This window comes from Pseudomonas sp. GW823-FHT05G12 (assembly GCF_058795575.1).
This window is the reverse complement of the sequence record NZ_CM179501.1, coordinates 1593810-1650927: the sequence shown is the minus strand read 5'-3', so window position 1 is coordinate 1650927 and position 57118 is coordinate 1593810. Positions and strand designations below refer to the sequence as shown.

The 57118-nt window shown below is 59.1% G+C and carries 49 protein-coding genes and 6 tRNA genes (2 of these 55 only partly in view); 16 read left to right on the top strand and 39 right to left on the bottom strand.

Annotated features, from left to right (window positions below; translation table 11 throughout):
• A protein-coding gene (locus AC3RCM_RS07600) for a multidrug effflux MFS transporter (protein WP_492629467.1) crosses the window boundary here: on the top strand, window positions 1–764 show its 3' portion. 460 nt of this gene lie to the left of the window's left edge; the window shows 764 of its 1224 coding nt (coding positions 461–1224); its start codon lies beyond the left edge, outside the window; the stop codon is at window positions 762–764.
• Between the two features lie 165 nt (window positions 765–929).
• Here the strand turns inward: AC3RCM_RS07600 and AC3RCM_RS07595 are convergent, their stop codons facing one another.
• From AC3RCM_RS07595 to AC3RCM_RS07575, 5 genes are all read right to left on the bottom strand, one after another.
• The gene (locus tag AC3RCM_RS07595; RefSeq protein ID WP_343598557.1) at window positions 930–1931 is read right to left on the bottom strand and encodes an NADP-dependent oxidoreductase; all 1002 of its coding nucleotides are present in this window, start codon (window positions 1929–1931) and stop codon (window positions 930–932) included.
• 96 nt (window positions 1932–2027) lie between these two features.
• A complete protein-coding gene (locus tag AC3RCM_RS07590; protein ID WP_492629466.1) occupies window positions 2028–2771 on the bottom strand; it encodes an SDR family NAD(P)-dependent oxidoreductase in 744 nt (247 codons plus the stop codon).
• 26 nt (window positions 2772–2797) lie between these two features.
• The gene (locus AC3RCM_RS07585; protein ID WP_492629465.1) at window positions 2798–3631 is read right to left on the bottom strand and encodes an alpha/beta fold hydrolase; all 834 of its coding nucleotides are present in this window, start codon (window positions 3629–3631) and stop codon (window positions 2798–2800) included.
• Between the two features lie 36 nt (window positions 3632–3667).
• Window positions 3668–4750 carry an alkene reductase gene (locus AC3RCM_RS07580; protein WP_343598560.1) on the bottom strand — a complete coding sequence of 361 codons (1083 nt, stop codon included), beginning with the start codon at window positions 4748–4750 and terminating at the stop codon, window positions 3668–3670.
• Between the two features lie 89 nt (window positions 4751–4839).
• Complete coding sequence (locus tag AC3RCM_RS07575; RefSeq protein WP_492629464.1) at window positions 4840–5727, bottom strand: alpha/beta fold hydrolase; 888 nt, start codon at window positions 5725–5727, stop codon at window positions 4840–4842.
• Window positions 5728–5808: 81 nt separating this feature from the next.
• On the opposite strand from AC3RCM_RS07575, the gene AC3RCM_RS07570 reads away from it, so the two are divergent.
• Together AC3RCM_RS07570 and AC3RCM_RS07565 are read left to right on the top strand one after the other, a co-directional pair.
• Window positions 5809–6363 (top strand): TetR/AcrR family transcriptional regulator, encoded by a 555-nt coding sequence (locus tag AC3RCM_RS07570; protein ID WP_343598588.1) that lies wholly within the window; start codon window positions 5809–5811, stop codon window positions 6361–6363.
• 556 nt (window positions 6364–6919) lie between these two features.
• The gene (locus tag AC3RCM_RS07565; RefSeq protein ID WP_492629463.1) at window positions 6920–7903 is read left to right on the top strand and encodes an IS5 family transposase; all 984 of its coding nucleotides are present in this window, start codon (window positions 6920–6922) and stop codon (window positions 7901–7903) included.
• Window positions 7904–8113: 210 nt separating this feature from the next.
• Here the strand turns inward: AC3RCM_RS07565 and AC3RCM_RS07560 are convergent, their stop codons facing one another.
• From AC3RCM_RS07560 to AC3RCM_RS07540, 5 genes are all read right to left on the bottom strand, one after another.
• A complete protein-coding gene (locus AC3RCM_RS07560; RefSeq protein WP_343598562.1) occupies window positions 8114–8479 on the bottom strand; it encodes a histone-like nucleoid-structuring protein, MvaT/MvaU family in 366 nt (121 codons plus the stop codon).
• Between the two features lie 347 nt (window positions 8480–8826).
• Window positions 8827–9393: a hypothetical protein gene (locus AC3RCM_RS07555; RefSeq protein ID WP_492629462.1), complete on the bottom strand. Its 567-nt coding sequence runs from the start codon at window positions 9391–9393 to the stop codon at window positions 8827–8829.
• An 80-nt stretch (window positions 9394–9473) separates the two neighbouring features.
• Entirely contained in the window at window positions 9474–9857 is a 384-nt protein-coding gene (locus AC3RCM_RS07550; RefSeq protein ID WP_492629461.1) for a hypothetical protein, read from the bottom strand.
• Between the two features lie 2 nt (window positions 9858–9859).
• Complete coding sequence (locus tag AC3RCM_RS07545) at window positions 9860–10330, bottom strand: hypothetical protein (protein WP_367069823.1); 471 nt, start codon at window positions 10328–10330, stop codon at window positions 9860–9862.
• A gap of 42 nt (window positions 10331–10372) precedes the next feature.
• Window positions 10373–10768, bottom strand: a complete 396-nt coding sequence (locus AC3RCM_RS07540) for a DUF6957 family protein (RefSeq protein ID WP_023128603.1) — start codon at window positions 10766–10768, stop codon at window positions 10373–10375.
• A 164-nt stretch (window positions 10769–10932) separates the two neighbouring features.
• On the opposite strand from AC3RCM_RS07540, the gene AC3RCM_RS07535 reads away from it, so the two are divergent.
• Entirely contained in the window at window positions 10933–11394 is a 462-nt protein-coding gene (locus AC3RCM_RS07535) for a helix-turn-helix transcriptional regulator (RefSeq protein WP_410952731.1), read from the top strand.
• A gap of 81 nt (window positions 11395–11475) precedes the next feature.
• A complete protein-coding gene (locus tag AC3RCM_RS07530; protein WP_410952730.1) occupies window positions 11476–12402 on the top strand; it encodes an abortive infection family protein in 927 nt (308 codons plus the stop codon).
• Between the two features lie 10 nt (window positions 12403–12412).
• Here AC3RCM_RS07530 and AC3RCM_RS07525 read toward each other — a convergent pair whose 3' ends face one another.
• Window positions 12413–12625 carry a hypothetical protein gene (locus tag AC3RCM_RS07525; protein WP_410952729.1) on the bottom strand — a complete coding sequence of 71 codons (213 nt, stop codon included), beginning with the start codon at window positions 12623–12625 and terminating at the stop codon, window positions 12413–12415.
• 185 nt (window positions 12626–12810) lie between these two features.
• On the opposite strand from AC3RCM_RS07525, the gene AC3RCM_RS07520 reads away from it, so the two are divergent.
• The gene (locus AC3RCM_RS07520) at window positions 12811–13977 is read left to right on the top strand and encodes an HNH endonuclease (RefSeq protein WP_410952728.1); all 1167 of its coding nucleotides are present in this window, start codon (window positions 12811–12813) and stop codon (window positions 13975–13977) included.
• Between the two features lie 261 nt (window positions 13978–14238).
• Here AC3RCM_RS07520 and AC3RCM_RS07515 read toward each other — a convergent pair whose 3' ends face one another.
• The gene (locus tag AC3RCM_RS07515) at window positions 14239–14931 is read right to left on the bottom strand and encodes a hypothetical protein (RefSeq protein WP_492629460.1); all 693 of its coding nucleotides are present in this window, start codon (window positions 14929–14931) and stop codon (window positions 14239–14241) included.
• A 455-nt stretch (window positions 14932–15386) separates the two neighbouring features.
• Here AC3RCM_RS07515 and AC3RCM_RS07510 point away from each other — a divergent pair, with 455 nt between their 5' ends.
• Window positions 15387–16343, top strand: a complete 957-nt coding sequence (locus AC3RCM_RS07510; RefSeq protein ID WP_492629459.1) for a hypothetical protein — start codon at window positions 15387–15389, stop codon at window positions 16341–16343.
• 72 nt (window positions 16344–16415) lie between these two features.
• On the opposite strand, the gene AC3RCM_RS07505 is transcribed toward AC3RCM_RS07510, so the two are convergent.
• The gene (locus AC3RCM_RS07505) at window positions 16416–17222 is read right to left on the bottom strand and encodes a hypothetical protein (protein WP_492629458.1); all 807 of its coding nucleotides are present in this window, start codon (window positions 17220–17222) and stop codon (window positions 16416–16418) included.
• A 580-nt stretch (window positions 17223–17802) separates the two neighbouring features.
• Here AC3RCM_RS07505 and AC3RCM_RS07500 point away from each other — a divergent pair.
• Complete coding sequence (locus tag AC3RCM_RS07500; protein ID WP_492629457.1) at window positions 17803–19242, top strand: hypothetical protein; 1440 nt, start codon at window positions 17803–17805, stop codon at window positions 19240–19242.
• Between the two features lie 529 nt (window positions 19243–19771).
• On the opposite strand, the gene AC3RCM_RS07495 is transcribed toward AC3RCM_RS07500, so the two are convergent.
• Both AC3RCM_RS07495 and phnN read right to left on the bottom strand, forming a co-directional pair.
• A tRNA-Arg gene (locus AC3RCM_RS07495) sits at window positions 19772–19843 on the bottom strand.
• A 315-nt stretch (window positions 19844–20158) separates the two neighbouring features.
• On the bottom strand, window positions 20159–20752 hold the full coding sequence (gene phnN / locus AC3RCM_RS07490; RefSeq protein ID WP_064493120.1) for a phosphonate metabolism protein/1,5-bisphosphokinase (PRPP-forming) PhnN: 594 nt from the start codon (window positions 20750–20752) through the stop codon (window positions 20159–20161).
• A 344-nt stretch (window positions 20753–21096) separates the two neighbouring features.
• Here phnN and AC3RCM_RS07485 point away from each other — a divergent pair, with 344 nt between their 5' ends.
• Window positions 21097–21423, top strand: coding sequence for an Arc family DNA-binding protein (locus AC3RCM_RS07485; RefSeq protein ID WP_003254499.1), 327 nt, complete (start codon window positions 21097–21099; stop codon window positions 21421–21423).
• 106 nt (window positions 21424–21529) lie between these two features.
• Here the strand turns inward: AC3RCM_RS07485 and mgtE are convergent, their stop codons facing one another.
• The 22 genes from mgtE to acs all read right to left on the bottom strand — a co-directional run bounded on the left by mgtE (window position 21530) and on the right by acs (window position 43821).
• Window positions 21530–22972: a magnesium transporter gene (mgtE, locus tag AC3RCM_RS07480; RefSeq protein WP_003254500.1), complete on the bottom strand. Its 1443-nt coding sequence runs from the start codon at window positions 22970–22972 to the stop codon at window positions 21530–21532.
• A gap of 395 nt (window positions 22973–23367) precedes the next feature.
• Window positions 23368–23444 (bottom strand) — tRNA-Arg (locus AC3RCM_RS07475).
• Between the two features lie 72 nt (window positions 23445–23516).
• A tRNA-Arg gene (locus AC3RCM_RS07470) sits at window positions 23517–23593 on the bottom strand.
• Between the two features lie 74 nt (window positions 23594–23667).
• Window positions 23668–23744 (bottom strand) — tRNA-Arg (locus tag AC3RCM_RS07465).
• 71 nt (window positions 23745–23815) lie between these two features.
• Window positions 23816–23892 (bottom strand) — tRNA-Arg (locus AC3RCM_RS07460).
• Window positions 23893–23998: 106 nt separating this feature from the next.
• Window positions 23999–24089 (bottom strand) — tRNA-Ser (locus AC3RCM_RS07455).
• A 72-nt stretch (window positions 24090–24161) separates the two neighbouring features.
• Window positions 24162–24350, bottom strand: a complete 189-nt coding sequence (gene csrA / locus AC3RCM_RS07450; protein ID WP_003254503.1) for a carbon storage regulator CsrA — start codon at window positions 24348–24350, stop codon at window positions 24162–24164.
• A gap of 167 nt (window positions 24351–24517) precedes the next feature.
• Window positions 24518–25753, bottom strand: a complete 1236-nt coding sequence (locus tag AC3RCM_RS07445; protein WP_003254504.1) for an aspartate kinase — start codon at window positions 25751–25753, stop codon at window positions 24518–24520.
• A 102-nt stretch (window positions 25754–25855) separates the two neighbouring features.
• On the bottom strand, window positions 25856–28480 hold the full coding sequence (gene alaS / locus AC3RCM_RS07440; RefSeq protein WP_064493121.1) for an alanine--tRNA ligase: 2625 nt from the start codon (window positions 28478–28480) through the stop codon (window positions 25856–25858).
• A gap of 384 nt (window positions 28481–28864) precedes the next feature.
• Window positions 28865–29872: a succinylglutamate desuccinylase gene (astE, locus tag AC3RCM_RS07435; protein WP_492629456.1), complete on the bottom strand. Its 1008-nt coding sequence runs from the start codon at window positions 29870–29872 to the stop codon at window positions 28865–28867.
• Between the two features lie 10 nt (window positions 29873–29882).
• Entirely contained in the window at window positions 29883–30173 is a 291-nt protein-coding gene (locus AC3RCM_RS07430; RefSeq protein WP_003254508.1) for a topoisomerase II, read from the bottom strand.
• Window positions 30174–30187: 14 nt separating this feature from the next.
• Complete coding sequence (astB, locus tag AC3RCM_RS07425) at window positions 30188–31537, bottom strand: N-succinylarginine dihydrolase (RefSeq protein WP_492629455.1); 1350 nt, start codon at window positions 31535–31537, stop codon at window positions 30188–30190.
• Between the two features lie 23 nt (window positions 31538–31560).
• A complete protein-coding gene (gene astD, locus AC3RCM_RS07420; RefSeq protein ID WP_492629454.1) occupies window positions 31561–33024 on the bottom strand; it encodes a succinylglutamate-semialdehyde dehydrogenase in 1464 nt (487 codons plus the stop codon).
• Complete coding sequence (gene astA, locus AC3RCM_RS07415) at window positions 33025–34053, bottom strand: arginine N-succinyltransferase (protein ID WP_003254513.1); 1029 nt, start codon at window positions 34051–34053, stop codon at window positions 33025–33027.
• Window positions 34054–34131: 78 nt separating this feature from the next.
• A complete protein-coding gene (gene aruF / locus AC3RCM_RS07410) occupies window positions 34132–35151 on the bottom strand; it encodes an arginine/ornithine succinyltransferase subunit alpha (RefSeq protein ID WP_064493123.1) in 1020 nt (339 codons plus the stop codon).
• A gap of 147 nt (window positions 35152–35298) precedes the next feature.
• Window positions 35299–36519, bottom strand: coding sequence for an aspartate aminotransferase family protein (locus AC3RCM_RS07405; RefSeq protein WP_064493124.1), 1221 nt, complete (start codon window positions 36517–36519; stop codon window positions 35299–35301).
• A 680-nt stretch (window positions 36520–37199) separates the two neighbouring features.
• Window positions 37200–38180 (bottom strand): transcriptional regulator ArgR, encoded by a 981-nt coding sequence (gene argR / locus AC3RCM_RS07400; RefSeq protein ID WP_004576734.1) that lies wholly within the window; start codon window positions 38178–38180, stop codon window positions 37200–37202.
• Window positions 38181–38278: 98 nt separating this feature from the next.
• A complete protein-coding gene (gene aotP, locus AC3RCM_RS07395; protein ID WP_014590100.1) occupies window positions 38279–39043 on the bottom strand; it encodes an arginine/ornithine transport ATP-binding protein AotP in 765 nt (254 codons plus the stop codon).
• Window positions 39044–39065: 22 nt separating this feature from the next.
• On the bottom strand, window positions 39066–39764 hold the full coding sequence (locus AC3RCM_RS07390) for an ABC transporter permease (RefSeq protein WP_003254520.1): 699 nt from the start codon (window positions 39762–39764) through the stop codon (window positions 39066–39068).
• Window positions 39761–40450 (bottom strand): ABC transporter permease, encoded by a 690-nt coding sequence (locus AC3RCM_RS07385; RefSeq protein WP_003254523.1) that lies wholly within the window; start codon window positions 40448–40450, stop codon window positions 39761–39763. The genes AC3RCM_RS07390 and AC3RCM_RS07385 overlap by 4 nt, the downstream gene beginning before the upstream one ends.
• 88 nt (window positions 40451–40538) lie before the next feature.
• Complete coding sequence (locus AC3RCM_RS07380) at window positions 40539–41324, bottom strand: ABC transporter substrate-binding protein (protein WP_003254524.1); 786 nt, start codon at window positions 41322–41324, stop codon at window positions 40539–40541.
• A gap of 535 nt (window positions 41325–41859) precedes the next feature.
• Window positions 41860–43821, bottom strand: a complete 1962-nt coding sequence (gene acs, locus AC3RCM_RS07375; RefSeq protein WP_003254525.1) for an acetate--CoA ligase — start codon at window positions 43819–43821, stop codon at window positions 41860–41862.
• 397 nt (window positions 43822–44218) lie between these two features.
• Between acs and AC3RCM_RS07370 the strand changes: the two genes are divergently transcribed.
• A complete protein-coding gene (locus tag AC3RCM_RS07370; RefSeq protein WP_014590098.1) occupies window positions 44219–44473 on the top strand; it encodes a DUF2790 domain-containing protein in 255 nt (84 codons plus the stop codon).
• Window positions 44474–44627: 154 nt separating this feature from the next.
• Here the strand turns inward: AC3RCM_RS07370 and AC3RCM_RS07365 are convergent, their stop codons facing one another.
• Window positions 44628–46187: a sigma-54-dependent phenylalanine hydroxylase transcriptional regulator PhhR gene (locus AC3RCM_RS07365; RefSeq protein ID WP_014590097.1), complete on the bottom strand. Its 1560-nt coding sequence runs from the start codon at window positions 46185–46187 to the stop codon at window positions 44628–44630.
• 257 nt (window positions 46188–46444) lie between these two features.
• On the opposite strand from AC3RCM_RS07365, the gene phhA reads away from it, so the two are divergent.
• The 5 genes from phhA to AC3RCM_RS07340 all read left to right on the top strand — a co-directional run bounded on the left by phhA (window position 46445) and on the right by AC3RCM_RS07340 (window position 53597).
• On the top strand, window positions 46445–47233 hold the full coding sequence (gene phhA / locus AC3RCM_RS07360) for a phenylalanine 4-monooxygenase (RefSeq protein WP_003254528.1): 789 nt from the start codon (window positions 46445–46447) through the stop codon (window positions 47231–47233).
• 39 nt (window positions 47234–47272) lie between these two features.
• The gene (locus AC3RCM_RS07355; protein WP_322364532.1) at window positions 47273–47629 is read left to right on the top strand and encodes a 4a-hydroxytetrahydrobiopterin dehydratase; all 357 of its coding nucleotides are present in this window, start codon (window positions 47273–47275) and stop codon (window positions 47627–47629) included.
• A gap of 189 nt (window positions 47630–47818) precedes the next feature.
• A complete protein-coding gene (locus AC3RCM_RS07350) occupies window positions 47819–47947 on the top strand; it encodes a hypothetical protein (protein ID WP_003254533.1) in 129 nt (42 codons plus the stop codon).
• A gap of 157 nt (window positions 47948–48104) precedes the next feature.
• Window positions 48105–52304: a deaminase domain-containing protein gene (locus AC3RCM_RS07345; protein WP_492629453.1), complete on the top strand. Its 4200-nt coding sequence runs from the start codon at window positions 48105–48107 to the stop codon at window positions 52302–52304.
• Window positions 52305–52394: 90 nt separating this feature from the next.
• On the top strand, window positions 52395–53597 hold the full coding sequence (locus AC3RCM_RS07340) for an MFS transporter (protein ID WP_492629452.1): 1203 nt from the start codon (window positions 52395–52397) through the stop codon (window positions 53595–53597).
• A 113-nt stretch (window positions 53598–53710) separates the two neighbouring features.
• Here the strand turns inward: AC3RCM_RS07340 and ydiJ are convergent, their stop codons facing one another.
• The gene (ydiJ, locus tag AC3RCM_RS07335) at window positions 53711–56731 is read right to left on the bottom strand and encodes a D-2-hydroxyglutarate dehydrogenase YdiJ (RefSeq protein WP_492629451.1); all 3021 of its coding nucleotides are present in this window, start codon (window positions 56729–56731) and stop codon (window positions 53711–53713) included.
• A gap of 152 nt (window positions 56732–56883) precedes the next feature.
• Here ydiJ and AC3RCM_RS07330 point away from each other — a divergent pair, with 152 nt between their 5' ends.
• Window positions 56884–57118: the 5' end (the start) of a LysR substrate-binding domain-containing protein gene (locus AC3RCM_RS07330; RefSeq protein ID WP_003254537.1), read on the top strand. Its footprint extends 650 nt past the window's final position; only the first 235 of its 885 coding nucleotides appear in the window; its start codon is at window positions 56884–56886; its stop codon lies off the right edge, out of view.

Below are 57118 nucleotides of genomic sequence, written 5' to 3'. Positions count from 1 at the left end.
CCTTATCCCTAACCATGGTCGCTATGGCAGCTGCTCCAGGATTCTCCCCATTGATCGGCGGCATTTTGAGTGACGCGATAGGGTGGAGAGCTTTGTTCATCATCATCGCGATGGTGGCGTTGGCACTCGCGCTGATTTACAGAATGCGCCTGGGTGAGACACATTCACCGGACAGGCGCTCGCCGCTGTCGGTAGAGGCGGTCTCTCGAAGCTATGCCGCGCTGATCCGCGACCACAGGCTGATGTCCCCAGGCCTGTCTGTAAGCTTGGTGATAGGCGCGCTCTACGCATTCTTTTCCATGGCACCGGCGATCCTACTCACTGGCTTCAAGTTGTCGTCGCTGCAGTTCGGGCTTTTCTTCGCAATGACAGTCGTGCTCGTGTTCACCGCCGGCCTGATAGCACCACGCGTGGCCAATCGCTGGGGGCAAATGACAGCGGCACGCATCGGCCTGGTGGTCGCCCTGGCCGGCAGCCTGGTTCTGCTGTGGGGCCCAACCGACTTCAAATTCTTCTGTATCGCACTGAGCATTTTCCTCTTGGGTATGGGTCTATTTAACCCACTCGGCACCGCTATCGCGCTGCATCCATTCGGCAAGCAGGCCGGTGCTGCTTCAGCGCTGCTGGGCTTCATACAGATGGGGTGTGCAGCGTTGGCCATCACCTGTGGCACCCTGCTCGCCCTGCCCCCGTATACGGTGCTTGGGGTCGTGCTCGTGGGCGCGATGGCTACTGCGTTCGTGTGCTTCTTGACTGCCGAATAACGACCAAGGCTGAACGGCTGAACAAGCCGCACCTGGACTAAACTGCAGCCACAAAAAAGGGGAGCTTTCGCTCCCCTTTGTACTTCACGAACCGAGTCCTAAGGAAGGGTGCGATCCGCTTCTGGCTTGGGCTGACGCCACCCTGAGAGCACCTGGCCGCTCCACTCACTTCATCTGGACAACAACCTTGCCTCTCGCTCGCCCCTGCGCCAGATACGCGAGCGCCTCCTTAGCGTCTTCGAACGAGAATACCTTATCGATGACCGGCTTGATTGAGCCGGCGCTGATAATATCAGCGATTTCTTGAAGTTGAGCACCATCGGGGCGAACAAACAAAAACGAATAACTTACCCCGTGCCTTTTGGCAAGGCTTTTGATCTTCCTGCTCATTAGAGAAAAGACTACTTTGAAGATAAAATTCATCCCACGCTTTTCAGCGAATGCCTTGTCTAACGGGCCGATAAGAGAGACGATTTTACCACCAGATTTAAGAACACTTACAGACCGTTCAACTTCATCGCCTCTGACAGTACCCAGAACCAAATCATAGGAAGTCAAAACATTCTCAAATTTCTGCGCTTTGTAGTCGATTACCTCATCAGCCCCCAAGCTACGTACTAGGTAAGAGTTTGCAGCACTGGTAGTTGTTGCGACTTTAGCGCCGATGTATTTTGCAAGCTGAATAGCGAAAGTACCAATACCACCCGACCCTGCAGGAATGAATATCTTCTGACCGGACTCCAGATTGCCGCGCTCTCTCAGCGCTTGCCATGACGTCAGGCCGACCATAGGGACAGAAGCTGCTTGAACATAGCTCAGGCTCTCTGGCTTATGAGCAGCTGCAAACTCCGGCACAGCTACAAATTCAGCAAGGGTGCCCACGCCGAGGTCGAATACGCTGGCAAACACTTGGTCGCCAACCTTGAATTTCGTGACGGCACTGCCCACACCTACAACGACACCCGCAACGTCGCTGCCCATGGTGCCGGGCATCTCAAACTTCAGAACTTCCTTGAAAATCCCAGTAGGAATCATGTTATCAACAGGATTTAGCCCTACCGCATAAACATCAACCAGAAGCTCGTCCGGCTTTACCGAAGGCTTAGCGACTTCCATAAATCCGATATCAGGAGATTTTCCGTAGCGCTTAAAAGTCAAAGCTCTCATATCAATAAAACTCCAATTACTATTTGATATTTGTCATCGAGCCGAAAAACGCCTTCTAAGTCGCTCTACGGTCTGGACATAAACATAAAACAAGAATTACCAGCTTTCTTTGAACGGCCTGAGGTCGAGTTCTTGAGTCCAGGCGGATCGTGGCTGGCGATGCAACGTCCAGTAGTTCTCAGCAATCGCCTCGTATCCCAACAGCCCTTCTTCCCCGATGCTCTCCACCCTGGCCGGGGCGGCATTTCGCAGTCGGTCACCCAGGATGCCGCCATCGATCACGACGTGAGCAACATGAATGCCCTTAGGCCCATACTCGCGTGCCATGCTCTGGGAAATCATTCGCAATCCCGCCTTGGCGGCGGCAAAGTGGGCAAAGCCAGGCTTGCCCCTCAAGCTTCCAGAAGCACCGGTAAAAATTACGGTGCCTCGGCCCAGAGGAACCAGCCGCCTGGCTGCTTCTCTGCCAACGAGGAAGCCCGAGTAGCAGCCTACTCGCCAAAAGTCCTCGAACTGGCTGGCCGTGAGCTGAGTGAAATCGATCAGGGCGTTATTGCCCGCATTGAACACCACGACGTCGGCAGGGGCTCGGCCCGCGCCTGGAGACATCGCAAGATCAAACGCCGCGATGACTTGCTCTTCGACGGTGACATCAGTCTGCAACGCTTCAGCGCTCCCTCTGCCGGAACTCCGAATGCCTGCAACGACTTCCTCGATCTTTTCCAAGGTTCGGCCTGTGACAATGACGTGATACCCCTCTTGGGCAAAACGCTTACAGACCGCTCCACCGACACCTCGGGTAGTGCCAACACCGAACACGATTGCAGTAGGCTGACTCATTTGTCCGACTCCTGTCAGCGGTTGTCTTAGTCACGAAGAAATGCCAGAGCTTTCGCAGAAAAGTCAGCATGGTTCTGGAAGATTCCGCCGTGACCAGCATCCTCGTAGATAACCAGCGTAGAGCCAGAAATGCGCTCTGCCATATCGCTGCTAAGTGCGGACGGAACCATGATGTCTTGGTCGCCGTTGGCGATAAGCACCGGAATATCCAGGCTAGACAAGTCCTGTGGAGCTTGCTGCCCCCAAGCCTGAATGGCTTGAAGCTGGCGACCGAAGACGTCCTGAGTGACAGGAACATCGCGGTCGCTCTGGCGTTCAAGCATGGCATTCAGAAAAGCACTAGCAGCCTGCTGGCTCGCCTCGCTCGACGTGAAGAAGAGATAGGTCTTCGGATCAATTCCTTCGGACATCGCTTTCTGGATCAGCGGCATGGAAACCACGGCGACTTGGTCAATGTCCTTGCCCCCGGCAGGGCCGGTGCCGGTCAGGATCAGTTTCCGTATCAGACCAGGCTGGGTGATCGCGATCTCCTGGGCAACGAAGCCACCCAACGAGAAGCCGAAGAGGTCGGCCTTGTCGAAACCCAGGGCCTTAATAAATGCCACGGAATCGCGGGCCATTTCTGCGACGGTGAGCGGCGCAACACCACCAGACAAACCAATGCCGCGATAGTCCGTAGCGATCACATGGTGATGCTTAGCCAGCTCGTCGACGATGCGTGGATCGAAGTTGTCGAGAACGGCTCCCCAATGATTTAGGAGGATGAGGGGAACGCCACCTTTGCGCCCGAGCTCACGGTAAGCGAAGGCAACACCATCAATCTCGAGGGTCTGGTTGGGTGCGGCGATGTACTGGGTCATATCAATGATCTCGAATTGAAGATGGACGCGCTGGGCTTAAGCGTTTTCCAATGCGGGATAATCGATGTAACCCGCTGCACCGCCGCCGTAGAGTGTCGCGGGGTCGAAGCTTGCCAACGCAGCACCGGAGTTCAATCGCTCGACCAAGTCAGGGTTTGCGATAAAGGGCCGACCAATCGCAAACAGATCTGCTTGCCCTGCTGCCAATTGAGAGGAAGCCAGCTCCACGTCATAGCCGTTGTTGACCATCACTGTGTTGGTGAATCGCTTGCGTAGGCTGGCGTAATCGAACGGAGCAATATCACGTGGGCCACCCGCTACGCCTTCAATAACGTGGAGGTACACAAGGCCAAGCTCATTGAGCTTGTCGACTAAGTAGTCGTACTGTTCTTGAGCGTTGGTGCTGGAAACATCATTGAACGGGGAGACAGGCGAAATGCGGATGCCCGTCCGCTCAGCTCCAATTTCTGATGCCACCGCCAGGGCAATTTCCAGAACGAGCCGTGCCCGGTTGGCGACCGAACCACCATAAGCGTCGGTACGTTTGTTCGCGCTATCTTTCAGGAACTGATCCAGCAGGTAGCCGTTGGCTGCATGGATCTCGACCCCATCGAAGCCGGCCTTGATGGCGTTAGCTGCAGACTTTCGGAAGTCTTCGACAATGCCTGGGAGTTCTTCGATACGAAGCGCACGAGGCTCGGAGACATCCACGAGTTCGTTGTTCACGGAGACCTTGGTAGCAGCTCGAATTGCAGAAGGTGCTACAGGCGGTTGACCGTCCTGGTAAACGACGTGTGATACCCGGCCAACGTGCCAGATCTGAAGGAAGATACGACCACCCTCAGCATGGACGGCATCGGTCACTTCGCGCCAAGCGTTCACCTGTTCTTGGGTGAAGATGCCGGGCGTGTTCTGGTAGCCCTGAGCTTGCTTTGAAACTTGGGTAGCTTCAGTAATCAACAACCCTGCAGAAGCGCGCTGGCTGTAGTAGGTAGCGGCGAACTGGCTCGGCAGCAGGCCCTCCTCCGCTCGGTTGCGCGTCAGCGGCGCCATCACGATACGGTTGGAAAGGGTGATTGCCCCAAGGGTGTAGGGCTCAAATACGGATTTCTCAGTCATTCTCAACATTCCGATACTACAAATTAGGTTTCAAACACACGGCTGTTGAAGACGCTTACGCGCCCCCAGCAGCCCAGGTGGGAGTGGCCTTACTCTTCCAAGAATTGGAGAGCGTGTTTCAGGAAGCGCTCGGGGTACTGGAAATGAGCGGCGTGACCGGAGTCCGGATAGATCAGCAGCTGGGCATTCGGGATGTTCTGCACCAGGCTCCACGAATTGATCGAAGGGATCATGACGTCGTCGACGCCATTGACTACCAAGGTGGGCTGCTTGAGCTCGTTGAGGTAAGAGAAGCGGTTCTCGCCCTGTGCCGATTGGACATAGGCTGCAAAAGCAGCGCCTTGAGCCATGGCGACATCAATCGAGCTAGGGGTGTCTTGATCGGCGCGCTGGTTGCGGCGCTCCCAGAACGCCAGGCCCGCCTTCTTGGCTGCTTCCGAACGACCGAAGAAGAGGAACAGGAAGTTTTCGATGGTCGGAACGGGGTTCGAAGCGGCTTCCCTCACACCCTCAGCCATGGTTGGATCACCACCGCGCAGACCGGTGCCGAGCAGCAAAAGCTTGCGTACCAACTCTGGGTGACGAAGAGCCACCTCCTGAACCTGCAGACCACCTATGGAGAAGCCCAGCAGGTCGACCTTGCTCAGCCCCAGGGCCTTAATGGCTGCTGCAATGTCATCCGCCATTTGCTCAATGGTCGTGGCCGGAGTACCCGACGACGACGCTACACCCCTACCGTTCAGCAGGATCACTTCTCGTCCCGCAGCCAGACCATCAGTGATGATCGGATCCCAGTGATCGAGCCCGCCACGGAAGTGGGCGATGAAGACCAGGGGAACACCAGAAGGATTGCCCCAGCGACGGTAGGTGAAGGTGTCGCCGCCTACTTCTACTGTGCGGGTCGGAACGGTGAGATGGGTATAGCTCATGATGTTTTGCTCTCTCAGTGGAAGCCATGAGCTAATGATGATGATCATCATCATTTCAGTCAACAACTTTGATTATGAACGTCATCAATGTATGATATTGGTTGGCTTGATAGCGAAGAGAGCAGAGAGATGAAGGTCACTAAGGCCCAGGCACAAGCTAACCGGGCCCATATCGTGGAAACGTCCTCCACGATATTCCGTGAGCGCGGCTACGACGGCGTAGGTGTTGCAGACCTCATGGGAGCTGCCGGCTTCACTCACGGCGGGTTTTACAAGCACTTCAAATCCAAGGCGGATTTGATAGGTGAATCCGCGATTTGCGGAATCAACATGACGGTCGAGCAAATGCAGGGCATCGAGCTCGCCGACATCGTCAAGTTCTACCTGTCCCGCGAGCACCGCGATGAGAGAGGGAAAGGTTGCACGCTAGCAGCACTGGGCGGAGACGCAGCTCGACAGTCTGTTGAGATCAAAGCAGCTTACGAGGCTGGGATTGAAAAGTTGCTGGAGGTTTTACAGGGCAAGGATGACGGGCCGAAAGCAAGCCGTGCGGAAATCATCGATACCTTCGCACACGCCCTCGGCGCCTTGATCCTGTCTCGCGCTTGTCCGGACGACTCACCACTTGCTGATGAAGTGCTCAGCGTGTGCCGTGAGCAGATCCTGGACAAATTGACGCCCTGAGGCAGGGCATCCATTTCCCACGAGCGTCACTGCTCGAGCATGAGTCCTTTCCATTTGAAAGGTGGGTGTCCTCGTATGGAGATCAGGCCGCCCGCGCCTGCGGCGTCCTCGGCCACGTCCCTGGGGGTAACCTTCTCCCCGGCCTCAACACATGACTGACCAGCAGGCAGTTCAGTCGAATCGGGGGCATCTACACATTCGGCAGTCCCAGGTACAGGCCTTTGCATCGAGCGTCCTTAGAGTCAGAAACCACAAGCACAATGATTATGGTCGTCATCATTAAAGTCAACACTTTGATGTCAACCATAATCATTGGATGCGTAGCAGTTGTTCCTGATGAGGTGGCTGGCATGGCCAGACCGCTCGAGCCGAATGCGACCTAGCTGAATTCCAGGCGAAAAAAAAACCGCCAACTCGGGCGGTTCACAAGCTACTACTCGGGGTCTCCGGCTCTCCACGACGAGATTTAGGGATTCTCCGATCAAGTCAGCACAGGCCATCTGACCTGTGCTGAAATAGCCCTCCGTCCAACTGCCTTCTACAAGCCCGCCATCCCATGAGCCAGATGAGCTTTTCCGATTTCGAGTACGCCGGTAAGCGCAAGCAAACCCGTCGCGAGCGTTTCCTGGCCGAGATGGAACAGGTGGTTCCGTGGAGCGGATTGGTGGCGTTGATCGAGCCTCACTACCCAAAGGCTGGCGGTGGCCGCAAGCCGTATCCACTGGAAACCATGCTGCGCATTCACCTGCTGCAAAACTGGTTCTCGTTGAGCGATCCAGCCATGGAAGAGGCACTGTACGAGATTACTTCGATGCGCCAGTTTGCTCGGCTGACGCTCAGCGCTCCGATTCCCGAAGACACGACCATCATGAATTTCCGGCACCTGCTGGAGAAGCATCAGTTGGCGGCGGGCATTCTGGAAACCATCAACAATTACCTGCGAGACAAGGGCCTGTCGTTGCGCCAGGGCACCATCGTCGACGCCACCATCATCCACGCACCCAGTTCGACCAAGAACAAGGAAGGTAAACGCGATCCCGAGATGCATCAGACGAAGAAAGGTAATCAGTATTTCTTTGGCATGAAGGCGCATATCGGTGCCGATGCTGAGTCGGGCCTAGTGCACCACGTCCACGGTACAGCGGCGAATGTGGCCGATGTAACGGAGGTCGGTCACCTGTTGCATGGCGATGAAAATGTTATCTGTGCCGACGCGGGTTATACCGGCGTGGAGAAGCGGCCGGAGCATGAAGGAAGGCCGGTAATCTGGCAGATTGCGGCTCGTCGTAGCACCTATAAACACTTGAGCAAACGAAGCGTGCTCTACAAAGCCAGACGCAAGATCGAGAAGGTCAAAGCGCAGACGCGAGCGAAGGTCGAACATCCATTCCGTGTGATCAAGCGCCAATTCGGCTATGTGAAAACCCGCTTCCGTGGCTTGGCCAAGAACACGGCGCAACTGACCACGCTGTTTGCCCTGTCGAATCTGTGGATGGTACGCCGGCAATTATTGCCTGGAGCGGGAGAGGTGCGCCCGTGAGGGCAGAAAACCAAGGCTGTGCCTTGGTTATCCAATAATTAGCGGCTGAAAATCGGGCTTTTCGGCATCTCCAAGCCGTCCATTTCGGGCTGATGGGCAGCTTGTTCGGAGTTTCCTTAGGTTGTCGTTAAAGAGGTCTTTTCCTCAGAGAGGTTTTGTCGCCGGACACTTAGGCTGCGGATCGCAGCCATTCCGCTAAAGGTGCGGAGATTACTGACGCCACGACTCCACGGTCTCGGCGCCATGCTCGGCTTTCCAAGTCTTGAGGATGGCATGGTTGCCGCCCTTGGTCTGGATCACTTCGCCGTTGTGCGGATTCTTGTAGGTCTTCACTTCACGTGGCTTACGAGTCGCTTTCTCCTGAGAAACTGGAGCAGCAGCACGACCGCGAGCTTGAGGGTCAAGAATGCTGATCACCTCGCGAAGGCTGAAACCGTACTCACCAAGCAGGGCACGGAGTTTGTTTTCAAACTCCATTTCAGCCTGGATAGCACCGTCATTTTTCATGGCTTCCAATTCTGCGAGCTGCTGAGCAAGCTGGAGTTCAAGGCGGCGGAATTCTGCAAGACGAGACATAGGGAGGTGTTCCTTGGAGAGCTATGATCGGGCCAGATTACCGAAATTGCCGAAGAATGTCTTAACCATCTCAGATCAAGCTTGCCCAAAAAATCTTTGACGAGGTGAAGCGACTCGACCTCTAAGACAATTGCTGTAACGCATTTCCTGGAATGTAACAACGCCAATGTTACATTCCCAAAACTACGTTACAAGCCCTATAAACAAGGGGTTTGACACCAAACGGCAAGCGGAGCGCGCAGGCCACGGATGGCTGAAGGCGTGAGGATGGAAGCCCGCAGGGCAAGGCCACACGAATGTGGGGCCTGGTTCACGACAGCCGTCCGCGAATGCGGCACGTCCTGAAGTCAGCGGTGCAGCTTGCTGAAACGCTCTACTAAAAGGGCGGGTGCAATCGACTTCCACGTATCGAGAACTGAGGTTTTGTGAAATAGGTAAATACCGCAACCCACAAAGAATCCCCCTGTCAGCAGTCCTACGACTGAGGCGCCCGAGTTGATAAAAGACCACTGCAGCGACATCGAGCGGCTGCCCATCAAAAAATCTGCTCCGAAGACCAGGGCAATCCAACTCAAAACAAATGCCACAGCAGCCCAGATCGCAGCAATTACCCAGAAATGCAGCTGCACTTTATAACGCATGCTCGGCACGCGCAGGAGCCTTCCGCTGGCAGTCTTGGCTGCAAGAACAATTGCGGTATTTTTGACCTTATTTTTTGAGTTCTGCACGAGAGCATAGAACTCAACATGAGACCCTTTTTCCAGATCTTCATAGATCTGAATCGGAACTTTGACATTGGAAATTAATATCCCATCAACTTTCATGATGACCTGCACGAAACCCGTGAGATGCTCGAAAACTCGAATATCCTCTAGGCAGCCAGCAAATTTCAGGTATTCAAACTTTATAAACACTTACAGCTCCTTGCTCGGGCCCAAATTTCAGGCAGGGGGAGGCCTTGGGCACACCTTGGCGTGCTCAGGCTCGATCTAAATCAGTGCAGTTGAGTATTGGGGAAGCGGTCGCCCACCAAGCGGCAAAAATCCCTCAGGCTACGGCGCCCACCATCACGGCGAAAAGTAGCCACGACGTACTTCGAGTTCATGGTCGTGATCACCCAAAACTTGCCTTCCTTCTTGATACTCACGATGTCGGATGTCTGGATCAAGTGCCCATCGGCGAATCGACCATGAGGCCCTTGCCGGACGTGCCCAAAGCCGACGCCAACGGCGCTCAGTCGATGAATGTGGACATTCACCAGAAACGCGGTGATCTCGTCGTCGTACCCTTGGCCTACAGCTCGAGCGATACGCAACAGGTCGAAGTCCGAGTAGCGCTTCACGTGATAGTCCACCTTCACCGTGTTGTCCTTCGCCATGCCTACGCCCTCCTAGGCTGAGCTGCAGCACTGGCCTGAGCCATACCGCGTCGATACAGCTCTTTGACGTCGTTCAGGGAGTCGGCACCGAGCCCAGGCTCATGCGTATCGACGTACACAGCACCACCCTCTACTTCCAGAATACAGACGGCCACACCAGCCTGGTTGTGTCCCATCGAAAGCGACGTGAGCTTCTCCATCTTCCAACTGCCATCCTTGTTCATCCAGGATGGGGTGACGGCTTGGACTTCCTGCACAACCAGGCTCTCGTCCTGCGCTACCAGCAGCTCTACGAGGCGCATCTCATCGTTGAGCATCTCCTCGTAGGCAACGAACCGATCCTCATGCCGGCGCTTGAGGCTGACGTGATACCAGTGAGTGGCCAAAGATCGGGTGACTGCATGGAAATGAGCCAGACCGTCTCCAAACATGCCTACCGGGCCAGCTTGGTCTTGTGTGCTAATGCGGAACATCGTGAATCTCATCAGGGCAAGCCCGCCAGGCGGAACCTGCGATTAACATAGAGCGAAAATTGCCTTCAGCGTCGCAGTGATCTCGCGTCCTTGCCCCATGAGCACGTAAACCGTGTTACGCGTTTCAAACATGCATACGCCGTCGAACGTCTTGCACAACGTCGAACGCACCCACCCTCCTGGCGGAAATCGACCCTGCTCGTCATAGATGACGCAGTGGGCGTACATGAAGATCGGCTCAAGGCCTAAAGATCGCACCCTGGCCAACGACTCAGGTGGCTCGTCCACATGGAAGAGGATCCAGTCCTCAACCAGGCAGTAGGCCTTCCTGGGAAACCGCTCAGCGACCATCGCCTCGATCTCTGCCCTCGGCAGCAACGTGCCAGCAGACGAGACCTCACCTTCCGGGAGCTCTTCACGCTCCGGAGAATTACCCATCAATTGAGGCTCCTCAGGGCTGCCCAAAAATATCCACAGATGCCCACGCACGGGCGCTCTGCCCCCTGGGCCAGAGGCCTAATTCCCATTTCCATGACTATATACATTTGAATGGGAACGATCAAACCCGGCATACCGTCTCCTTTTAGGGGAGGGCTGCCTGGATGTCCTTGCGGAAGGCATACGCAGCAACGTTGCAGTGGCTTAGAATTCGGAGGGGGCTATCGCAGTCCGACCTTCAAAAACAGGCTGATCAGGCTCACATCAGCCGCCTGGAGGCATCGACGACCTCGGCCACGGTCGACCTCACCTCCGAACTGGCAGATGCCCTAGGCGTCACGCCGCTGTCGTTCTTTACGCTGCTCGCCGCAGCGAATGAAGGTAAAACGCCGCGCACGGCCTTGATCGAGACCCTCGCCGAGTTGCAGATCCAGGGTCTCCTGGATGAGAAGCTGCCCGCCGAGCCGCAGAAGCTCCCTCCCCCACGCCAGGCAGCTGCGGCAGAGAAGATCAGGGCGATACGAGAGTTGAAGGAAGCCGGCCTCAGTCAGGCCGAGGTCTGCAAGAAGCTGGGCTTGCCGAGTAGCACGGTTGGGCGCATGTGGCATGCTAGGGATAGTCATTAGGCGGTACTGCTCAGCGAACCCTTCTAGGACGCAGACAGACACCCAACATCAGGGCTGCTCAGTTTTGGTCAGGGAAAATGCATGAATAAGGCGTTGAAAGATCTGGCTCTCGCCAGCGAAAAGCTGCGCATCGAACGTGCACGCGTTTGGGATGGCCTCAAGGCTTTCGAAAAAATCCTTATCGAGCAGGCCGGTGAACTCGGCTTCGCCGCCCATAGTGACAGGATCATCTTGGAAGAATTCCTTGATCAGGAAGATGAGCCGGTAGGGCACATCGAGGGCAAGCTGCACTTCAACGGTAAGCGCCTGGTTTTATACACGAATTACGTGCCTGAGATTTACGAAAAAGGCTCTGACAAGCACTTCCTGGGAGACATCTCTACAGAATGGCTCAAGCGTATCAGTGCCCCAGAGATCCTTCACTCCATCGCGGCCAACCTAGCCAGCTACATGCAGAGTGACCTTGAAGATACGAAGAGGGTTGCAGAAGGACTCTCAAGGTATCTTAGCGAACAGAAAGCCAGAACTGACGATGACATCCAGTCCGATCTGACTGATGACCTCGCGTTATTGGATCTATGGACGCAGTGCCATAACACTGTCAGAACAAAGCCAGAAAATTCAATTGGACATGGCGCCGTACTGCTCGAGTCTACATTCAAACGGTGCCTTACAAAACTTGGGCACACGGGACACGAAGACTTTTCGATGGCCGACTCAATCGGCGCTTTGAATAAAATATTTTATGAGAAAGACCTCATCAAATCTTATTCAGGACAATTACTCGCAGGCGCCGTCAAAATGTGCAGTTCTATCGGCACCACACGAAATAAGGTTGCGGGTGTTCACGGGAAAGTCGAAGGCTACGTGGCGCCCTCCGAGGATCTGGCCCAACTCATGAGTCACCTAAGCGGCGCCGTTTCCGTCTTCGTGCGCAAGCAGGTAGAGCTTGCTCTGGAGTCACAAGAAAACAGAACAGGCGTGCCTGGCCTAGCCGACCCCAACTGAACTGTGTTGGTCATGACTTGCGAACGAAGTGCTTCAGCCGCTCCCGCGATTCGATGACCTGCTCACGAATTTCCTCGGGATCAATAGCCATGCCACCCTCCGGCGTCACCCTGAGCGTCTTCAGGCTATTCACCGCCTCGATGAACTCACGCTCACGCTGTTTCTCCCACTCAGAGCGGCGGTCGGGAAACAGCCACGTAACAAGGCGATTGAGGTTGATCATGTGGTGCTCCGGTGTCACGGATGATAGTTAACGCACCTCAACAGGCTATCACCCAAGCTCCCAAGCCGAAACTGTGGGCACCTCTATCCCTCTGCCCTCTCACGACACAAAGCTGATCATTTGACTTACTCCCTCACTAGAGGCGAATCTGGAAGCGATCAGAAGCATCCAAGGAAATGGTGGTCATGAAGTCGAACCGAACTGAGCTCGCCTTTATTGCACGCGGCATAAACAGTGACTTGGCAAAACAGCTCCGTCTTCAGGGCCTGCGCCTGAAGTCGCTCAAGCTGATGAGCGCAGAGGAACTGAAGCGTGTCGGACTCAGCGAGGCCAATATTTCCTCACTCCAGGAAGGTGCACGCCCTGCCATTCCCAAGCCTGATTTGATCAAGGTTCTCTTCGCCAACCGTTGGCTGTGCTGCGTCTGTCGCGATCCCGAGATGCCCATTGTGGTTCACCACATTCGCCCCTGGGCGCAGAGTCGAGATCATTCCCCGAGCAATCTCGCAGTGCTGTGCAGTTATCACCACGGCGAGGCTCACACCACGCGCGACCTCAATACGTCGCTGTCAGGTGATCGCCTCACAGACCTTAAGGCAATGTGGGAGAACGAGGTTCAGCAAATGGATCGTCACGCCTTGCACAAGGCAACGCAAAGCCAGGGGTGCCACTGGTGGTACTTCAACCACTTGAGACTCTATGAACTGGCAACAGAAGGCGGAGTAACGTTTTCCCGACTTCCAGGTTTTACCAAAACCCTTGAAGCGGGCTCCTGCAACAAGGATGGTAAGCCCATTAGGAAAGCGAATGGTGAACTGTTACACGAGAGTGCCGGGGCTCAGTATCTTTACCTATACATGCTCCAAATGCTCAACTGTGTCCTTGATGGGAGCGTTGTGCGAAATATCTCGGACGATCTCGATCGCGGCAATCTATCGGCCTGGATCGTCGAAAATGACCTGATTTTTGTTCAGGGACGTCACAGCTTCAGCAACCTTGGCATACCAACCCTCAGCAGCGATCCAGTGCGGGGAAAGCGCTCAGTGAATAATGTCGAAATTAGCTTCACCTTCGACCGTAACGAAGGTACCTCCGTATCTGCACGATCTGAGTGGCTGAGCGGCACGCTGGATGTGGCCAGCTTGATTCAGGTGAAGCGCATCGAGCGGGCCAATCAAAAGATCATCATCACAGGCACTGTTTTGGCCATCAGGAACTCCCATCCTGACATCAAAAAGCGTGGCTACCATGCCAACCTCTACAAATCAGGTCTCGCGGGAGTCATCTGGAACGATGATGAGGAAACTGATGAGGTCTCCGATGATCCCACTCAGCCGGATGTGTTCACGTAACCCTGAGCTAACAATCCAACACTGAATTATGAATGCGTCCGGCCAAGTCACTTTCCGAACTTCAGCCTGTAATTGAGACCGTTAATGGCGACCTCCCATTCGAACGCACCTTAGACGGAGCGTTGGTTCATTCTAGCCGATAGAGCTTCCGCGCTTTCTTAATCCAGAAATAGGCTCATGTCCCTGAGTCAATCCTTGTGCTGAGCAGAGTCCTCCCCTTGAGAAGGCCTGGCGGCTCGCTAATCAGACACTCGAGCAGCATCACCAGCCTGCGTAATAAGTTACGAGCAATCCCCACTCCCTTATCGCATTTCCATCTGCTCGCAAAACCTCAAGTGCTTCGGCTGCAGAAATCTTGGTCGGACAGCCACCTATTAGGTAGAAGTCATCCTTTCCTGGAGAATATAGGTGAAGCAGCGTAAGTACCATCACACGCTGTAAATCGGTCATTTTTCTGTACGCACGTCGCATCGCTTTTAACCCCTCAGGGTCAGGCTCTGACCGATCATGATCGAAGCCGCAAGGGCGCATGCTGTAATGACTACCCTGTTGGATCCCCCACGGCCTACCTCGAGTGAAGCAGGCATCCAGTTCGTATTTCTTAACGATATGCCAAGCGACCTCACCAAACTTTGTCCCTCGTTCCTCGGGTGACCAGCCTATCGGTGGAGGTACCTGGCAAATCTTCGCTAAGGCCGCACCTTCAATACCGTCCATGCAACTGACTTTTTCAACCAGGTCAATCAATGTGTATCCGGGAAAGCGACCGGCTGCAAACATCGGGTTGATGGCGGCGTATGCTGCTAGAGCAACCGGCTGCTGAGAGTGATGCACATGGCCGTGACTCGCGACGCCCATGTCTGTGAACGCCCAGATCCCCGAAGACACTTCATGGACACCCAGTCGGTGTAGCAATGCCGTCGCTTTTTCCGATGGGTCATCGAAGATTTCCATCTTGGGGATGCTCCTGATAGGGGTAAGAGACGCTGACCTGCCTTCCCCATACTAGGCTACCAGCCAAGATACTTACGCTCAGTTCCTGCTCGGTCTTAGAATTTGGGGCCAACGCCTGTCCCAGCGGTAACGCTGAAAATGCAGGTCGATAGTGTCTGAGCCGGTTACTCGCCCAACCTGTTGACATTGGCGTTGATGCCATCGCTGAAGGCGACATTGGACACGGTTGCGCCAGGTGCAGGCATTCTTGAGCGACCTGGGCCTTAAACGGTTTCGGAAGGTGCCTTGGCCGGACGCTTACCGAATTGTGAGACAGCACGGCACTCCGCCTATCTCAATTATTGCATGGGGCACAATCAGCCAAAGGTTGAAGGTGAAATCACCAGCATTTATTGGCACTTTTGTTAAAGGGCACGCGCCGCGTGCTTGATGGATAACACGTAGAGCGCTTGAAGATGGATCTGGATCAAATACGACAAAACGCCCGGCATGCTGCTGCCGCAGATATTTTTGCGACGATGGCGTCAGAGGAAAAAAGCCAACAGCTACTCGCTCGCCTTGGTGCTCAGACCGATGCGCAGATCGACTTTTCTGCCCGATATGAAGGTATTCCTACGGAGCAGCTCGAAACCTACCGTGCCTTGGTTAGGGGTCAAGACAACCCTTTCTTGGAGGAACTGGGTAAAGTAGATGGCTTGCTGCAAGCGGGCGACATCATCCTATGCACTGGCGAAACCATTGGTGCAAAGGTGATCACCAAGGGCCAAAAGCTTCTTAACGATAATGCCCGTTCCAGCCACGTTGCCCTGATCCACGCGGATTTCGTCTGCGTGGACGCGATGCCGGGAGACGGTGTTACCAACCGACTGGTCTCTGAAGTCCTGACCAAGGTGAAGCCGGACTGGCGGGTCATTCGGTGTAAGAAACTCACCCAGGAGCACACTGACGCTGTCTATCGGGCCTGCGCGTACTACCTGGCACAGCCCTACAAAATTCTGCCCTCAAAAAAGCCGATGAAAACGGCTGCCTACTGCTCCGAGCTCGCACGCAAAGTCTTCTTGCACACGGGCATCACTGGGATCGGAATCCCAAACGACAGCGTACTTACCCCTGGGCGATTCGATGACCTCGTTGATAAACACCCTGAATGGGAGGATGTCACTGAGCAGGTGAGGCCAGCTATCGACTTCTGCATGAAGTACCCCGAGCTGATGAGAGTGTCTGCCCGGCTTATGATCGAAGGCCTAAAATTAAACCGAAAGCGCTTTGAGGAAAGAAAAGAACAGGTTCAGCAGATCCAGCTCTTAGCAAGCAGAAAGAAAATTCCTAAGGAAAAAGCTAAAGAGATGATCAAGGCAATTCGAGAAATCGAAAATGATATGAATCACAAGTTCTGGGATCACTCTAAGTAATCACTTTCAGGGCCAGTTTGTCACCCTACATGATCACATGACTCATGACATGCAAAACTGGCCCATATCCCTTCAAGCCTTCATGGCCTGCCGTTGACGTTGCCGAAATCGCTTGATGAAATCAGCGTCGACTAGCTCATTGAACTCCAGGGCCAAGCCGCAGTTTACGAGTGAAGCCAAGGCGCTGTCCGAGAGCGCAAAGCTGTTCGGTATAACACCACTCTTCCTCACCTTGTTGTCGTCAATGCGGGCCAAAAATGCCTTCACGAAGTCGGAGAGCCCCGATTTGCGGCTCTCGGTAGCAGCCGCAGTGGCCGAATCGTCGGCGGTAACCCCTGCTCGCTCGGCATCGGTGCCAATTGCCTGAACGACGTCACTCAAGGCTGGCCAATACTTCAGGTCAAACTGGTACTGGAGACGCTCCAGATCATCCTTCACGTAACTTTCGTACTGATAGTTGTGCTCCGAAGCTTCGTGAACGATGTCCAGGATGTGGTAGTGAGTGCCCGAGCTGAAACCTGAACGGTTATGAAGGTCATCGCGTCGATCCAGCAAGGCTGCCATCTGGTCGGCCAGCTCGCTGATTCGGCTGTTGATCCCAACCAACTCCTCTCGTGCCTGCCTAGCTGCACGGTTTTTCGTGGGGTTCCATCCATCAGCAGCATGAACGAAGGCATCCCAAAAAACATAGAGAGCCCTAGGGGTGGAGGCCAGTGCGGCATGAACCTCATCGTAAACATCCGATAGTTCGATACGGCGTTTGAGCATTCCGGCGATGATGCTTTGCACATTCGGCCAAATACGCTTGGCGTGGAGATCCTCCATCATAGTGCGCAGAAGGGTTTCACACTGTTTTACGGCTTCAGTAGATGCGTGCACTCGGTGGTACCTGTTGGATAACTTGTGCCAAGGCTACCGCTCGACATCCATTGGGGCGGTACCTATTTAAAATTCTTTTCCAACCCAATAGGTACGCGGACATCAGCTAGTCCTTACTTTGCGCTGCAGAAGGCCATGGGCTAGGCCAGTTCCCAGGCAACAGATGGGACTTGATCTCGCAATTGGTGCCCCTACGTCTAGAGAGAAGCAACGAACCACTCACCCAATTCGACAGCGTACCAGACATTATTTTGAACGGCAGGATGGCGTCTACGGTGTACAGTGGACGTCATGCTTTCAATCGGAGCTGATTCGTCGTAATCAGAGACCATTGCCTAGACCTAGCCAGAGACAGCCCCTCCTGCAGGCCATCCTGCGCTGAGCGACCACTTGAGTTGTGCAAGGATGCGTTATGCCCAGATACCTCAGTAACAGCGCAATACGTCTTTTGGAAGCAAGCCAAGAATCTTTGGCCTTGGCGCTGCATTGCCTCGGCACTCCAAACCGGGGAAGCCTGAGAGTTGAGGTAGCTCGATACTCACCCGCGATTGGATTGGTCGGAGCCGCCGCTGAGCAAGCTTTGGCTGCGATTATCGTTCAGGTTCGGGGCGATGAGGCGCTGGCTGCTTCCCCTACCCAGTACAAAAGTGCGCGACAAATTTTGTCGGACATGAGGGATTTACTCCGCGCTCCCATTCCTGCCAGCTCTTTTCTGACCGCAGGCGTAGCCGACCCTGCTCAACACCGCGAGTCGATCCTGCAGGCATCAGAAGGATTTTCTGTACTTTTCACCTACAGGGCGACCGGGCTCCATGCCGGTCTTGGTTTGTCTCGCACAGTCACACTGAAACAAGCAGTGAAGGTTCACAATTTTCTTGAGCTCCTAGCAAAGTCAACACGTATCCGCGCATACATGGATCGGTTGCCGATACCACCAGATGAGGTAATCGACCAGACCGTATTGATTGATGACCTCATTCAGAAATTCCAAAGTACCGATGCAATGACCGAGCGGGTCAATGCCTTACGATCTTTGTTCCTGATCCTCCCTGAAGTTCCCCCTGAAGCACCAGAGTGGCTTGAAGCGTTTGACCGCTCCGTGGTGTCACCACGCCCTGCCGACATCACCTTGCTTTTGGATACACTTGAACGTGCGGCCCCGATGAGATTCCGTCGCATGAATGCAGGGGGCCAAGCACTTCCAGTAGTTGTCCGGCCTAACGACCCAAATGCGTTACCCATCGCCTTGCAGGACATGCGCCAAGCCTTTGGCCACGCGCGCGAGCAGTTTGGCGCAGACGTGGGAAATGCGAATGGACGGCTTGATCAAGAAATTCTGGATCTACCCCCAGAATCTTTCTTGCTCGACTTGTGCCTCCAAGGCCCTGACCAGCTACGCGAGACTCTGGATCGGCAAACGCTCACCGGGCAGGAGGTGTGGCCTTTCGTGGCTACTGCACTGAGCCAGCAAGGCACAGAGCGCCCTTACTGGTTCCTGGTATCGATGGTCGACGACATCGGACAGCTAATCGGCCAGCTCCGCAGGGCTTCGGCGGTATCGGCTCAGGGACAGTTCAAAGAACGCTGTACGGCAGCCATCCGAGCCCTCGAAGCCAAAAGACAGGAGCGCACACTTCCGCCCGCTTCTGAAATCGCAACCTTTACCGTCACGCAATCTGCTGCGGCTGAGGCCACACGAGATAACATTCCCGACTCGATGGAGCGCAACGAAGGCACTGCTCGTGAAGCATCTTTAGAAGCAATGCCGCCATTAGCCGCGTTGTATGCTGGCGAATTCACTGCCGGCCAGGCTTTCCCTGCGGTGTATGCATGTGAGAATCCAGATTCTAAGAAATACTGGACTCGCCAGTTGCTCATAGCAGCGACCGATACCAGCGACCGCTCAATGCTCATCACTGCCCTGCGAGACCCTGAATTCGCCAATCTGAAGACGGATGCTCGAAAAGCGCTGCGCCTGGTGGATATTCTGACCTATGGGCCGAATATCGAACTAGGGTGACCTCAATCCGTTCTACGACATCGGAGCACTCCCTTCGTATGCCTCAAACCCAGCAAAACCTCACCAGCCTGAGAGACACCTTCAGCCAGATCTTGGGCAACCAGAAAGACCACTACACGGATATGCTCTTGGAGCTACATCCAGGCTCTCGCTCGTCAAGGTGACTTAACCGGACGCTTACGCAGGTGCTTTACCTAGTGGGTTTTAGTGATGGGGAAGTACCCAACGAGATCGCCATGCCAAAAAACATCAGCTTCTGGTAACGCCTAATTTCGCCCATCTGCAAACGACAGCTGTTTAAACGGGCCTTAGGGCTTCCGAGGGCAGCTTTCATGCTTCTTGCTGGATAGGGCGCTCCACACCGATCACCGCCAGCGTAGAGCGCCCTGGTTGAAAGCCCATCAACAAAAAAGCCACCTTGGGGTGGCTTTCATGCTCTGCCTCGCGGCGAATTCAGAATGGTGCTTGGATGCACCAAGCGATGATCAGCTACAAGCATGAGTCAGGACGCTCAGTGCTTAAGGTAATGCGTCCCCTGCTGGAATCGAACCAGCATCTAGCCCTTAGGAGGGGCTTGTTCTATCCGTTAAACTAAGGAGACATCGAGCGCTGTATCTTACGCAAAACCAAGGGCTTAGGAAAGTTAACCTTCCCTCCACTCCCCATGGGCATCCCACCCTCTCAGATCTCTACCTAATAGCGGTAGGACTATCCGCTAGGACAGGAGACTATACCCCACCCCAGATAAGAACCTGCAACCTTCCCCTTAGGAGGGGGATGCTCTATCCAATTGAGCTACTGAGACGCTACGACCGGCAGCGAGCGCTGCACAGCGGGATGGCCAGCATGTTAACCAGCATGCTGGCGTTTGTCATGCCTGAACTGGGCTTTTTCGCGTAATCCTTTTCTGCGGCTGCTATCCCCGCGGTAGCACGCCCTGATCGCGAAGCAGCGAAACGAATGCGGCGACCGCCGCCTCCAGTGTGGAAGAATTATCCAGCACATGCACCGACGGGTCGGCTGCAGCTTGCAAGCGTGCGCTGCGCGCCAGGCGCTGCTCCACTTCTTCTGCGCTTTCCCGACCCCGGGCCAGCAAGCGCTGGCGCAGCACCTCAGGCTTGACCTCGACCAACACGGCCAACAAATCCGGATAGCGCTGACGGGCCTCTGGCAGATAAGCCCGCGAGCCATTCACCAGCACTGCCCTCCCCGCCGCCAACCACTGGTCCACCTGCCGGGGTATGCCATAGTCCAGGCCATTGGCCCGCCAGTGCATGGCAAACGCACCCTGCGCACGCAAGGTATCAAACTGCTCAGGCGTGACCCCTTGGGCAGCTTCGCCCTTGGCTTCGGCCGAACGGGTGATGACCCGGCGGGCAATTTCTACCCCGGCGGCGGCCAGTTGCTCACGCGACGCGTCGATCAGGGAATCTTTCCCGGAACCCGACGGCCCAACCAGAAATATCAACCGGCCCGTCCCTGATCGGCGGTCGCTTGCGTCATGTTGCATAGCCACTATGCTCTATGGAGGGAACCGGCGCATTCTAGGGCTTTTCTGGGCATTTTTCTGCGTTTTACCGATTGTTGACGGCAAAAGACTGACGGCCAGGCTAGCCAGAGCATGTAAAACTTTTCAAACCAGTGCTCATTTCTGATAATTGGTACTGGCATAAAGCCTTTATCCGGATCACTATTTGTCACATAATTGACGCCAAGCAAACGGCGACCATGAGGCAAGATGAGCATCCATTTTTCACTGGCGGTTGAACATTTTGTCGTCGCCACGGTCGTACTTCCATCCCGTGCGGCCAATTTGAGAACCGCTTCCCCTGAACCAAACTCTGGTCAATTTATATGCGCCCAATGAAACAGGCTATTTATTCGAGCCGCACTGCTGACAAGTTCGTCGTCCGCCTGCCTGACGGAATGCGTGAGCGCATTGCCGAGGTAGCACGCAACCACCACCGCAGCATGAACTCCGAGATCATTGCACGCCTGGAACAGAGCCTTATCCAGGAAGGTGCGCTGGGTGACGAACTGAGCATGCGCCTGGACAGCCCTGAACTGTCCCTGCATGAGCGCGAGTTGCTGCAGCGTTTCCGCCAACTGTCCCACCGCCAGCAGAACGCTCTGGTCGCCCTCATCGCTCACGATGTGGAAATGGCCGCAGACGCCTCCTGAGGCTGCAGCGAACACGAAAAAGCCAGCGTAAGCTGGCTTTTTTGTGGGCGTCAGACTGGCAGCAAGGCCATTTCCCTGCGGGATTGTTCCCGCAGGGAGGATTGGCTTACAACAGAAACAGCGTGGCCAGCCCAAGGAAGATGAAGAAACCACCGCTGTCGGTCACAGCAGTGATCATCACACTCGCGCCCATCGCAGGGTCGCGCCCCAAGCGGGCCAAGGTCATCGGGATCAGCACGCCCATCAGCGCCGCCAATAACAAGTTCAAGGTCATCGCCGCGGTCATCACCACCCCCAGCGACCAGCTGCCATACAGCCAGAAAGCCACCGCACCAATCACGCCGCCCCAAACCAGGCCGTTGATCAGCGACACCGCCAACTCCTTGCGCATCAAGCGGCTGGTATTGCCTGGCGACACTTGGTCCAGGGCCATGGCGCGGACGATCATGGTGATGGTCTGGTTACCAGAGTTACCACCAATACCCGCAACGATCGGCATCAACGCAGCCAACGCCACCAGCTTTTCAATCGAACCTTCGAACAACCCGATCACTCGCGAAGCAACGAACGCGGTAATGAGGTTGATTGCCAGCCACGCCCAACGGTTGCGGAACGAACGCCAGACCGAGGCGAAAATATCTTCCTCTTCACGCAGACCCGCCATGTTGAGGACTTCGCTCTCGCTTTCCTCACGGATCAGGTCAACCATTTCGTCGATGGTCAGACGGCCGATCAGGCGTTCGCTCTTGTCCACCACCGGGGCGGATACCAGGTCATAACGCTCGAAAGCCTGCGCTGCATCGTAGGCATCTTCCTCGGGCTGGAAGGAGACAGGGTCGGTCGCCATGACCTCCGCCACCTTCTTCTCCGGGTCGTTGACCAGCAGGCGCTTGATCGGCAATACCCCCTTGAGGATGCCGTCGTAATCGACCACGAACAATTTGTCGGTGTGGTTCGGCAGTTCTTTCAGGCGGCGCAGGTAGCGCAGCACCACTTCCAGGCTGACGTCTTCGCGGATGGTGACCATCTCGAAGTCCATCAGCGCACCAACCTGCTCCTCGTCGTAGCTCAGCGCCGAACGCACCCGCTCGCGTTGCTGGGCATCGAGGGTTTCCATCAGCTCGTGAACAACGTCACGCGGCAGCTCTGGGGCGAGGTCGGCCAGTTCGTCGGCGTCCATCTCCTTGGCGGCAGCCAGCAGCTCGTGATCGTCCATGTCGGCGATCAGCGATTGGCGAACCGAATCGGAAACTTCCAGCAGGATGTCGCCATCGCGCTCCGAGCGCACCAGCTGCCAGACCGTCAGGCGATCTTCCAGGGGCAAGGCTTCGAGGATGTAGGCGATGTCGGCGGGGTGCAGGTCATCGAGCTTGCGCTGCAGCTCGACGAGGTTCTGGCGGTGGACCAGGTTTTCCACCAGGTCGTTGTGCGCGCCTTCCTGGCGATGGGTCAGGTCTTCGACCATGCGCTGGCGCTGCAGCAGTTCGACCACCTGGGCCAGGCGATCCTGCAGGCTTTCTTGCGCTTTTTTAACTTCTACTTCGGTCATAGGCGAACTCCACTCCCAGCAGCGGAGCACGCCGAGGGAATCAATCGGTCAGATCTTTCTGTATGAATCGTGTTAGCGAGTAACTACTGGGTAAGTCCATGGTGGTTTTCCACAAGCCCCGGCGGGGCTGACGGGCGCAATCATACACTGCTAAAGCTGTTAGATCGCTTAAATTTTTGGCCAGAACAATCGTTTGCGTGATAAAGCTGGGACAACGCTCGAAGCTATCAGTGCGACGGTTGTTGTGGATGGGAAAGCACATTTGATTTTGAGGCCGCTCAGCGGCTCCAAACTACACCGCAATCATTACAGAAGAGCGTAGATCGGCAGACTCAAGAATTCATTGGCGCACAAACAAAAAGCCCGCTCAATCGAGCGGGCTTCTTGATGGGGTATGGCGGACTCAGCAGGATTCGAACCTGCGACCGCTCGGTTCGTAGCCGAGTACTCTATCCAGCTGAGCTATGAGTCCGTGGTGGTAGTTTTAGACCAGATTACCACTGGTTGACTGAAATGGCTTTGCAAGCAGAACCACTTCAAAAAGTGGCGGACTCAGCAGGATTCGAACCTGCGACCGCTCGGTTCGTAGCCGAGTACTCTATCCAGCTGAGCTATGAGTCCGCGATTGGCAGTTTTAAACCAGATTACCGCTGGTTGACTGAAATGGCTTTGCAAGCAGAACCACTTCAAGAAAGTGGCGGACTCAGCAGGATTCGAACCTGCGACCGCTCGGTTCGTAGCCGAGTACTCTATCCAGCTGAGCTATGAGTCCGCGATTGGCAGTTTTAGACCAGATACCGCTGGTTGATTGAAGCAGCCTTGCAAACAAAGCCACTTCAAAAGTGGCGGACTCAGCAGGATTCGAACCTGCGACCGCTCGGTTCGTAGCCGAGTACTCTATCCAGCTGAGCTATGAGTCCGTGTCTTGCCGCGCATTATAGGTCGCTGAAACATTATTGCAAGAAGCTTTTCATTATAAAACAACTACTTAGCGTTCCTACCGTTTACAGCGCCCTACGCAAATAATGGCGGTGAAGGGGGGATTCGAACCCCCGATACCCTTATGAGGTATACTCCCTTAGCAGGGGAGCGCCTTCGGCCACTCGGCCACCTCACCGCAACACGAGGCGAATATTAAAGAACCTCTTTCACCTTTGCAACCCTTTTTTTGAAAAAAACTTCAAAAAAATTAAAGGCTTGGCTCTTCATCCTTCTCCTTCTTGATCCGCAGGTAGATTTCCTCGCGGTGAACTGCCACTTCTTTCGGGGCGCTCACGCCAATACGCACCTGGTTGCCTTTGACGCCAAGCACCGTCACGGTGATCTCGCCGTCTCCAATGATCAGGCTCTCGGCGCACCGACGAGTCAGAATCAACATAGCTTTCTCCTTACGCAAAACATTCAGGGGTAACAGTCTTGGATATCGGGCCCGGGTCGCGGACGACGACCATGGCCCCGGTTACTCGCCGCACAAGGCAGGACAGGACCTGCGCGGCGAGCAGAAACGCGAAGGGCGCGGCAAGCCGCGCCCTTCCAGGCAGCGCCTTACTCGCCCTGTCGGGCAGGAGCATCCAGATCGAACGCGGTATGCAGCGCGCGTACGGCCAGCTCCAGGTACTTCTCTTCGAGCACCACCGAAACCTTGATCTCGGAAGTGGAGATCATCTGGATGTTGATGCTCTCCTTGGCCAGGGCTTCGAACATGCAGCTGGCAACACCGGCGTGCGAACGCATGCCGACGCCAACGATCGAGACCTTGGCGATCTTGGTGTCGCCGATCACTTCACGGGCGCCGATTTCGCGCGCAGTGTTTTCCAGCACGCTCTGCGCCTTCTCGTACTCGTTGCGGTGCACGGTGAAGGTGAAGTCGGTGGTGTTATCGTGAGCAACGTTCTGCACGATCATGTCGACTTCGATGTTCGAAGCGCTGATCGGGCCGAGGATCTTGAAGGCCACGCCCGGGGTATCCGGCACGCCGCGAATGGTCAGCTTTGCTTCATCACGGTTGAAGGCGATACCGGAAATGATCGGCTGTTCCATGGATTCCTCTTCATCAATGGTAATGAGGGTACCCGGACCCTCCTTGAAGCTGTGCAGCACGCGCAGCGGAACGTTGTACTTGCCGGCGAACTCCACCGAACGGATCTGCAGCACCTTGGAACCAAGGCTGGCCATTTCCAGCATCTCTTCGAAGGTGATCTTCTCCAGGCGACGAGCCTGTGGCACGACGCGCGGGTCGGTAGTGTAAACGCCATCAACATCAGTGTAGATCTGGCACTCATCAGCCTTCAGCGCCGCCGCCAGGGCCACGCCGGTGGTATCAGAGCCACCACGACCCAGGGTAGTGATGCTGCCGTGCTCGTCGACGCCCTGGAAGCCTGCAACCACGACCACGCGGCCTTCCTTGAGGTCGGCACGAATCTTCTGGTCGTCGATTTGCAGAATGCGCGCCTTGTTGTGCGAGCTGTCGGTGAGAATACGCACCTGGTTGCCGGTGTAGGACACCGCTGGCACACCACGCTTGATCAAGGCCATGGTCAGCAGGGCAATGGTGACCTGCTCACCCGTCGACACGATCACGTCCAGTTCACGAGGAACCGGCTGATCGGTGATCTGCTTGGCCAGGTCGATCAGGCGATTGGTTTCACCGCTCATGGCCGACAGCACAACCACCAGGTCGTCGCCCGCTTCACGGTGTTTCTTGACCTTTTCGGCTACCTGCTCGATCCGCTCGATGGAACCGACAGAGGTGCCGCCAAATTTCTGTACGATCAACGCCATTTCAATGGTGCCTCAGCCCATACAGGGCCCCAAAAAACAATCCAACATGAAGGGGTGGACGGGAGTGGCCTATGTGACCACTGGACCATCCACCCCTTCATCTCAAAGTCCCTGCTCTGCGAATGGCACGGCCAGCGCCAGGGCCTGGTCCAGCGCAGCGACGTCGACGCCACCACCCTGGGCCATGTCCGGACGGCCGCCGCCCTTGCCACCCACCGCCGCAGCGGCTTGTTTCATCAGATCGCCAGCCTTGAGTTGGCTGGAGAGGTCCTTGGTCACGCCGGCCACCAGCACAACCTTGCCCTCATGCTCGCTGCCCAGCAGGATCACTGCGTGGCCGAGCTTGTTCTTCAGCTGATCGACCAGGGCCAGCAGGGCCTTGCCATCCTGCCCATCCAGGCGGGCGGCGAGGACCTTGGCACCCTTGACCTCAACAGCCGCGTTGGAGAGATCGTCCCCGGCGGCGCTGGCGGCCTTGGCCTGCAGCTGTTCCAGCTGCTTCTCCAGCTGGCGGTTGCGCTCAAGCACAGCCGACAGCTTGTCGATCAGGTTGTCGCGGTTACCCTTGACCAGTTGCGCGGCTTCCTTGACCTGCTCTTCGGCAGCGTTCAGGTAGGCCAGCGCAGCGGCACCGGTTACGGCTTCGATACGGCGCACGCCAGAGGCTACGCCGCCTTCGCTGATGATCTTGAACAGGCTGATGTCACCGGTGCGCTTGGCGTGGATACCGCCGCACAACTCCACCGAAAAATCACCGCCCATGCTCAGCACACGCACGGTGTCGCCGTATTTCTCGCCGAACAGCGCCATTGCGCCTTTGGCCTTGGCAGTTTCGATGTCGGTCAGTTCGGTTTCAACCGGGGTGTTCTTGCGAATCTCGCGGTTGACGATGTCTTCCAGCTGCTTGATCTGCTCCGGCTTCACCGCTTCGAAGTGGCTGAAGTCGAAACGCAGGCGCTGGCTGTCGACCAGCGAGCCCTTCTGCTGTACATGCTCGCCCAGTACCTGGCGCAATGCTTCGTGCAGCAGGTGGGTGGCGGAGTGATTCAACGAGGTGGCGTGCTGTACGTCGGCATCGACCTTGGCCTCGACTGGCGAACCGATCACCAGCGCACCGCTGGCCACCACGCCGTGGTGCAGGAAGGCGCCGCCGGTCTTGGTGGTATCACGCACGTCGAAGCGTGCAGCACCCGCCTGCAGGAAGCCGCTGTCACCGACCTGACCACCGGACTCGGCGTAGAACGGCGTGCGGTCGAGCACCACAACGCCCTGCTCGCCTTCACCCAGCTGGTCAACGGATTGGCCGTCCTTGTACAGGGCGATGATCTTGCCCTGGCCCTCGGTGGCGTCGTAACCGAGGAACTCGGTGGCGCTGTCGACCTTGACCACGCTGTTGTAATCCATGCCGAACGCGCTGGCAGAACGGGCGCGCTCACGCTGTGCGTCCATTTCACGCTCGAAGCCGGCTTCGTCGATAGTCAGCTCACGCTCACGGGCGATGTCGGCAGTCAGGTCCATCGGGAAGCCATAGGTGTCGTACAGCTTGAACACCACGTCGCCCGGTACCACGTCGCCTTTCAGCTGGGCCAGGTCTTGCTCGAGGATGCGCAGGCCCTGCTCCAGGGTCTTGGCGAACTGCTCTTCTTCGGCCTTGAGCACGCGCTCGATGTGCGCTTGCTGGCTCTTCAGCTCCGGGAAGGCTTCGCCCATTTCAGCGGCCAGTGCGGCAACGATCTGGTAGAAGAAGCTGCCCTTGGCGCCCAGCTTGTTGCCGTGACGGCAAGCGCGGCGAATGATGCGGCGCAGCACGTAGCCACGGCCCTCGTTGGACGGCAGCACGCCGTCGGCAATCAGGAAGCCGCACGAACGGATGTGGTCGGCGACCACTTTCAGCGAAGCCTGGCCGTCATTGCTGCAACCGATGGCCTTGGCTGCGGCAGCCAGCAGGTTCTGGAACAGGTCGATCTCGTAGTTCGAATGCACGTGCTGCAGCACGGCGCTGACACGCTCCAGGCCCATGCCGGTGTCCACCGACGGCGCTGGCAGCGGGTGCAACACACCGTCGGCAGTGCGGTTGAACTGCATGAAGACGTTGTTCCAGATCTCGATGTAGCGGTCACCGTCTTCTTCTGGCGAGCCGGGTGGACCACCCCAGATATCCGGGCCGTGATCATAGAAAATCTCGGTGCATGGGCCGCACGGGCCGGTATCGCCCATGGTCCAGAAGTTGTCGGAGGCGTACGGGGCGCCCTTGTTATCGCCGATGCGCACCATGCGCTCGGCCGGCACGCCGACTTCCTTGGTCCAGATGTCGTAGGCTTCGTCGTCGGTGGCGTAGACGGTGACCCAGAGCTTTTCCTTGGGCAGGTTCAGCCACTGCTCAGACGTCAGGAAGGTCCAGGCAAAGGTAATGGCGTCGCGCTTGAAATAGTCGCCGAAGCTGAAGTTGCCCAGCATTTCGAAGAAGGTGTGGTGACGCGCGGTGTAACCGACGTTTTCCAGGTCGTTGTGCTTGCCACCGGCACGCACGCACTTCTGGCTGCTGACAGCACGCGTGTAGGCGCGCTTCTCCGCACCGAGGAAGCAGTCCTTGAACTGGTTCATGCCTGCGTTGGTGAACAGCAGGGTCGGGTCGTTGTTCGGGATCAGCGAACTGGAGGCGACTCGGGTATGTCCCTGCTCTTCGAAGAAGCGAAGGAAGGCTTCACGGATTTCTGCGCTTTTCATAGGTTCTTCCACGGAAACGGCGGCCCTGTTGGGCAAACGCGTCGACGAAACGACGGCAAAGGGCCGCATTATATCGGTCCTGCAGTCTCGATGCAGTGTGTTTATACGATAGAAGCCATCGTTTGGACGGTTTTTCGGGCTATGCAAACGAAAACGACATGACCGGATGCTAAATCCTGTGTTTCGCCACTGGCAAGCCAATTACCGCTCAAGGGAGGGGAAAATGGAACAGGCGGTGAATTAAAGGGTTTTCATCAAGGATAGGATCCGAAACTGTGTCGCCTGTTTCGCGGGTAAACCCGCTCCTACGGGCACGGCGCCACATTGAGACCTTGCACATATCTCGTAGGAGCGGGTTCACCCGCGAAACAGGCGACACCGCTCTCACCCCAGGCGCTGCCCCGAATCCGGCACGATCAGAATGCCGGCGCGCAAGCCGTTCTTGACCTTGGGGTTGGGGAAGATGATGCGCGCACCCTCCTCCTCGACCACCCAGCGCATCTCGGCCAGGTCTTCAGCCAGCAGGTAACCCTTGCTCAGCTCGGAGAAGTTTTCGATGTCCGCCGGCAGGTGCAGGTGGAAGCTGTCACTGTGCTTGATGATTTCGCGGGAAACACTGAACAGCTGCAGGCCATCCAGCGAACTTTCGTCCTCTGGCTCGGTAGCCTCGATGATGCGGATCAGCCGCTCTTCGAGCTTGTCGAGGTTGACCTGCTCGTTCTGACCGAACGGACGGGCCTTGCCCAACTCCAGGGTGAAAGCTTCAGCCTCAAGTTGCTCGTAGGTGAAAGCGCTGAAGGTGATGGACGACTTGCTTTGCAGCAACACCGCTTCCATACCTGCCGCCGCCAGGCGCGCCAGTTCGCGACGGGAGTGCCTGCGTCCCTCTTTATAAGGGTACAAGGCGAATTGCTCGATCTTCGAGCCGCGTATGGCAGTATGCAGGTCGTAATGCAGGCGGTTGCGCCCTGGCTTGCTGAAGAACACCCGGGCGAACTGTTCCAGCTCGGCAGCACGCAATGCTTCGAAACCGCTGGACAGCTCATGGCGGCCATTGAACAAGCGGTTGATGTCCTGTTCGATAAAGCGCTCGCCCTTGCGGATCGCCGCCGGGTTGCCGAACAGGAACAGCACCCGTGCCCTGGGCCTGATCTTGCCGTTGGCCACGCCGTGCAGCAGCCGCTCGAGCAATTCGATCGGCGCTGTTTCATTGCCATGAATGCCGGCGGACAACAGCAAGTCCAGCCCGCAATCGTCGCTTTCGGCCGGGCGCACTTCGAGCGCGCCCTCCCCCAGCCATCGCAAACGCGCGCCCTTGGGTGTCACTTGGGTCTTCTCGGCCGGTTCGTGATCGGTGAGGGTCAGCTCAAGCAATTTGCCAAGGGCGAGCATAGGTGCTTCCTTAGTGGTGGTGACCGCAGTCAGGGCCATGAACGTGATCGTCGTCTTCGCCAAGTTCTGCCGGTTCCATTTCCAGCTGCAGGCTGACCAGGTTGGTGGCCATCGGGCGCAGCAGCAAGTTGGCATACTCGGTGTCGTCTTCCTCGACATCCACGCCGATCAGCAACTGGCCACGGCCATCCTGCTGAATCCACACTTCCTTGCCTTGCCAGACCACAGCAAAGCGGGTGCAGGATGTTTCCAGCTGGGTGCCGTCTTCATCTTCGAGGATCAGGCGCAAGGCGTCGGTCATTACAGAGTCTCTCTTCAAGGTTGGCGTTGGAACGGATACACCGAGCCCAACTTCAGGATCTGGGTCAATTCGTCCAGTGCCGTACGGCATTCCACCAGCAGTTGCGGGTCAGCCAGGTCTGCTTCGCCAAGGCGATCGCGGTAGTGCCTGTCGACCCACTGCAGCAGCGTGTCATACAGCGTGGCCGTCATGATAACGCCTTGGTTGACCGCCGCCAGCTCCGCTTCCTTCAAAGCCACGCGCAAACGCAGGCAGGCCGGGCCGCCGCCGTTCTGCATGCTTTGCTTGAGGTCGAACACCTTGACCTCCTTCACCGGGCCTCCCTGGCTGGTCAGCTGGCCCAGATAGGCCCAGACCCGCTCGTTGTTGCGGCACTCTTCCGGCACGACCAACAGCATCGAACCATCGTCGCGGCTGAGCAGCTGGCTGTTGAACAGGTAGGAACGCACCGCGTCCTCCACCGCCACCGCTGCCCTGGGCACGCAGATGGCCTGGAAGTTGCCACCCTTGCTGGCCAGTTTAGCTCGCAGCTGCCCAAGTACCGCGTCGGTCTCGAGAAACGCGTCCTCGTGGTAGAACAGCACCTCGCCGTTACCCACCGAAATCACATCATTGTGGAACACACCCTGGTCGATCACCGCCGGGTTCTGTTGAGCGTAGACCACACCGTCATCGCTCAGGCCGTGCAGCCGGGCCACAGCTTGCGAAGCCTCCAGGGTTTGTCGGGCCGGGTACTTCTGTGGCGCCGGGTAACGGCTGTCGAAGGCACTGCGGCCGTAGACAAAGAACTCCACGCCAGCCTCGCCATAGGCGCGGCAGAAGCGCGTGTGGTTGGCCGCGCCCTCGTCACCGAACTGTGCCACGGCAGGCAGCGCGGCGTGGTGGGCAAAGTGTTTCTCGTTGTTGAACATGGCGCCCAGCACGCGGCTTGTGGTCGGGTGCTCGATGCTGCGGTGATATTTGCAGTTGAGGTTGGCGGCAGTGAAGTGCACGCGACCGTCAGCAGTGTCGGCACTCGGGCTGACTGTTGCGGCGTTGGCCACCCACATGCTCGAGGCCGAGCAACTGGCCACCAGCAACGGCATGGCCTCGCGGGCGGCGCGCTGGATAACTTCGGCATCGCTGCCACTGAACCCCAGGCGGCGCAGCGCCGCCACGTCCGGGCGCTCTTGTGGCGCCAGAACACCCTGCTTGAAGCCCATGTCGGCCAGCGCTTTCATCTTCGCCAGGCCCTGGCGCGCGGCCTCACGCGGGTTGGACGCCTGCTGGCTATTGCTCTGCGAAGCCACGTTACCGTAAGACAGGCCGCCATAGTTGTGGGTAGGCCCCACCAGGCCATCAAAATTCACTTCATAGGATTTCATCGGCTAGGCTCCGTGACCTGTTGTTATAGGGTGACGCCCGGCGTCAGGGTCGCCGGCAAGGCAAGGCTGGAGGTCTCCAGCGAAGCCACGGGGTAAGCGCAGTAGTCGGCTGCGTAATAGGCACTGGCGCGATGGTTGCCACTGGCTCCCACTCCACCGAACGGCGCGCTGCTGGCAGCCCCCGTCAGCTGTTTGTTCCAGTTGACGATGCCCGCGCGACTGCGCAGCCAGAAGTACTGGTAGCGGGCTCGCGAATCAGACAATAAGCCAGCGGCCAGGCCATACTGGGTGTTGTTGGCTTCATCGATGGCAGCATCGAAGTCGGCGTAGCGGATCACCTGCAACAGCGGGCCGAAAAACTCTTCGTCCGGGCGGTCAGCCACGGCGGTGACATCGACAATGCCCGGAGTCAGCAGTGCAGCATCGGCCTGTGGCTGAGTCATTTCCAGCAGTTTCACGCCACCTTTGGCAGCCAGTTCGGCCTGGGCGGCAAGCAGCGCCCGAGCCGCCTGCAGCGAAATCACCGAGCCCATGAAAGGCGCCGGCTGTTCATCGAACGCCCCCACCGTGATGGTTTTGCACACCTCGACCAGGCGCGCGATCAGTGCATCGCCCCAGGCGCCTTGCGGTACCAGCAGGCGCCGCGCGCAAGTGCAGCGTTGGCCGGCGGAAATGAACGCCGACTGGATAATGGTATACACCGCCGCGTCGAGGTCCTTGACCTCGTCCACCACGAGCGGGTTGTTACCCCCCATTTCCAGGGCCAGAATCTTGTCTGGGCGGCCTGCGAACTGTTGATGCAACAGGTTGCCGGTGCGGCTGGAGCCGGTGAAGAACAGGCCATCGATACCTGGGTTGGCGGCCAGCGCCACACCGGTTTCGCGTGCGCCCTGCACCAGGTTCAGCACACCCGCCGGCAGGCCGGCAGCAATCCAGCAGTTGACGGTAAGCTCAGCGACCTTGGGGGTCAGCTCGCTGGGTTTGAACACCACGCAGTTGCCTGCCAGCAGCGCCGGCACGATATGGCCATTGGGCAGGTGCCCGGGGAAATTGTACGGGCCGAACACCGCCACGACGCCGTGAGGCTTGTGCCGCAGAACAGCCGTGGCATCGGCCAGAGGCCCACTCTTTTCGCCGGTGCGCTCGCGGTAGCTCTGTACCGAAATCGCCACCTTGTTGATCATGCTGGTGACTTCAGTCGCAGATTCCCACAGCGGCTTCCCGGTTTCCTCGCCAATGCACTGGGCCATGGCCTCGGCATGCACTTTCAGCTGCGCGGCAAACTTCTCCAGCACATCGATACGTGCCTCCAGGCTCAATTGCGCCCAGGCCGGAAAGGCCTGCCGCGCGGCCTGCACGGCAGCATCGACCTGGCTCGCGTCAGCGCCCTGCCCTTGCCAGATCACGGCCTGGGTCACCGGGTTGAGCGACTGCAGGGTTTCGCCCTGGCCGGCCTGCCAATTGCCTGCGATGTAATGCGTGGTCATTTACTGGGCCTCCCGGCTGGCCGACAGCGGCACCGCGCGGACATTGTCGCCAACGCCCATGCGCAGGCGTTTGGCGGTCAACGGGTCGACCACCAGGGTGCCGGCGGCCAACCGTGCAGGTGCAGCAGTGATGCGACAGTCGTCGCGCTTGCGGTTGTGGATGATGAAAGGGGTCGCGTCATCGCCTGGCGTACCTACCGCCAGCACCAGGGTCTGGCTCTCGCGCACGGCGCGGATCTTGGCAGTGTCACACTCGATGGCCGGGCCGGCATCGAAGATGTCGACGTAGCCCTGGTAGTTGAAGCCTTCCTGCTTGAGCATGGCCAGCGCCGGCTCGGTGTCTTTGTGCACACGGCCGATCACACTGCGCGCCGCTTCGGACAGGAAGCAGGTGTACAGCGGGAACTTGGGCATCAGCTCGGCGATGAACGACTTGTTGCCCACGCCGGTGAGGTAGTCGGCCTGGCTGAACTCCATCTTGAAGAAATGCCGACCCAGGCTTTCCCAGAACGGCGAACGGCCCTGCTCGTCAGACATGCCGCGCATTTCGGCAATGATCTTCTTGCCGAACAGCTCGGGGAACTCGGCAATGAACAGCATGCGCGCGCGCGACAGCAGCCGGCCATTGAGGCCCGAGCGGTAGTCGCTGCGCAGGAACAGCGAGCACAGCTCGGAGTTGCCGGTCAGGTCGTTGGCCAGGAACAGCGTCGGGATTTCGCGATAGATCTTCAGCTCCTGCGAGGCGCTGACAGTCAGGCCGACCCGGTAGTTGTACCAGGGCTCACGCAGGCCGACGGCGCCGGCGATGGCACTGATGCCCACCACCAGACCTTCGTCGTTTTCCAGCACGAACAGGTAATCGGTGTCGCCACGCTCGGCTTCGCCACGAAAGCTTTTTTCCGCCCAACCAACGCGATGCCCCAGGCGCTCTTCGTTGGCCGGCAGCGTGGTCAGCCCGGTGGTGCCGGTGCTGCGTGCCAATTCGATCAACGCAGGCAAATCGCTGCTGCGTACAGGACGAACGATCATGCTATCTCCTTGTGCGGCGGCATCGGCCGGCGCGAAACTCTGCTAACGCATCAAGCCCGAAACGTCTGTTGCCAGACCTCAAACCGCGACCAGGCGCACGCTGGCGCCCTCACCCACGCCCAGCGCGTCGGCTGCCGCCACGCTCAGGCTGACCGGCTTGCCAGGCACCCAGTCCAGGTCCAGCAACACCGCGCGGTAGTCCTGCAACAGGCCGTTGCACACCAGGTACGGGCGCCCGCCTTTGACCGGGGTCTCTTCGATCTTCACCGGTACAACCCGGCTCTGGGCGATCGAGCGGATGCCAGAGGTGCGCGCATGCAGGGTCGGGCCACCGTCGAAGATGTCGATGTAGTGCTCGGTCTCGAAGCCTTCGCGCATGAGTATGTCGAAGGTGATCTGTGCCCGCGGATGTACCTGGCCCATGGCTTCCTGCGCCAGGTCTGGCAACAACGGCACGTAGATCGGGTAATGCGGCATCAGCTCGGCGAGAAAGGTACGGCTCTTCAGGCCGCACAGGCGCTCGGCGTCGGCATAGTTGAGGTCGAAGAAGTTGCGGCCGATGGCATCCCAGAACGGCGATTCACCCTGCTCGTCGCTGAAGCCGACGATCTCGGTGACCACCGAATCGGCAAAGCGCTCCGGGTGCGCGGCCATGAACAGCAGCCGGCCGCGCGAGTTGAGCTCGGCCCAGCCACTGTTCACCAGCTCCGGCGCCACATAGAAGCTGGTCAGCAGGCTGTTGCCGGTCAGATCGTGACACAGCGACAGCACATGGATCTTGTTGTGTATCTTCAGCTCGCGTGAGGCGTGCACGAATGTTTCGTTACGAAAACTGTAGAACGGCTCGGAGTACCCAGCCGAAGCGACGATGGCCGAGCAGCCGGCCAGCTTGCCCGTTTCGCTGTCTTCGAGCACGAAAAAGTAACTCTCTTCACCGTTGAAGCTGACCTCGGCGGCGAAGGATGTCTCAGAGGCGGCAATCTTGTCGCCCAGACGAGCAGTGTCGTCCGGCAGCGAGGTGACACCAATGGGGCTGTCTGCAGCCATGCGCTGCACGTCGTTCAGATCAGCCATTTGCGCGGGGCGCATCACCAGCATGGTGTCACTCCTTTGGAATACGGGCCATTCACGTCGGCACGGAAAAACGGCAGGCACCCAGGCACCTGCACTGGAATCGGGTATCGCCGACCCGGATCAGCCTCGGGCTGAGGCTGCGCCAGGGCCGGCGAAAGGACCGCTGGCGGATCAGCCTTTGGTCAGTGTGGCCACAGCGCGTTCGAAGCGGTCCAGGCCTTCGTCGATGTCGGCGTCTTCAACTACCAGGCTTGGCGCGAAGCGGACCACGTCCGGGCCGGCCTGCAGCACCATCACGCCTTCTTTCTCGGCAGCATTGAGCACGTCCTTGGCCTTGCCTTTCCAGGCCTCGGTCAAGACACAGCCCAGCAGCAAGCCGACACCACGCACCTGGCTGAACAGGTTGTACTGCTGGCCGATCTGTTCCAGGCGGGTTTTGAAGCGCTCGTGCTTAGCCTTGATACCGGCCAGGGTTTCCGGGGTGTTGACCACGTCCAGCACCGCGCAGGCAACGGCGCAGCCCAGCGGGTTGCCGCCATAGGTGGTGCCGTGGGTGCCAACGGCCAGGTGCTTGGCCAGCTCGGTGGTGGTCAGCATGGCGCCAATCGGGAAACCGCCGCCCAGGCTCTTGGCACTGGTCAGAATGTCCGGTGTCACGCCGTAGTGCTGGTAGGCATACAGCGAGCCGGTACGGCCCACGCCCGTCTGCACTTCGTCGAAGATCAGCAGAGCGTTGTGCTCGTCACACAGCTTGCGCGCGCCTTCCAGGTAGGCCTTGTCGGCCGGCACCACGCCACTCTCGCCCTGGATCGGCTCGATCACCACGGCGCAGGTCTTGTCGGAAATCTGTGCCTTCAACGCTTCCAGGTCGTTGTACGGCACATGGCTGATACCGGTGATTTTCGGGCCAAAGCCATCGGAGTACTTCGGCTGGCCACCAACGCTGACGGTAAACAGGGTGCGACCGTGGAAGCTGTTCACGGTGGCGATGATTTCGTGCTTTTGCGGACCGAAGCGGTCATGCGCCACACGACGGGCCAGCTTGAAAGCGGCCTCGTTGGACTCGGCGCCGGAGTTGCAGAAGAACGCGCGGTCGGCAAAGGTGGCGTCCACCAGCTTGTGGGCCAGGCGCAGGGCCGGCTCGTTGGTGAACACGTTGGAGACGTGCCAGAGGGTGTTGGCCTGTTCAGTCAGGGCCTTGACCAGTGCCGGGTGGCAGTGGCCCAGGGCATTGACCGCGATGCCGCCGGCAAAGTCGATCAACTCGCGACCCGACTGGTCCCAGACACGGGAACCCTCGCCTCGCACAGGAATGAAGGCCGCCGGAGAATAGTTGGGGACCATCACCTGGTCGAAATCGGCACGTTGCACCGGGGCTTGCTCAACGGACATCTGAGTCTCCTGAAGAGGAACGCTGGCCTGGAAGTGGCGAGCGATGGGGGGATTGTAAGGACTGATCCGCGCCTGTCCTTGCGGCCAAGCGACAACTTGTTACAGCGCAAAACCCAGTTTTGACAAGGCTTTCGGCAATGCGACAAACACTGTCGCAATCGCGCAGTGTACGGGAGAGAGGGGGCTGGGTGAACGGGTGTTCACATAGGTTTGTGAGGGGGCGGGGTGTACGGGTGTTCACACAGGATTGTGGGAGGGACAGGATGTACGGGGGTTCACATAGGATTGTGGGGGGGGACAGGATGTACGGGGGTTCACATAGGATTGTGGGGGGGGACAGGATGTACGGGTGTTCACATAGGATTGTGAGAGGGCAGGATGTACGGCGATGTTGATGTGTTGACGGGGAGATCGAGCGCCGCCCGCGCGGCGCTTCGCGGGTAAACCCGCTCCTACGTTTGTTTCGGGCCAATTATGCCTGTGGGATTTGCGCGCGAACGCCCTGGCGCATGGCTCGATATCCCGTCGAACAAACAAGGCGGTCGCGCGCGCCAGGCACAGGAGGGACTGGCCCGAAACAAACGTAGGAGCGGGTTTACCCGCGAAGCGCCGCGTGGGCGGCGCTCGATTTGCGCTCCAACACCAACCCCAAGGCATACACCCCGAACCCACCCGAAATCTCAGCCCTTTTCAGCCGGCGCCGAGCTCAGTTCAAACGGGCTGCTGCTGCGACGCTGGTTCCGGTCTTCCCGCGGCGTTGCACCAAAGAAATTACGGTAGGCACTGGAAAAATGCGGCCCCGACGAGAAACCACAAGACAGCCCGATCTGGATGATCGACTTGCTGGTCTGCATCAGCATCTGCCGTGCCTTGTTCAACCGCAACTCCAGGTAGTACTGGCTGGGCACGCGGTTCAGGTACTGCTTGAAGATACGCTCCAACTGCCGACGCGACACACACACATGCTGGGCAATCTCGTCGGTGGTCAGCGGCTCTTCGATGTTGGCTTCCATCAGCAACACGGCCTGAGTCAGCTTGGGGTGACTCGAGCCCAGGCGGTTCTGCAGCGGAATACGCTGGCGCTCGCCACCCTCGCGGATGCGCTCTACCACCAGCTCTTCCGACACCGCCCCGGCCAACTCCGCCCCGTGATCCCGCGCCAGCACCGCCAGCAGCAGGTCGGTCACCGCCATACCGCCGCAGGCGGTCAGTCGGTCGCGATCCCAGTCGAACAGGTGGCTGGTGGCAATCACCTTGGGGAAGCGTTCGGCAAAGTCATCCTGCCAGCGCCAGTGCACGGCTGCCCGGTACCCATCGAGCAGGCCCAGCATTGCCAGCGGATACACCCCGGCCGACAGGCCACCGATCAGGCAACCACTGCGCGCCAGTTGCTTGAGCGCCGCTGAAAAGGCAGCCCCCATCGCCGCAGGCGGCTCGTCGGCCAGCAGAAAGAGCTTGTGGCAGCCCTCCAGGCGGCCGGTCCACGGCTCGCCCGGCAGCCGCCAGGCGCCTTCCTGCGCAGGCTCGGCCTGCAGGAAGACCAACTCGTAGACCACATCCGGATGCACACGCTGCGCCACCAGCAACACTTCCTCGGCCAACGCCAGGGTCAAAGGCCTGGTGCTGGGCCAGATGAGAAAACCGATTCGCTGGGTGGTCATAGGGTGCGGTCCGAAACCTGAGGTCGTTCGAGTCTGTGCGCCGGGTCAGGCTGCGCTCGCCGCGCAGCATGCCCTATTCTGGTGCAAAAATGCAGCTTTTACTTCAGGCTGCCGGAGAGGAACTGCTTCAAGCGCTCCGACTGCGGGTTGGCCAGCACTTCACGCGGGCAGCCGGTTTCTTCCACCAGGCCTTTGTGCAGGAACACCAACTGGTTGGACACCTCGCGGGCAAAGCCCATTTCGTGGGTCACCACCACCATGGTCCGACCTTCCTGGGCCAGCGCCTGCATCACCTTCAGCACATCACCCACCAGCTCAGGGTCAAGCGCCGAGGTCGGCTCGTCGAACAGCATGACCTCCGGCTCCATGGCCAGCGCCCGGGCAATTGCCACACGCTGTTGCTCACCCCCCGACATATGCCCGGGGAAGGCATCCTTGCGATGGGCAACACCCACCTTGGCCAGGTAGTGCTCGGCCTTTTCCAGGGCTTCCTTCTTGTTCACGCCCAGCACGTGCACGGGCGCTTCGATGATGTTCTCAAGCGCAGTCATGTGCGACCACAGGTTGAAGTGCTGGAACACCATCGACAGGCGCGAGCGCATGCGTTGCAATTGACGCGGGTCGGCGGCCTTCAACGCACCATCCTTGCCGGGGACCAGCTTCAGCTCTTCGTTGTTGAGCAGGATCTTGCCGGCGTGCGGCTGCTCCAGCAGGTTGATGCAGCGCAGGAAGGTCGACTTGCCCGAACCGCTGGAGCCGATGATGCTGATGACGTCGCCGGCCTTGGCCGCCAGCGACACGCCCTTGAGCACTTCGTGGCTGCCGTAGCGCTTGTGCAGGTCTTGGACTTCGAGTTTGTACATGCTGTCGATTCTCACAAAGCGGTCAGTGCTTGCGCGGCGCCAGGTAGCCGAGCCAGCGGCGTTCGGCCATCTTGAACAGGCGCACCAGGATGAAGGTCAGGCACAGGTAGAACACGCCCGCCGTGATATAGGCCTCGAAAGGCAGGTAGTACTGGGCATTGACCGTGCGCGCAGCACCGGTGATGTCGATCAGGGTGACGATCGACGCCAGGCTGGTGGTCTGCAGCATCATGATCACTTCATTGCTGTACTGCGGCAGTGCCCGACGCAGTGCCGAAGGCAGCAGGATGCGGCGGTACATTTTCATGCGCGACATCCCCATGGCCTTGGCAGCCTCGATCTCGCCATGCGGCGTCGCCTTGAGGCTGCCGGCAATGATTTCGGCGGTGTAGGCACTGGTATTGATGCCGAACGCCAGGCAGGCGCAGAAGGTGGCGCTGGACAGCAGCGGCCAGAAGATACTCTCGCGCACCGCCTCGAACTGGGCCAGGCCGTAGTAGATCAGGAACAGCTGCACCAGCATCGGCGTGCCACGGATGACGTAGGTGTACAGCCATGCAGCAAGGTTGACCACCGGCTGCCTGGATACCCGCATCAGGCCCAGCGGAATGGCTGCCAACAGGCCGAAGAAAAGCGAGATCGCCAGCAGTTTCAGGGTGGTCAGCAGGCCGCCGAAGTACATCGGCAGCGCTTCCCAGACGACGTTGTAGTCGAAGATCATAGTTCAGCCACCTTGACGCCAACCGAGTAGCGGCGCTCCAGATACTTCAGGGCCAGCAGCGAAACACTGGTCAGCACCAGGTACAGCGCCGCCACTGCCAGGAAGAAGGTGAAGGGTTCGCGGGTGGCGTCAGCCGCCTGCTTGGCCTTGAACATCATGTCCTGCAGACCGACGACCGAAATCAGCGCAGTAGCCTTGGTCAGCACCAGCCAGTTGTTGGTGAAGCCCGGAATGGCCAGGCGAATCATTTGCGGCACCTGGATGCGGAAGAACACTTGGCGAGGGCTCATGCCATACGCCACGCCCGCCTCGGCCTGGCCCTTGGGAATGCCCAGGAAGGCCCCGCGGAAGGTTTCCGAGAGGTAGGCGCCAAAGATGAAGCCCAGGGTACCGATACCCGCAATCAGCGGATTCAGATCGATATAGTCTTCATAGCCGAGCAGCGGCGCCACCCGGTTGATGATGTCTTGCCCGCCGTAGAAGATCAGCAGGATCAGGACCAGGTCCGGAATACCACGGATCACCGTGGAATACAGATCGCCCAGCCAGGCCAACCAGCGCACTGGCGACAAACGCAGCGCCACACCGATCAGGCCGAGCACGATGGCCAGGGCCATCGACGACAGGGCGAGCTGTAGCGTCAGCCACGCCCCGTCGAGGATGACTGCCCCGTAGCCTTTCAACATGATGAGGTCCTCGACCTAGAGAATGAAAAATGGTGCAAACCTCAGAGCCTCTGCTGTTTGCACCATTGCACAGGTGAAACCCGACGTCTTACTTCGAGTCTGGACCGTAGATGTCGAAATTGAAGTACTTACTTTCGATTTCTTTGTACTTGCCGTTGGCACGGATGGCGTCGATCGCCGCGTTGATGCGGTCGACATTGGCCTTGTCACCCTTGCGTACGGCAATACCGATACCGTCACCGAAGTACTTGGCGTCGGTGAAGGCCGGGCCTACGAACGCGAAGCCCTTGCCGGCGTCAGTCTTGAGGAAGCCATCTTCCAGCAGGGTGGCGTCAGCCACAGTGCCGTCGAGGCGGCCAGCTGCGACGTCCAGGTAGATTTCGTTCTGGGTGCCGTAAGGCACCACGGTGGCACCTTTGGCGCCCAGCACTTCCTTGGCGAAGCGGTCGTGAATGGAGCCGCGCTGCACGCCGATCTTCTTGCCTTTCAGTTCGTCCAGGCTGTCGCTGACGGTGGTGCCATCCTTCATGACCAGGCGCGCCGGAGTCAGGTAGTAGCGCTTGGTGAAGTCGACCGACTTCTTGCGGTCATCGGTGATCGACATGGACGACAGGATGGCGTCGATCTTGCGCACTTTCAGCGCCGGGATCAGGCCGTCGAACTCCTGCTCGACCCAGGTACACTTGGTTTTCATCTCTTCGCACAGCGCGTTGCCGATATCGTAGTCAAAGCCGGCAATGCTGCCGTCAGGTTGCTTGAAGGCGAAGGGTGGGTAGGCAGCTTCGATGCCGATTTTCAGCGGTTTTTCAGCAGCCTGCGACACCAGGGAAAACACAGACAGCGCCAGGGCGCCAAGCAGTGCGAGCTTCTTCATCAGGTAACTCCATCGGTACGGGGCAATACAAGGCAGGTAACAGCTGCCCGATATGCGAATGAGTACAACGCGAGCCGCGCAGGGTTCGACCAAGGCCGCATACCACGAGCGAGTGAGTGGCATTTTAACGACAGCCCGGTAGTCGATATTTCTTCAAAGCGACAACTACTTATAGAAGCGCCTGAAACCGCCGCGGGCGATGTTGACAGCCAGTGCAGAATATGCAATGGCGCAAGAAATAGAACCTATAGACCTAGCAATTCCTGGGCCTATTATTGGCAAAGCCTTGTACGACGGCAAGTGCAGCGTGCCTTGATGCACAAAATGCTGACCCCGACGCACCGAAACGGGCCGGAATTGTTTCCTGGCGCCCCGAACCTGTGCGGGGCCGGTGACAGAACAGTAACCGATGATTGTCGGGTAACAATGCAAGAGCGGGCTTGCCCGCGAATGCGTGAGGTCAGGGGACAGCTTAGCCTGAACTGACGCATTCGCGGGCAAGCCCGCTTTTGCAGGGGGTATTGCCGGGAAGGGGTTAGGCCGAAGCCAGGTTCATCGCCTTGTGGGTATCGATCAGGTGCTGTACCACACCCGGGTCGGCCAAGGTCGAGATATCGCCCAGGGCGTCGTATTCACCGGTGGCAATCTTGCGCAGGATGCGGCGCATGATCTTGCCCGAGCGGGTCTTCGGCAGCCCCGGCGCCCACTGGATCACATCTGGCGAAGCAATCGGGCCGATCTCCTTGCGCACCCAGTTCTTCAGTTCCAGGCGCAATTGCTCGCTGGCCTCGATGCCGGCATTGAGGGTGACATACACATAAATGCCCTGCCCTTTGATGTCATGCGGCACGCCAACCACAGCAGCCTCGGCAACCTTCGAGTGCGCGACCATGGCGCTTTCGATTTCGGCAGTGCCCATGCGGTGGCCGGACACGTTGAGCACGTCATCCACACGGCCGGTGATCCAGTAGTAACCGTCCTCGTCGCGGCGCGCACCGTCGCCGGTGAAGTACATGCCACGGAAGGTCTTGAAGTAGGTGTCGACGAAGCGGTCATGGTCGCCGTACAGCGAACGCGACTGACCCGGCCAGGAATCGAGGATTACCAGGTTGCCTTCGGCAGCACCGTCGATCAGGTTGCCCAGGTTATCGACCAGGGCAGGCACCACACCGAAGAACGGGCGAGTTGCCGAACCCGGCTTGAGGCCGGTGGCACCAGGCAGCGGGCTGATCAGAATGCCGCCGGTCTCGGTCTGCCACCAGGTGTCGACGATCGGGCAACGCTCCTTGCCGACGGTCTTGTAGTACCAGTTCCAGGCCTCAGGGTTGATCGGCTCACCCACCGACCCCAGCAGGCGCAGGCTGGAACCGTCGGCGCCTTCAACAGCTGCCTGCCCTTCGGCCATCATGGCGCGAATGGCAGTTGGCGCTGTGTAGAGGATGTTGACCTTGTGCTTGTCGACGATCTTCGATACGCGGGTAATGTCCGGGTAGTTCGGCACGCCTTCGAACAGCAAGGTGGTAGCGCCGTTGGCCAGCGGGCCGTAGACGATATAGCTGTGGCCTGTGACCCAACCGACGTCGGCGGTGCACCAGTACACCTCGCCCGGACGGTAATCGAACACGCGTTCATGGGTCAGCGCGGCGTAAACCAGGTAACCGCCTGTGGTGTGCAGCACGCCCTTCGGCTTGCCGGTGGAGCCGGAGGTATAAAGGATGAACAGCGCCTCTTCAGCGCCCATTTCTTTGGGTGCACAGTGGCTGGAGGCCACTTTCATCAGGTCTTCGTACCAGATGTCGCGGTGCTGGTGCCAGGCAATGTCGCCACCGGTGCGCTTGCACACGATGATTTTCTGCACGCTGCTGGTTTCAGGGTTGGTCAGCGCCAGGTCGACGTTGGCCTTGAGCGGTGTACGGCGGCCACCACGCACGCCTTCGTCGGCAGTGATCACCACCTTGGACTTGCAGTCGATGATACGGCCAGCCAGCGCCTCGGGCGAGAAGCCGCCGAACACCACCGAGTGAATCGCACCAATGCGTGCACAGGCCAGCATGGCGACCACAGCTTCGGGGATCATCGGCATATAGATGGTGACCACGTCACCGCGGTGCACATCCTGGCCACGCAGGGCGTTGGCGAACTTGCAGACCTGCTCGTGCAACTCGCGGTAAGTGATGTTGCGGTGCTCGGAAGGGTCGTCACCTTCCCAGATGATGGCCAACTGGTCACCGCGCTCTTCAAGGTGGCGGTCCAGGCAGTTGGAGGAAACGTTCAGAGTGCCGTCGGCGAACCATTTGATATCGACATGGTGGTCGTCGAAGGAGGTCTGCTTGACCTTGGTGAACGGCTTGATCCAGTCGATACGCTGGGCCTGCTCGCGCCAGAAGCCGTCCGGGTTGATCACCGATTGCTGGTACATGGCCTTGTAGGTGGCCTCGTCGGTCAGGGTAGTGGCCGCAACCTCGGGACGAACGGGATACAGTGGAGCCGCACTCATCTGTGTTACCTCGGTGTAATAGTTGTTTTTGTATGGAACCGTTTGTAACTGTACCAGAGCGACAAAAGCCATTCGACGTTGGTAGTAATTTGGTACACCCGTTCCGGCAAAGCGCTCTGGCGCGGGCGTTACAGCCTGCCAGAGAAAAAAGGAGGGCGATTGGCCCAGGATTGTTACAGATTCTGTCAAAACACTTTATCAAAACACCCACTGTTTCAGCATTGGCCACCGCCATAAAATTCACCTCGCCAGCAACGGCAAGGCGATTAACAACTGGTAACAGCCCCCACGAAGGCAAGCGTTAATCTCCCTCTAATCCCGATAGTTAACACTCGCTGTACTCGCGGCGCCATAAGCGCCGCGTGCCCCCTCACGACCTTAGACAGGTAAAAAGAAAATGAAAGCTTTACTGGTATTGGTACTTGGCAGTCTTTGCGGCGCGGCGATGGCCGGCGAAGCCAAAGATGCCGAGCAGATTCCGGTTGAACAGTACAGTTACTCGCAGCACCTGGACATTGCTCGCGTCATTTCCATGAGCGAAGTGCCCAATGTCTGCGAAGTCGTGCCAGCCCGCATGACCTACGAGGACTCCAAGGGCCAGACGCACATTCTCGAATACCGCGTGATGGGGAACGGCTGCTCCAACGGCTGATACCTTGTGAATTGGGGGCCCTGCGGGCCCCTTCGCGGGTGAACCCGCTCCTACGGGTACCTCGCACACCATGAATGCGGCGCGGTACCTGTAGGAGCGGGTTCACCCGCGAAGCATTCACCACCTGATTAACAGGCTATTAACTTACAGCCATTTAATCAGTCGATTTGCCCAACGAATAATCCCTCAACTTGTTGGCAATCGTGGTATGCGAAACACCCAGTCTTTTGCCCAAGGCCCGACTACTGGGAAACTCCCCCATCAAACTTTCCAGCACCGCCTTTTCAAAGCGCCCTACTATCTGCGAAAGATCCCCTTCCAGCGAAAACTCGCCCAACGGTTGCCGCACGCCATAATCCGGCAAGCGGATATGCTCGCTTTTAACCACGCCGCCGTCACATAACGAAACCGCCTGGAACAAGACGTTTTCCAACTGCCTTACATTACCTGGCCAGTGGTACTGCCCAAGTTTGTCCATTGCCGCCGGTGCCAGGCGCGGCATGGCGCAGCCAATCTGCCGACTGGCCTGATCGAGAAAATGCTGCACCAACCCCTCCAGACCATCCATGCATTCGCGCAAAGGCGGAATGTGCAGCGACAGTACATTGAGCCGGTGATACAGGTCCTGGCGAAACTCGCCACGGGCACACAACTCGGACAAATCCACCTGGGTTGCACAAATTACCCGCACATCCAGGTAGACCTCTTCATCGCTACCTACCCGACGGAAGCAGCCGTCCTGCAGAAAGCGCAGCAGCTTTACCTGCAACCGCGGGCTCATCTCCCCTACCCCGTCAAGGAACAACGTGCCGCCTGCAGTCAACTCCAGCAGCCCCAGCTTGCCTTCGGCCCGTGCCCCTTCGAATGCCCCAGGGCCGTATCCGAACAGCTCGGTCTCGGCCATCGACTCGGGCAGCCCGGCGCAGTTGAGCGCCATCAGCGGCGACTGTCCACGCGGGCTGGCCAAATGGCAGGCACGCGCCAGCAACTCCTTGCCGGTTCCGGTTTCGCCCTCGATCAGCAACGGTGCATCCAGCGGCGCCATGCGCCGCGCTTCACGCACCACGGCAGCCATCACCCGCGAGCTCTGGAAGATGCTGTCGAAGCCACGCAGCTCTTGCTTGCGCACGTTGTAGATACGCTCGCCGATCCGGTCGGCACGGTGCAGGGTGAGCACCGCGCCGGCCAGCGCCTCGCTGTCATCGTGTTCGGACTGCAGCGGTGCGATATCGGCCAGAAACACATCACCTTTGACTTTGATGCGCAAGCCGTTGATGCGCGACTTGTTGGCCCGCACCAGCTCCGGAAGATCGAAGTCTTCTACGTAGCGCGCCAGCGGCATGCCCGGCACCTCATCAACCCGCACGCCAAGCAACTGCGCGGCTGCACGGTTGGCCGCAACGATGCTGCCGCCCATGTCGATCGACAGCACCGGAAAGTCCAGCGCTCCCAGCAACGCATTCAGCTCCATGTGCCGGCGTTCGCTGGGCATCAGGCCCACACGCTTAACGCCGAATACCCCGGCAATGGCCTCGAACTTCGGCCGCAGGGCCTGAAATTGCAGGTTGATCAGGTTCGGGCAGTGCAGGTAGATGGCGTTGCCATGATCACCGCCCACCTCGCCGCGCAGCACGTTGATGCCGTACTCCACCAGCAGGTTGAGGATGTCGCGCAGGATGCCAATGCGGTTCTGGCAATGGACTTTGATACGCATGAGGGCTCTCGAAGCGCTGATGTTTTTCCACACCGCGCAGAAAAGTCGTAAAGATAAGCTGACAAAAACTGCGTTTCCGCCAGCCAGATGCCTCGAATTTTCCGACACTTGCCGAGTTTTGTAAAATTATCGTTACGAAAACCGACGTCGGGACCCTTCGCGGCCGAGCCACGCCCACGTGCAAAACCGCTGGCGAAGGGATATTCCTTTAGGCATGTCCTGTACATAACAAGAAAAGCCCTCACCAGGAGAGCCTCATGAAACAGACGCAATACGTGGCACGCGAGCCCGATGCGCATGGTTTTATCGATTACCCGCAGCAAGAGCATGCGGTGTGGAACACCCTGATCACCCGCCAGCTGAAAGTGATCGAAGGCCGTGCGTGCCAGGAATACCTGGACGGCATCGACCAGCTGAAATTGCCGCATGACCGCATTCCGCAACTGGGCGAGATCAACAAGGTGCTGGGTGCCACCACCGGCTGGCAGGTTGCCCGGGTACCGGCGCTGATCCCCTTCCAGACCTTCTTCGAACTGCTGGCCAGCAAGCGCTTTCCGGTCGCCACCTTCATCCGCACCCCGGAAGAGCTGGACTACCTGCAAGAGCCGGATATTTTCCACGAGATCTTCGGCCACTGCCCGCTGCTGACCAATCCCTGGTTCGCCGAGTTCACCCACACCTATGGCAAGCTCGGCCTGGCCGCGACCAAGGAACAACGTGTGTACCTGGCGCGCTTGTACTGGATGACCATCGAGTTTGGCCTGATGGAAACCGCGCAAGGCCGCAAAATCTATGGTGGTGGCATCCTCTCGTCGCCGAAAGAGACCGTCTACAGTCTGTCTGACGAGCCTGAGCACCAGGCCTTCGACCCGATCGAGGCCATGCGTACGCCCTATCGCATCGACATTCTGCAACCGGTGTATTTCGTACTGCCGAACATGAAGCGCCTGTTCGACCTGGCCCACGAGGACATCATGGGCATGGTCCATAAAGCCATGCAGCTGGGTCTGCATGCACCGAAGTTTCCACCCAAGGTCGCTGCCTGAGCGACCTTGCCGATAACAACTCGAACCGGAAAACACCTCATGAATGCCTTGAACCAAGCCCATTGCGAAGCCTGCCGCGCCGATGCACCGAAGGTCACCGACGAAGAGCTGGCCCAGCTGATCCGCGAAATCCCGGACTGGAACATCGAAGTACGTGACGGCCACATGGAGCTGGAGCGCGTGTTCCTGTTCAAGAACTTCAAGCACGCCCTGGCGTTCACCAATGCCGTGGGCGAAATCGCCGAAGCCGAAGGCCACCACCCAGGACTGCTGACTGAATGGGGCAAGGTCACCGTGACCTGGTGGAGCCACTCGATCAAAGGCCTGCACCGCAACGACTTCATCATGTGCGCACGCACTGACAAGGTGGCGGAAACGGCTGAAGGCCGGAAGTAAACACCAGAAAAAAGGGGCCAGAGGCCCCTTTTTTCATGGGGCATATGTGCGCTGTTCGCCCGCAAAACCGACAAACGACCGGGAAAAAAACCAAACTGTCATCCAGACTTGTGTATCCTGCCCGAGCTTTTTGAAGCCACAAACGCGCCTGGCGCAGACTTTTCACTCACACTTGCGAGGAACGACGAGATGCATGAAATCCCGAATCTTCCCTTCCCAAGCCTGAACCCAGAAGAGCCATCCGTGACCGTTCACGCCGAACCGGCAGCTGCCGCCGAGCAGGATGGTGACGATCAATCCAGCGCTGACCAGGAATAACTGCGCATCCCCGACTGTGTGAAAACGGCTGACCTGCGGGCTACCCCCGTCATCACGTTTTCACACCGTCTAAAATCAACGTTGTAACAACCCACTACCACCTGCCCCGCCCCTGCCCTACACAGACTCGTGCCTCCAACCGCAAAGAGGCAGAGCCATGTCATCTATCACTGACGCCGCCGACCTACTCGCCCGGATAGACACCCTGGACGCCGAAAGCGTGCGCCTGCACAGCGACCTGTCCGGTCCAATGGACCTGGCCACATCGCTGCGCGAACATTTCAACCAGGCACTGGGCTTCACAGACCTGTTCCCCGTCGACCTGAGCGATCATGACCTGCACCAGCAGCTGACCGAAGCTTTCGCCCGTGAACCGGCGCGTGAGCACTTCAACCGCACCCTGCGACGCCCCGCCGGCAGCCAAGTAGAGGCGAACCTGGTGGCGACCTTGCAGACAAAACTGGCCCATATCGTGATCACGGCAACCGATGCCTCACTGATCGCCGGGTTGAACGAAGGCCTGCCCAATCCATGGCCCTATGCCAGTTGCAGCCTTGCCCAGGCACTCTGGGCTCGGCGGGTGTGCCTGACCCAGCGTGACTGCTTCGTAGCGGCCGCCCTGCTGCTGTACCCCAGTTTGCCAACTACCCCCCGGCCCCCACGATCGGCCTCCCGTCCACTGGTGCTGGACAACTACCTGGACCTCCCCACACTGGCCAGACACCTGCTGAAGCCTCCAGCCGGTGTTCACCTTGCCGTCCACCTGTTCAACGCCCTCGGTGCGACAGTCTATGCACAAGGCAGGCGTTACCGCCCGCCCACTGCCCGCGAACGAGCGTCGGGTGTAACACCTGATCAGCATGGAAAGGCGTTTCTCCCAGGCCCGGCATTGAATGTGCCAGCCGCTCAAGCGCTCGACGCCTTGCTGCATTCGTCCATGTTCACCCGATGGGCCGGCGAACTGGCCGCCTCGGCAGAATGGGATGCCAGCTCCGATCACTTGGCCTTGGCCGAACAAACCTTGATCGACGTGTTGTACCCACCCGATGACCGCCAGCCGGGGCTGATCATGGCTTTCGAGCTGTTCAGCCCGGACAATGCCACGCTCCCCGTCGAGGAAATCCGCCTTGACCTGATCAACAGTGTGCAAATCCGTCTCGCCTGCACCCCGGCGATTGCGCAACTGGCCGGTGAACTGCTGATGCGCCGCTTCGCGCCCGAACTACTGCTCAGTGGCTACCCGGCCGATTTCAGCTTCGAGCCCGACCTGCGCTGGGCCAGCATCCGCCAGGGAGCCCTGATACTCAGCGCCCGCCAGCAACCGATGACCTTCGACAACGCAGAACAGGTCATGCGCCAGGCCCTGCACGAGGATGACCCTGCTCCCGAAGAAGCACTGCGCCAGACGCTGGCGGTGTGGGCCCCCTTGCGCGGATCATTCGAGCTCCCTCCGCCCTGGTCGCACCAGCAATGGCAATTGGCGTTGCATCGCTACCTGGCGGTCAGGGACGTTGAAAGCCTCAATGATCTCCCGGACCGCTTCGAGGAGGCGCGTCGTCAGTTGCTCCAGAGCCGGATAGCGCCCGAGTCGCGCAACGCGGATGGCCAAGTACACCTGCTGATGTACCTTGACCATGGCGCAGGCTACCGAAGCAATCCCCGCCTGCCGGACGTGACCGCCTGGTATGAAGTGGCCTTCGGCGCTTGGGAACAGCGTGCCACCAACGTCTATCAAGCTATCCTGCACCGCTGCTTGAGCCACCTGCCGGAAGATATCAAGGACCGCCTGCGTGATGGCCCCTGGACCGCCTATGCCGTGACCTGGCCGATCTACGTGGGCCCCGATTACCGACCTGAGTACGGCTCCAGCCCCAGAGCGGACTGGCACATGCAGACGGCCACCCAGGGTTTCGTCGTACATGCCCCGGGCACAGAGGGCGATTGGCTTTACGAGCTGTTCCCCGAACGGCTGCACTGGCAAGCGCACTTCATTGCCCACACAGCGCCGACGCGCCTGGCCGAGCAATTGACGCTGCTCTACAGCGAATACAACCAATCACAACTGCCGTGGATCGCTGCCGACTTTCCCGCCTTGCGACAAGTGCTCATCGCCCCCACGCAAGATCGCCTCGACTCACTGGCCAGGCATTACGCCAGCGATATCGCCTTGGGCAATCGGGATGCTTTGCATGCACTGGGCAAAGGCGCTACCCCGCATGAACAATTCCTGGCCAGGCGCCAGTCCGTGAGCACTGGGCGCTACTTGCAACGGTTGTTTTCCAACCTGATACCGGGCTTGAGTTGCCTGAACCCAGAGGATGGCAGCGATGCACTGGCTTGTGTCCTGGACATCGCCGCGCTGAAAGGCGCGGCAGTCACGCTTGGTGGACGGGCCTTCAAACCATTGGCCAAGCTTCCCGGCGTGCTGGGCCAAAGCGCCAACACCGCACGCCTGAACGCCGCGCGCGCCGCCCGACGCTGGAGCAGCATCCCCGTCACGCCCGACTTCAGCGAGCGCCTTACCCCGCCCAAGCGCTGGCGCAGCGCGCCCGAACTGACGACGGTCGCCCCCGAATCCCGGGAACTCATGACGCAGCGAAGGGTACTGCCGGGCCAGGCGCCCGATGCCGTGCTACTTGACCAGATACCCGACAGCCATGGTCCGGTGCCACGCGAGCTACCCGAAACAGCCACACTGATCCCCCGCGACAATGCCACGGTCGATGCAATCATTCATGGCGCCGCCTATCGCCTTCAAACACCGAACACCTCGGGGCTGCTACGTCGGGTTGCGCATGAGCCGCTACTCGGCCAGCCACCCACCGAGGTGCCGCCGCCTTACACCGGCGGCGAAGCGCAAATGGCCCTGAACTTCTCGCCCTTGCCCAATGACGCCGGCACACCCGTATTCGGACAACACGTCAGTCACGCCTTCCAAACCGTGCGGATCGAGCCGGTACCGATTCGTTATCGCCCCCAGCACACACGCTTCGACATCTGGGCGCAGGTCATGGTGCGCGAGGGCAAGGTCGTCGTACACGCCCCTAATCACCCCAGGCGATTGAAAGCCTTGCCCGTCGAAGAAACCCAGTTACGCCTTGGCGTCATCTCGCCTCCCGTGTACCACAGGCGCATCGTGGTCGACCCATCGCCTGAACTACGCTTTGGCTTGCCTGCGGACATGCCGATCGAGCAAGTCAGGCAGATTACCGACTACTGCCCTCCCGTGCGCCTGGGCGGGCTGGCACGGACCATCCCCGACCGCCGCACCCTGCGCGGCGCATTGATCGACTGGCGCGGTGAGCAGTGGTTGATCGTCGAGGCCGATCTGGGAGTTTTTTATGGCGCCCCCCATCAGCCCTGGGCGTGGCAGACAAGGCTGCTGGATGCCCCGGCACTGCCAGCTTCGCTGCCACATCCGCCCAGAGGGCTGCGTCGCAGGTTCGAGAGAATCACCGACCACGAGGCCATCGAGCGGTACCTGGAAATCAGCGAAACCTACCGCATCGTCGCCGAGCGCCCCAACCTGCAGCGCGATGTCGATAACGTGGTCAGATTGCTGCGCGACTGGATAGAACAAGGGCGAACATGGCAACTCCGCCACCCCTCGCGATTCCTGCAGTTCATCGAAGCCATGGAGTCGCGCCTGCTCCCGGAATACGCGCGCAACATCCTCACGCAGAGCGCGGCCCAGGACGCTTTGGCGGGCCCCGCCAGTCGCGGCATCGCAGCATTGAACCGGGAGATAATCCCGATCTGGAGGCAATTCCACGGCACCAGCGCCGCAGACCGCCAACATATGCTAGGCATACTGGACGATCTGCTACCCGCGCGCGGCGCCACTCACCCTTACACACCGACAGCAGGTGCACAGTCGCTGGACGACAACGCGATGGCCGCCTTGCGTCAGCACCTGTATCCAGTCAACCTGGCCTTTGCCAGTGTCACGCTAAGGGACCATAGCCGCGTGGTGTTCTTCGCCCTGTCAGGCAGCCCTGGCCGGCGCGCATTGCATATCATCCCGACGCCCCGCCTCACACCGGCAGTGGACTACGTCGATGCACGCCAGGTTAACCAGTTTTTCCCACCAGACCCGCGGTTTACCGAGCTGCCAATCCTGCGGCGCGCAGATTTCCTGTGGACGCGCGTCCATAAGCGACATCTCGATGCCGAACGACACATCGCCAGCGCGCTGAACCGCAGACTGCTTCACCGCCACACCGAGGTCGAGCGTATCGATGTCTTCACACTGCTCGACTCCTGTCGCTCCTGTGGCGGCTTCGTCCTGCCGCGCTTGCGGCTGGATTACCCGAAAGCCGAGTTCAGTGTGACCTGGATGCTCGATTACACCAACTGACTACAGCCTGACAGCTTCGCCCGCAAACACCCTTGCTGTGGTTAAGATGGCGGCACACACTGCCATCCTTACCGCAGCAACGGATCCCCAATGCCAGCACGCAGTCCCACGTCCTTTGCCGTCACTGGGCAAGTCGTCTCCATCGTCCTGTTCACCTTCATCGGCTACCTGAACATCGGCATCCCTCTGGCCGTGTTGCCCGGCTATGTGCACAACGACCTGGGTTTCAGTGCCGTGGTCGCCGGCCTGGTGATCAGCGTGCAGTACCTCGCGACACTGCTCAGCCGCCCTGGCGCCAGCCGCATTATCGACAACCACGGCAGCAAGAAGGCAGTCATGTACGGCCTGGCCGGCTGCGGGCTAAGCGGGGTATTCATGCTGGCCTGCGCCTTCCTCACTCACCTGCCCTGGCTGAGCCTGGCTTGCCTGCTGGTCGGCCGCCTGGTGCTGGGCAGCGCCGAAAGCCTGGTAGGCTCGGGTGCGATCGGCTGGGGCATTGGCCGGGTGGGTGCCGCAAACACGGCCAAGGTCATCTCCTGGAACGGCATCGCCAGCTATGGTGCGCTGGCCATCGGCGCCCCACTGGGCGTGCTGATGGTCAAAGGCCTCGGGCTGTGGAGCATGGGTGTGAGCATCATCCTGCTGTGCATACTCGGTTTGCTACTGGCCTGGCCCAAGCAGGCCGCCCCCATCGTCAGCGGTGTACGCCTGCCGTTCCTGCGGGTGCTGGGCAAGGTATTTCCGCATGGCTCGGGGCTTGCCCTGGGCTCGATCGGCTTTGGCACCATCGCCACCTTCATCACCCTTTACTACGCAAGCCGTGGCTGGGCCAATGCGGCGCTGACCCTGAGCCTGTTCGGCGCCAGTTTCATCAGCGCACGGCTGCTCTTTGGCAACCTGATCAATCGCATCGGTGGCTTCAGGGTGGCGATCGCCTGCCTGTCGGTGGAAACGCTTGGGCTGTTGATGCTGTGGCTGGCACCCAACGCCGAACTGGCCTTGGCGGGGGCTGCACTGAGTGGGTTTGGTTTCTCGCTGGTGTTTCCGGCATTGGGCGTGGAGGCGGTGAACCAAGTGTCGGCAGCTAACCGCGGGGCAGCGGTGGGGGCGTATTCGCTGTTCATCGACTTGTCACTGGGGGTGACCGGGCCATTGGTCGGTGCGGTGGCGGCGGGGTTCGGCTTCGCTTCGATGTTTCTGTTCGCGGCGGCTGCGGCAGCGTGCGGGTTGGTGTTGAGCCTCTATTTGTACCGCCAAGGGCGTAGGGACAGGGACCGTACAACAGAAGCCTGAAAGCCGCTGCCGGCCTCTTCGCGGGTAACCCCGCCCGCCTGGCGTGCACGATCCCCCGTAGGAGCGGGTTCACCCGCGAAGGGCTGCAAAGCAGCCCCCAAAGGCCCTGAACCTTAGCGCTGAGCGTACTGCAACACCACCTCAAGCGGGTGACGCATCTTCCGCTCGGTCATGCGCTTGACCTGGCTACGGCACGAGTAACCGGTTGCCAGCGGCTCCCCTTCCTTGTCCAGCTTGGTCGCCCAGCTCTGCTCGAATATGGTCCGAGACGTTTCCTGGTTGCGAGCTTCGTGCCCATAGGTACCGGACATACCGCAGCAACCGGTGGCCTCGGTCACCAGCTTCAGCCCCAGACGGGCGAACACCTGCTCCCACTGCCGGGTGCTGGCCGGCACGTTGGTCTTCTCGGTGCAGTGCGCCATCAGGCGGAAGCTGCCCGGTGCGGCAGGCGCCTGCTCGGGCAGCACATCCATCAGCCATTCCTGCGGCAGCAGCACCTGCGGGCAACCCTCCAGGCCTGGCACCTTCTGGTACTCCTGGCGATACACCAGCGTCATCGCCGGGTCCAGCCCCACCAGCGGCACACCGCAATCGGCCAGGGCCTTGAGCTGCGTGGCGTTGCGGATCGCTGCCTTGGCAAACGCGCCAAGGAAACCCTGTACGTGCAACGGCTTGCCGTTGGCGCTGTATGGCGCCAGGAATACCCGGTGGCCCAGGCGGTAGGCAAGGTCGATGAAGGCCGACAGCAGCGGCGTTTCGAAGTAGCGGGTGAAGGCGTCCTGCACCAGCACGATGCTGCGCTCGCGCTGGGCCGGGGTCAGCTCGCGCAGGGCCGGCACCGTGGCCATGCCAACGCGACAACGGGTCAGGGTAGCCTGGAAGTTGAAGCGGCTGATCAGCGGGCTGTCGACCATGCCCACCTTGTCGGCCAGCAGCTGGCTCACCCACTTCGAACCCATCACCGCGTTGTACAGCCCCGGCGCGTGCGCCAGGTAGGGGATGGTGAACTCGAGCGAGCCGATCAGGTAGTCACGCAGCGGGCGCTGGTAGCGACCGTGGTACAGCTCGAGGAAGCGCGAGCGGAAGTCCGGCACATTGACCTTGATCGGGCACTGCCCGGCGCACGACTTGCACGCCAGGCAGCCAGCCATGGCGTCGTACACTTCATGGGAGAAGTCCTCCTGGCCCTGGTTGCGCGCGCGGTTATTGCGCAGACGCGCCGGCAGGCCCTTGAGCCACGACACCTTGTTGCGCGCTGCAGCCAGCACATCGATGTTCGCCTCGCCCTGCAGGCGCAGCCACTCGCGCATCAGCGAGGCGCGCCCCTTGGGCGAATGCTGGCGTTCGCGGGTAGCCTTCCACGACGGGCACATGGCGTCGTTGGGGTCATAGTTGTAACAGGCGCCATTGCCGTTGCAATGCACGGCGCTGGGGAAGTCCTGCCAAACGCGCTCGTCAATGGTACGGTCAAGGTCGCCGCGCAGGGTCACGCCATCGACCGGGGTCAGGCCCTCTGCGCTGCCAAGTGGCGTGCAGATCTTGCCCGGGTTGAGCTGGTTGTGCGGGTCAAAGGCGCCCTTCAGGCGCTGCAACGCCGGGTACAGCTCGCCGAAGTACTCGGGCACGTATTCCGAGCGCAAGCCCTTGCCGTGCTCACCCCACAGCAACCCGCCATAACGTTTGGTCAGCGCGGCAACGGCATCGGAAATCGGCTTGACCAGCGCGGCCTGCGCCGGGTCCTTCATGTCCAGTGCCGGGCGCACGTGCAGCACGCCGGCATCGACGTGGCCAAACATGCCGTAGGCCAGGCCGTAGCCGTCGAGCAGTGCGCGGAAGTCGGCGATGTAGTCGGCCAACTGCTCTGGTGGTACTGCGGTGTCCTCCACGAACGGCTGCGGGCGCACTTCGCCTTCGACGTTGCCCAGCAGGCCCACCGAACGCTTGCGCATGGTATAGACGCGGGTGACTGCCTCGGCGCCTTCGGCCAAGGTGTGGCCCAGGCGCTCGACGCTGGTGTCGCTTTGCAGGTGCTGGATGAACGCCTGCACCTTGGCGTTGACCTCGGCCGGCTCGTCGCCGCAGAACTCCACCAGGTTGATGCCCAGCGTGGGGCGCTCGGGGTCCGCCGGGAAGTACTCGGCAACGCTGTGCCAGACGATGTCTTTCATCGCCAGCATCAGCACCTTGGAGTCGACCGTCTCGATCGACAGCGGCTTGTGCGCCATCAGCGCGTTGGCATCACGCAGCGCATCCATGAAGCTGGTGTAGCGCACATTGACCAGCACCGCATACTTGGGAATCGGCAGCACGTTGAGCTTGGCTTCGACCACGTAGCCCAGCGAGCCCTCGGCGCCGCACAGTACGCTGTTGAGGTTGAAGCGGCCCTGCTCGTCGCGCAGGTGCGCCAGGTCGTAGCCGGTCAGGCAACGGTTGAGCTTGGGGAAGGTGGTTTCAATCAGTTCGGCCTGGGTTTCCTGAATTTCCCGGGCCATGCGGTACACCTCGCCGACCCGGCCCGGCGCGGCGCAGGCCTGTTCCAGCGCAGCATCGTCGATCGGCAGGCTGTGCAGGCGTTCGCCACCGAGCAGCACGCTGTGCAGCTCCAGCACGTGGTCGCGGGTTTTACCGTAGGTGCAGCTGCCCTGGCCACTGGCATCCGTGTTGATCATGCCGCCGACCGTGGCGCGGTTGGAGGTGGACAGCTCAGGGGCGAAGAACAGCCCGTGCGGCTTGAGCGCAGCATTGAGCTGGTCCTTGACCGTACCGGCCTGTACCCGCACCCAGCGCTCTTCCACGTTGATTTCGAGGATGTTGTTCATGTGCCGCGACAGGTCGACGACAATACCGTCGGTCAGCGACTGGCCGTTGGTGCCGGTGCCACCACCGCGCGGGGTCAGCTTGACCTGCTGGAAGCGCGGCTCGCCCATCAGCGTGGCGACCCGCGCCACATCGTCGGCATCCAGCGGGAACACCGCCGCCTGCGGCAAGCGCTGGTAGATCGAGTTGTCGGTGGCCAGTACCGTGCGGGTTGCGTAGTCGGCACTGATCTGGCCGCGGAAGCCGCTGTTGCGCAGGGTTTCGAGGAATTCGGGGTAATTGGCGCTCGGTGCAACGGTGGACAGCTGGGCGATCATCGAAGGATGGCCTCTTGATATTGGCTAGATCACGGGATACCTGTCGCCCTGGCATGGGTTCAGGCATGCAGGGATGACGTATAGGCCAATGTTCCTGTAGTTTCGCGTCAGGGGCAAACGGATAATCCTGCCGCTATCAATGACTTTTATGAATGAATTACCGCCACCTGACCCCATCCATGTCACTGCTGCTGGCTTTCGAGGCCGCCGCCCGGCATGAAAGCTACACCCGCGCCGCCGCCGAACTGTCGCTGACCCAAAGCGCGGTCAGCCGCCAGGTGCAAGCCTTGGAGCAGCAGTTGGGCCTGACCCTGTTCCGCCGCGAGGGGCGCCAGGTGCAGTTGACCGATGTCGGCCGCCTGTACCAGCGCGAGCTGAGCGAGGCAC

What these genes read in the sequence shown, in the direction of transcription:
- AC3RCM_RS07585 (WP_492629465.1), bottom strand. Translation starts at nt 3,631, where the DNA reads ATGACCCAGTACATCGCCGCACCCAACCAGACCCTCGAGATTGATGGT.
- alaS (WP_064493121.1), bottom strand. Translation starts at nt 28,480, where the DNA reads ATGAAAAGCGCAGAAATCCGTGAAGCCTTCCTTCGCTTCTTCGAAGAG.
- AC3RCM_RS07385 (WP_003254523.1), bottom strand. Translation starts at nt 40,450, where the DNA reads ATGTTGAAAGGCTACGGGGCAGTCATCCTCGACGGGGCGTGGCTGACG.
- aruF (WP_064493123.1), bottom strand. Translation starts at nt 35,151, where the DNA reads ATGCTGGTGATGCGCCCCGCGCAAATGGCTGATCTGAACGACGTGCAG.
- astB (WP_492629455.1), bottom strand. Translation starts at nt 31,537, where the DNA reads ATGAAATCCTATGAAGTGAATTTTGATGGCCTGGTGGGGCCTACCCAC.
- AC3RCM_RS07535 (WP_410952731.1), top strand. Translation starts at nt 10,933, where the DNA reads ATGTCCTTGCGGAAGGCATACGCAGCAACGTTGCAGTGGCTTAGAATT.
- mgtE (WP_003254500.1), bottom strand. Translation starts at nt 22,972, where the DNA reads ATGACCGAAGTAGAAGTTAAAAAAGCGCAAGAAAGCCTGCAGGATCGC.
- AC3RCM_RS07530 (WP_410952730.1), top strand. Translation starts at nt 11,476, where the DNA reads ATGAATAAGGCGTTGAAAGATCTGGCTCTCGCCAGCGAAAAGCTGCGC.
- AC3RCM_RS07485 (WP_003254499.1), top strand. Translation starts at nt 21,097, where the DNA reads ATGCGCCCAATGAAACAGGCTATTTATTCGAGCCGCACTGCTGACAAG.
- astA (WP_003254513.1), bottom strand. Translation starts at nt 34,053, where the DNA reads ATGATCGTTCGTCCTGTACGCAGCAGCGATTTGCCTGCGTTGATCGAA.
- aotP (WP_014590100.1), bottom strand. Translation starts at nt 39,043, where the DNA reads ATGTACAAACTCGAAGTCCAAGACCTGCACAAGCGCTACGGCAGCCAC.
- AC3RCM_RS07510 (WP_492629459.1), top strand. Translation starts at nt 15,387, where the DNA reads ATGGATCTGGATCAAATACGACAAAACGCCCGGCATGCTGCTGCCGCA.
- phhA (WP_003254528.1), top strand. Translation starts at nt 46,445, where the DNA reads ATGAAACAGACGCAATACGTGGCACGCGAGCCCGATGCGCATGGTTTT.
- AC3RCM_RS07525 (WP_410952729.1), bottom strand. Translation starts at nt 12,625, where the DNA reads ATGATCAACCTCAATCGCCTTGTTACGTGGCTGTTTCCCGACCGCCGC.
- AC3RCM_RS07545 (WP_367069823.1), bottom strand. Translation starts at nt 10,330, where the DNA reads ATGTTCCGCATTAGCACACAAGACCAAGCTGGCCCGGTAGGCATGTTT.
- astE (WP_492629456.1), bottom strand. Translation starts at nt 29,872, where the DNA reads ATGCTCGCCCTTGGCAAATTGCTTGAGCTGACCCTCACCGATCACGAA.
- argR (WP_004576734.1), bottom strand. Translation starts at nt 38,180, where the DNA reads ATGACCACCCAGCGAATCGGTTTTCTCATCTGGCCCAGCACCAGGCCT.
- AC3RCM_RS07520 (WP_410952728.1), top strand. Translation starts at nt 12,811, where the DNA reads ATGAAGTCGAACCGAACTGAGCTCGCCTTTATTGCACGCGGCATAAAC.
- AC3RCM_RS07340 (WP_492629452.1), top strand. Translation starts at nt 52,395, where the DNA reads ATGCCAGCACGCAGTCCCACGTCCTTTGCCGTCACTGGGCAAGTCGTC.
- AC3RCM_RS07390 (WP_003254520.1), bottom strand. Translation starts at nt 39,764, where the DNA reads ATGATCTTCGACTACAACGTCGTCTGGGAAGCGCTGCCGATGTACTTC.
- AC3RCM_RS07560 (WP_343598562.1), bottom strand. Translation starts at nt 8,479, where the DNA reads ATGTCTCGTCTTGCAGAATTCCGCCGCCTTGAACTCCAGCTTGCTCAG.
- AC3RCM_RS07430 (WP_003254508.1), bottom strand. Translation starts at nt 30,173, where the DNA reads ATGACCGACGCCTTGCGCCTGATCCTCGAAGATGAAGACGGCACCCAG.
- AC3RCM_RS07355 (WP_322364532.1), top strand. Translation starts at nt 47,273, where the DNA reads ATGAATGCCTTGAACCAAGCCCATTGCGAAGCCTGCCGCGCCGATGCA.
- AC3RCM_RS07540 (WP_023128603.1), bottom strand. Translation starts at nt 10,768, where the DNA reads ATGGGTAATTCTCCGGAGCGTGAAGAGCTCCCGGAAGGTGAGGTCTCG.
- AC3RCM_RS07595 (WP_343598557.1), bottom strand. Translation starts at nt 1,931, where the DNA reads ATGAGAGCTTTGACTTTTAAGCGCTACGGAAAATCTCCTGATATCGGA.
- AC3RCM_RS07565 (WP_492629463.1), top strand. Translation starts at nt 6,920, where the DNA reads ATGAGCCAGATGAGCTTTTCCGATTTCGAGTACGCCGGTAAGCGCAAG.
- astD (WP_492629454.1), bottom strand. Translation starts at nt 33,024, where the DNA reads ATGACCACGCATTACATCGCAGGCAATTGGCAGGCCGGCCAGGGCGAA.
- AC3RCM_RS07575 (WP_492629464.1), bottom strand. Translation starts at nt 5,727, where the DNA reads ATGATCATCATCATTAGCTCATGGCTTCCACTGAGAGAGCAAAACATC.
- AC3RCM_RS07380 (WP_003254524.1), bottom strand. Translation starts at nt 41,324, where the DNA reads ATGAAGAAGCTCGCACTGCTTGGCGCCCTGGCGCTGTCTGTGTTTTCC.
- AC3RCM_RS07350 (WP_003254533.1), top strand. Translation starts at nt 47,819, where the DNA reads ATGCATGAAATCCCGAATCTTCCCTTCCCAAGCCTGAACCCAGAAGAG.
- AC3RCM_RS07590 (WP_492629466.1), bottom strand. Translation starts at nt 2,771, where the DNA reads ATGAGTCAGCCTACTGCAATCGTGTTCGGTGTTGGCACTACCCGAGGT.
- acs (WP_003254525.1), bottom strand. Translation starts at nt 43,821, where the DNA reads ATGAGTGCGGCTCCACTGTATCCCGTTCGTCCCGAGGTTGCGGCCACT.
- AC3RCM_RS07515 (WP_492629460.1), bottom strand. Translation starts at nt 14,931, where the DNA reads ATGGAAATCTTCGATGACCCATCGGAAAAAGCGACGGCATTGCTACAC.
- AC3RCM_RS07570 (WP_343598588.1), top strand. Translation starts at nt 5,809, where the DNA reads ATGAAGGTCACTAAGGCCCAGGCACAAGCTAACCGGGCCCATATCGTG.
- AC3RCM_RS07445 (WP_003254504.1), bottom strand. Translation starts at nt 25,753, where the DNA reads ATGGCGTTGATCGTACAGAAATTTGGCGGCACCTCTGTCGGTTCCATC.
- AC3RCM_RS07405 (WP_064493124.1), bottom strand. Translation starts at nt 36,519, where the DNA reads ATGTCCGTTGAGCAAGCCCCGGTGCAACGTGCCGATTTCGACCAGGTG.
- AC3RCM_RS07550 (WP_492629461.1), bottom strand. Translation starts at nt 9,857, where the DNA reads ATGGCGAAGGACAACACGGTGAAGGTGGACTATCACGTGAAGCGCTAC.
- ydiJ (WP_492629451.1), bottom strand. Translation starts at nt 56,731, where the DNA reads ATGATCGCCCAGCTGTCCACCGTTGCACCGAGCGCCAATTACCCCGAA.
- phnN (WP_064493120.1), bottom strand. Translation starts at nt 20,752, where the DNA reads ATGCAACATGACGCAAGCGACCGCCGATCAGGGACGGGCCGGTTGATA.
- AC3RCM_RS07345 (WP_492629453.1), top strand. Translation starts at nt 48,105, where the DNA reads ATGTCATCTATCACTGACGCCGCCGACCTACTCGCCCGGATAGACACC.
- AC3RCM_RS07365 (WP_014590097.1), bottom strand. Translation starts at nt 46,187, where the DNA reads ATGCGTATCAAAGTCCATTGCCAGAACCGCATTGGCATCCTGCGCGAC.
- AC3RCM_RS07580 (WP_343598560.1), bottom strand. Translation starts at nt 4,750, where the DNA reads ATGACTGAGAAATCCGTATTTGAGCCCTACACCCTTGGGGCAATCACC.
- csrA (WP_003254503.1), bottom strand. Translation starts at nt 24,350, where the DNA reads ATGTTGATTCTGACTCGTCGGTGCGCCGAGAGCCTGATCATTGGAGAC.
- AC3RCM_RS07370 (WP_014590098.1), top strand. Translation starts at nt 44,219, where the DNA reads ATGAAAGCTTTACTGGTATTGGTACTTGGCAGTCTTTGCGGCGCGGCG.